We start from the raw sequence: 55059 nt of genomic DNA, 5'->3' as shown, positions 1-55059 counted from the left end.
GGTCGATGGGGATCAGCCGGCGGGCCGAGTCGAGGACATCGGCGACCGGGCCCTGTCCGGGGTCGGCGTAGCGCACGGCGTTGCTGAGCACCGCCCGTACCCCCTGTTCGGTGGCGAAGCCGAGGGTACGGGCGGCGTGCCGCAGCGAGCCGGGGCCCGTGCCCGTACGCCCGTGGTGCACGACTTCGAGCCGGAGCGCGTCGCCGTAGATCTCGCGCCAGGGCGCCAGCAGCCGGGCGGCCCGGTCGGGGCGGCCCGCCGCGAGGGCCCGGCCGGTCTCGGAGCCGGGTCCGAGCAGCACGGTGAGATCCGCGCCGTGGTTGTCCCCCCAGGGCAGCAGCGGGCCGCCGTCCCCGGCGGCGTGCGCGGTGGAGACGAGCCGGCACAGCTCGGCCCAGCCCGCGGCGCCGTTCCTGGCGAGGAAGACCGCGCGGGGCGCGGACTCGTCGATGAAGGCGCCGCCGCGCACGGGGGTGCGCCGGCGCTCGACGGGGCTCGACTCCCGTGCCCGCTCGCCCACCGCCAGCTCCACCCCGAAGAGCGGCCGTATCCCGGCGGTCGCGCAGGCCTCGGCGAAGCGGACCGCGCCCGCGAGGGTGTCGCGGTCGGTCAGGGCGAGGGCGTCCATGCCCCGCTCGGCGGCGCGCTCGGCCAGCCGCTCCGGGTGGGACGCCCCGTACCGCAGGGAGAATCCGGAGACGGTGTGCAGATGCGTGAACCCGGGCATCCGCACCTCCTGGATCGATCCGTTCTCACCTCCCCCGTCACCCACCATAGACCAAGTTTCGAACGTGCGTGCGATAGGAAATCCCGGCCCCGGGCGGCGGGGCCGGATGCCGGCACATGAGGGAGGGGTCCGGACCATCCGTGATGATCCGGACCCTTCCGGTGAACGCGGTGAATACCCTGATATGCCCCGGCGAACCTTGGCTCCGGCTCCGGCTCCGGCTCTGCTGTCGCTGTCGCTGTCGCTGTCGCTGTCGCTGTCGCTGTCGCTGTCGCTGTCGCTGCCGGTGCCGGTCGCGCGGGCGTCGGCGCGTGTCGGCGCGTGTCGGCGCGTGTCGGCCGGGTGGTACGGGGAAGCGGTCAGCCGATCCAGCGGTAGCGGCGCTCCGGACGGCCCGTGCCGCCGTAGCGGAGGGAGATCTCCGCCCGGCCCGTCTCCGCGAAGTACTCCAGATAGCGCCGGGCGCTCACCCGGGACAGGGCCCCCGCGTCCGCGCACTCCGTCGCCGACAGACCGCCCGAGTGCTTGCGCAGAATGCCCTCCACCAGGTCGGCCGTATGGGCCGCCAGGCCCTTGGGCAGCCCGCGGCTCCCGGGCGGGCGCGTACCGAAGATATGGTCCACATCCTCCTGGCGTGCCTCGCCGAGCCCGGCGAGACGGGTGCGCAGGGAGGCGATGTGCCGCAACTGCTCCTGGAGCGCCGCCTGGTTGAAGGGCTTGATCAGATAGTGCAGCGCACCCGCGCGCAGCGCCGCGCGGATCACCCCCGCGTCCCGCGCCGCCGTGATGAACAGCGCGTCGGCGCTGACCCGGTTCCGGTCTCGCTCCTCCGCCGCCCGCAGCTCACGCAGTACGGCGATTCCATCCATATCGGGCAGATAGATATCGAGCAGGACAAGATCCGGCCCCAGCCGCTCGGCCGCGCGCAGCGCTTCGGCGCCGCTGTGCGCCACCCCGACGACCGTAAAACCGTCCATTGCGGACACATAGCGGCTGTGCAGTTTCGCGACCATGAAGTCGTCGTCCACCACCAGCACTTTCGTCACGCCGACACGCTAAGCCGCGACCTCAATGACCACAACGTCCGTTGATTCCGGAAGAGAGACAGCTTGTTAACGCGCAGGCAACATGTGGCCCACTTCACAAGCTTTCCGAAAGGCGGCAGACGTGCGATTGCGCACCCCTCTGGCCCTGCTCGGGTCGGCACTCCTGGTGCTGGTGGGGCCGCCGTTGCTCACCTCGGGCAGTGGCACCGACACCGGCACGCAGATCCCCGGCCTGCGCTTCATGGTTCCCAACACGCCCGGCGGCGGTTACGACATCACGGCCCGCACCCTGGCCAAGAACGCCGAGGACGGGGAACTCACCCACAACATCGAGGTGTTCAACCTGCCGGGCGCCGGCGGCACCGTGGGCCTCACCCGGCTCGTCGGTGAGCACGGCAACGGCAAGCTCGCCATGTCGATGGGCCTCGGTGTGGTCGGTGCCGTCCACACCAACAAAACGCCCAGGACGCTCGCCGACACGACTCCGATCGCCCGGATCACCGAGGAGTCCGACATCGTGGTCGTCGGCAAGGACTCCCCGTACCGGACGATCGACGATCTGATCGAGGCCTGGCGGGCCGACCCGGCCAAGGTGCCCGTCGGCGGCGGCTCCTCGCCCGGCGGCCCCGACCATCTCGCCCCCATGCTGATGGCGAAGGCCGCGGGGATCGCGCCGAAGACCGTCAACTACATCCCGTTCGACGGCGGCGGTGAACTCCTCGCCTCGATCCTCGGCGACAAGGTCGCCTTCGGGGTCTCCGGCCTCGGCGAGTACCTCGACCAGATCAAGGCCGGTGAGCTGCGGCTCCTCGCGGTCACCGGGCCCGAGCGGATACCCGGCCTCGACGCCCCCACCCTCCGTGAGGCCGGTCTCGACACCGACTTCACCAACTGGCGCGGCATCGTGGCACCGCCCGGCCTCTCCGACGCCGAGCGCACCAAACTCGTCGCCTTCTTCGACACGCTGCACGACTCGCCCCAGTGGCGGGACTCCCTCAAGAAGAACGGCTGGGACGACGCCTATCTCCCCGGTGAGAAGTTCGGCGAGTTCCTCGCCGAGGAGGACCGCCGCGTGGACTCCGTCCTGAAGGAGCTGGGACTGTGAACCCCGAGACCGGCACCCCCGGCACCCCCGGCACCCCCGGCACGCCCGGCACCCCCGGCACCCCCGGGGCACCCGGGACCCCACGGACAGCGGAGACCCCAAAGACCGCGGAGACCTCCCGGACCGCGGAGACCTCCCGGACACCGGCCGCCCCGCGCGGCTCATGGCTGCGCGAGCACTCCGAGCTCGGCGTCAGCCTGCTGCTGCTCGTCCTCGGGGTGCTCGTCCTCACGGACGCGCTCACCATGGATGTCGAGATCACCCAGCGCGGCCCGGTCGGCCCCAGGACCGTCCCGGTCGTCGTCGGCATCGGCCTGCTCGTCGTCGCCGTCCTGCTCACGCTCGACATCCTGCGCGGCGGCCGCGGCGAGGCGGAGGGCGGCGAGGACATCGACCTGAGCGAGCCCGCCGACTGGCGGACCGTTCTGCTCCTCGCCGGGGTCTTCCTGGCGAACGCCGTGCTCATCGGACCGCTCGGCTTCCCCATCTCGGGCGCCCTGCTCTTCTGGGGCTCCGCGTACGCGCTCGGCAGCCGCCACTACGACCGTGACCCGCTGATCGCCGCGGGCCTCTCGCTCGTCACCTACTTCGTCTTCGACAACCTGCTCGGTGTCCCCCTCCCCGGTGGCCCGCTGATGGGGGTGCTGTAACCCATGGACTCCCTCAACTCCCTGCTGGACGGCTTCGGTACGGCGCTCACGCCGATGAATCTGCTCTGGGCCGCGATCGGTGTGCTGCTCGGCACGGCGATCGGGGTACTGCCCGGCATCGGCCCCGCCATGGCGGTCGCGCTGCTGCTCCCGGTGACCTACGGACTCGATCCGACCGGCGCGTTCATCATGTTCGCCGGTATCTACTACGGCGCGATGTTCGGCGGCTCCACCACCTCCATCCTGCTCAACACCCCGGGCGAGAGCGCGGCCGTCGTGGCCGCGATCGAGGGCAACCCGATGGCCAAGGCCGGGCGCGGTGCCCAGGCGCTGGCCGCCGCCGCGGGCGGGCACTTCGCCGGCGGCATGATCGGCACGATCCTGCTGGTGGTCCTCGCCCCGACCGTGGCGTCGCTCGCCGTGGACATCGGAGCCCCCGACTACTTCGCGATCATGGTGCTGGCGTTCATCGCCGTCACCTCCGTCCTCGGCTCGTCCCGTATCCGCGGTCTCGCCTCCCTGCTCATCGGTCTCACCCTCGGGCTCGTCGGCCTCGACCAGATGACCGGCCAGCAGCGGCTGACCTTCGGCGTGCTCCAACTCGCCGACGGCATCGACGTGGTGATCGTCGCGGTCGGTCTCTTCGCGATCGGCGAGGCACTCTGGGTCGCCGCCCATCTGCGCCGCTCCACCGGACAGGCGATCCCGGTCGGCCGCCCCTGGCTCGGCAAGAAGGACATCCGGCGCACCTGGCGGCCCTGGCTGCGCGGCCCGCTCATCGGCTTCCCGTTCGGCGCCATCCCGGCCGGCGGCGCGGAGATCCCCACCTTCCTCTCGTACGTCACCGAGAAGCGGCTCTCCCGGCACAAGGACGAGTTCGGCAAGGGCGCCATCGAGGGCGTGGCCGGGCCCGAGTCGGCGGCCTCCGCCTCGGCGGCCGGGACGCTGGTCTCGATGCTGACCCTCGGACTGCCCACCACGGCCGTCGCCGCCGTGATGCTGGCCGCCTTCCAGCAGTACGGCATCCAGCCGGGACCGCTGCTCTTCGAACGCGAACCCGACCTGGTCTGGGGCCTGATCGCCTCGCTCTTCGTCGGCATGGTGCTGCTGCTCGCGCTCAATCTGCCGCTCGCGCCGGTCTGGGCGAAGCTGCTGCGCATCCCGCGGCCGTATCTCTACGCGGGAATCCTGTTCTTCGCGGCCGTCGGCGCGTACGCGGTCGGCGGGGAGGCGCTGGACCTGGTGATCCTGCTGATCATCGGTCTGATCGGGTTCGGCATGCGGCGGTACGGACTGCCGGTGCTGCCGGCCGTGATCGGGGTCATCCTGGGCCCGGCCGCCGAACAGCAGTTGCGGCGCGCCCTCCAGATCAGCGACGGCAGTGTGGGCGGGCTGGTCAACACGCCCTTCTCGGTGACGGTGTACGCCGTGATCGTGCTGCTGCTGATCTGGCCGGGGGTGCGGAAGCTGATCCTCGCGCGCCGCCGCCGTTCCGCGTCGGTGTGACCCGCGTACCCGCCTGACCGGCCCGTCCGGGTGAGCCCGGCCAAGACACGCGGTCCGAGCCGGAGGCTGGTCCAAGCCGGAGGCTGGTCCAAGCCGGAGGTTGGTCCGGGCCGGACGCTGGTTTGAGCCGGATGCGCCGCCCCGTCCCAGGGGCGGCGCATCCGGCTCGCGCGGCGTTGTCAGTGGTGGCTGGCACCATCGCCGACGCCTCGCAGCAGTTCCCTGGCGCTGTGGGGCGAATGCACCGTGAGGCCGCCGCCCTGCTGGAGGCCGCTCGCGCCACCCCGGTCAACGGGATCTTCGAGCATGACGGGACGAGTTGTCTGCGGGAGCTGCTGAAGGTGAACCAGGTTCCCAGCCGGCTGGACCGTGGATCGCCGCATGTTTACATCAGGCCGGTCGGTGCCACCGTCCGCCGGATCAATCAGAGCCTCGTGGAGGACGACGCCGGGTCCTGGGCGGTCATCGAGACCCTACGGCACACCGGAGTGCGAGCCGAGGAACTGACTGAACTGACGCATCTAACGCTCGTCTCCTACCGGCTGCCCGAGGCCGGAGAAGTCGTTCCGCTCCTTCAGAGCGTTCCGTCCAAGAGCAACGAGGAACGGCTCCTGCTGGTCAGCCCTCAGCTCGCCAGTGTCCTGGCCACCATCGTCAAGCACCTTCGTGACGCCAACGGCGGCAAGATCCCGCTCGTTGCCCGCTACGACTCCCACGAGCGCGTTACCGGTCCGCTGCTGCCCCACCTCTTCCAGCGGCGGCGCTATTGGCAGCCGCAGGTCATGAGTGAGGCCGCGGTCAAGCACAGGCTCGACCGGACGCTGGAGGTTACCGACCTGCGCGACCAGGCAGGTCAGCCGCTGAACTGCACGCGGCACGACGTCCGCAGGATGTTCACCACCGAGGCCGTCACCGGTGGGCTGCCCGTCCACATCGCCGCCCGCATCCTCGGACAGAAGACTCTGACCACCACTCAGGCATACCTCGCGGTCTTCCAGGACGACCTCGTGCGGACCTACCGCGGCTTCCTCGACCGGCGCCGGGCTGATCGACCACAGGACGAGTACCGTGAGCCCACGGACTCCACCCTTGATCGGCGCAACCGGGAATGACTAGGTTTGCCGCCGACAACGGACGAACAAGCAGGTGGGGCGTATGACCGCATTGGACGAGCTGGTGCAGTTGTTCGGCCCGTCGGCAGCCCGAGAGCTGTCCCCCGACGACTGGACCGAGGTCGAGGACTACGTCGGTTCTGCGCTGCCCGGCGACTTCAAGAAGTTCCTTGACACCTATGGCACCGGAGTGATCTGCGAAGAGCTGGTGGTCTTCCACCCCCGAGGGTCCAGTCCGCTGCTCGCGCGGATGCAACGGATCAGCGAGTCGTTCGGGCAGTCGTGGCGACGCAACCCGGACGAGTACCCCTTCCGCTTCCACCCCGAGCCGGGCGGGCTCATCTCCTGGGGATACGACTACTCCGGCGATGAGCACTTCTTCTGGCCGTGCGACCCGGACCCGGACCGTTGGAAGGTGGTCACCAACATCAATGGGACGGACCCCCAAGTCTTCGACGGATCGTTCACCCACTTTGTGCTTTCCTTCGTCCAGCAACTGCGCGATGTGGAACCGCACCATGGGATGGACCCTGCGGCCTTGGAGTTCCTTGAGCCGGAAGACCTGAACGAGCTGGCAGAGCGCGGAGAGATTGGTCCGGTCAAGCCAAGCTTCGAACCGTTCTGATCCGGCTTGTGGCATCGGTATCTGTCGCTCGGAATCGAGTACCTCGCCGCATCCAGGGCGCCTTCCTCGTCGAACGTCCTCGGTCGGGCCATGGCACGGCCTTAGCCGTTTTGGACCGTACGCTACAATATTCCTTTGGAAGCCCGCTCCTACCGCGACCTCGAAGCCTTACTGGTGTGGTGCGCGTAGTCCGGAAAAGGACCATGACCACGACCGACTGGGATGCCTCCGCCGACTCCTTCGACCAGGAGCCCGACCACGGGCTGCGGGACCCCGCCGTCCGCGCGGCCTGGGCGGGCCGGATGGCGTACTGGCTGCCGGCCGAGCCGTCCCGGGTGCTGGATCTCGGCTGCGGTACGGGCAGTCTGGCCCTGCTCGCCGCCGAGCGGGGCCACCGGGTGACGGCCGTCGACCTCTCGCCGCGCATGGCCGAGCTGGCCCGGGAGAAGCTGGCGGGCACCGACGCCGAGGTGCTCGTGGGGGACGCGGACCGGCCGCCGGTGGCGGGACGGAGTTTCGACGTGGTGCTCGCCCGCCATGTGCTGTGGACGCTCCCGGACCCCGAGCGGACGCTCCGCCACTGGGCCTCGCTGCTGAGGCCGGGCGGGTGGCTCGTGCTGATCGAGGGTGTCTGGTCCGGCACGGGTCTGCCGGCGTCCCGGCTCATCGACGCCCTCGCCCCGCTCACCGAGCGCGTCCACCACGAGAGACTCTCCGCCGACCCCGCTCTCTGGGGCCGCCCCGTCGACGACGAGCGGTACGCGCTGATCGCGCGGTCGGCCGGGCCCCGGCGCCACAGGGAGGTGGTCGATGTCCATCTGATCCTGCGCAGGGGGGACGAGGTGCTGCTCGCCCGCCGCTCCGGCACGGGATACGGCGACGGCCTGCTGAACGGCCCCTCGGGGCATGTGGAGGACGGCGAGGACGTCCGTACGGCCATGATCCGCGAGACCTACGAGGAGATCGGCGTCGAGCTGGCCCCCGACGAACTGCGGGTCGCGCTGGTCATGCAGCACCGCGGACCGGGTGGCAACGCCCGGATCGGCTGGTTCTTCGAGGCGGAGGCGGACGAGCCTGCCGAGGCGGACGAGCCTGCCGAGGACGGCTCCGGAGGCGGCCGGCCCGGCCGGGTGCCGTACAACCGCGAGCCGCACAAGTGCTCGGGACTCTCCTGGCACCCGCTGTCCGCTCTCCCCGACGACATCGTCGCCTACTGCCGGGCCGGTCTCGACGCCTACCGCGCGGGCGAACGCTTCGTCATCCACTGGCACGAGGACGGCGATCCGGTCGGCCATGTCCCGGGCGGCGCCGACCGCGTGGTCACGCTGCCCGCGACCCGGGGCCGGGCGGGACGGACGCCGCCCCGGCCGGGGGAGCGGACATGACGCACCTCCGACGCGCGGACCTCGTAACCGAACCACCGGCTGATGGCCGGCATCGGCCCCGCTCCGGGGTCCCGTTCTCTCCGGGGTTCCGTTCCGGCTCTCTCCGGTCCGGCGTGTCCCGGTGGGGGAGAATCGGTCCGTGACCCTGAAGATCGTGATCGACCCGGCCGCCGCGACCGCTCCGTACGAGCAGCTCCGTACCCAGATCTCGGCGCTGGCCCGCTCCGGCGTGCTGCCCGTGGGATACCGGCTCCCGACCGTACGGGGGCTCGCCGGGGAACTGGGACTGGCCGCCAACACCGTCGCCAAGGCCTATCGCGCGCTGGAGTCCGACGGGGTGATCGAGACGCGCGGCAGGAACGGCACCTTCGTCGCCGCCGCGGGTGACGCCGCCGAGCGCGAGGCCGCGAGCGCCGCGCTGGCGTACGCGGAGCGGGCGCGGCGCCTGGGACTGGACCGGGCGGCCGCGCTGGCCGCCGCCGAGGACGCGGTACGGGCCGTCTACCCGGAGTGATCCGCCCGGGGACCACCGCCCGGGGACCACCGCCCGGGGGGACCACCGCCCCGGGGGACCACCCGGCGGACCGCAGACCGCGAACCGCAGACCGTCGGCCGTCGGCCGTCCGTCGGGCCGTCAGAGATAGAGCCCCGCGTCGGAGCCCGCCTGCTGTGCCGGGACCGAGGCGGGCCCGCTGCCCCGGCGCAGCGCGTACAGCTCGGCGAGTGTCGCGCCCTCGCGGCCGACCGACGCCTCCCAGTCGCCGTCCTCCCTGCTGAGCCAGGACAGCGCCTCCGACCGGGTCAGCGAGCCGACCTCGATCCTGGCCAGACAGCGCCCCGGCCGGACCACGGCGGGGTGCAGCCGCTCCAGGTCCTCGTTGGTCGTCACCCCCACCAGAACGTTCCTGCCCTGTCCCAGCAGGCCGTCGGTGAGATTCAGCAGCCGTGACAGCGCCTGGCCCGCCGTGTGCTTGGCCTCGCCCCGGATCAGCTCGTCGCAGTCCTCCAGGAGCAGCAGCCGCCACCGGCCCTTGGCCGAGCCGTCGTCCTCGCCGATCGCGATGTCCATCAGATAGCCGACGTCGTTGAAGAGCCGCTCCGGGTCCAGTACGCAGTCGACCTGGCACCAGTCGCGCCAGGAGCGGGCCAGCGTGCGCAGCGCCGAGGTCTTGCCGGTGCCGGGCGGGCCGTGCAGCAGGAGCAGCCGGCCCGCGATGTCGTCCGGGGTCACCTTCATCAGCCGGTCCATCGCCTCCGCCACCGGCGCGGTGTAGTTGGGCCTGACCTCGTCCCAGGTGCCCGCGGCGATCTGCCGGGTGGTGCGGTGCGGACCGCGCCGGGGCGACACGTACCAGAAGCCCATCGTCACATTCTCGGGCTGCGGTTCCGGCTCGTCCTGCGCGCCGTCGGTGGCCTGCTGATGGATCTTCTCGGCGAGTTCCCGGCTGACGGCCGTGACGGTGACGTCCGCGCCCCGGTTCCAGCGGGAGACGAGCAGGGTCCACCCGTCGCCCTCGGCGAGCGTCGCGCTGCGGTCGTCGTCACGCGCCGAGCGCAGCACGGCGGCGCCGGGCGGCAGCAGAGTGACGCCCGACCTGACCCGGTCGATCGTCGAGCTGTGCGAGTACGGCTGCTCGCCCGTCGCGAAGCGGCCGAGGAACAGCGCGTCGACCACGTCCGACGGCGAGTCGCTGTCGTCGACGGTGAGCCGGATCGGCAGTGCGTCCTGAGGCTTGGCAGACATGCCGCCCATGATCCGGCACGGGGACGGCCGATGCACGGTGTTTTGACTCCGGCGGCGGGCCGCGCCGGATGTGCCGGGCCCGGTCCCGGCCGACGGTTCCCGTACGGCCAGGACGGCAGGGGGCAGTTGATCCGGTCGGGTCACGGCGGGCCGGCGGTGACCGTACGGCCCAGCGCGCCCGCCCGGCGGGCGCGGCGCACCAGGGCGTATCCCTTGGCCAGCATCCGGTCGGCGGCGCACGTACGGCCGACCGCCCGCCCCTCGGCCGACCGCCCGCCCCTCGGCCGACCGCCCGCCCCTCGGCCGACCGCCCGCCCCTCGGCCGGCCGCCCGAACTCCTCGGTCCCGGGGGTACGCCGTACGGTGACCCGCTCCGGCGCGTACGGGCCCCGGCCCCGGCGGCCCGGCGCGTCGCCCACCGCCACCGACCGGGCGAACCCCGCCGCGCGGACCGCGCGCCGTACCCGCCGGCTGGAGTAGCCGTACGGATGGGCGAACGAACCGGGCGCCGTGCCCAGCTCCTCGGCGGTGGTCTCCCGGCAGCGCCGGATCTCGTCGTCGAGCCGCAGGTCGCCCTCCGGCACGGCCCGGGTGAGCCGGATGCACAGCTCCGTCTCCGGACGCGTCCGTCTCCGCACAGCCCGGCGGACGCGTGTCGCCGGTCGCGGCCGATGCCCGTCGCGAGCCTTCCGGAGTCGCGTTCGGCCGGGCCGGGGGTGGGTCCGCTGCCGCTTCCGGAAACCCCGACGAAATGTTTTTGGCATGAACACTTCCAGTCAACTGGGGTGCCTGGTACGACAGTCGAGGCAGAAATCCTGCTTAGGAGAGGTCATATGAAACTGTCCCGTATCACGGCACTCTCGTCCTCGCTCCTCCTGGGCGCGGTGCTCGCTCTCACCGGAGCGGCCTCGGTCCAGGCCGCGGAGCCGGTCGCCGCGGTCGACTACGTGGCACTGGGGGACTCGTACTCCTCCGGCCTCGGAGCCGGCGGCTACGACAGCTCCAGCGGCAACTGCAAGCGCACCCCCAGGGCCTATCCGGCTCTCTGGGCGGCCGCGAACTCCCCCTCGACCTTCGCGTTCACCGCGTGTTCCGGAGCCCGTACGGGTGATGTGACCGCCGGTCAGCTCGGCCCGCTCACCACGGCCACCGATCTCGTCAGCATCAGCATCGGCGGCAACGACGCCGGATTCGCCGATGTGATGACGACCTGTGTCCTCCAGTCGGAGGCGACCTGCGTCAACCGCGTGGCGCAGGCGCGGAGTTTCGTCGACGGCACCCTGCCGGGAAACCTCGACTCGGTGTACTCGGCGATCAGAGCGAAGGCACCCTCGGCCCGGGTGGTCGTCCTGGGCTACCCGCGCTTCTACCAGCTCAACGGCAACTGCGTCGTGGGGCTGACCGAGAACGAGCGGGCCGCGATCAACGCCGCGGCCGACCATCTCAACCTGGTGACCTCCAAGCGGGCCGCCGACCACGGCTTCGCCTTCGCCGATGTCGCCGGAGCCTTCACCGGACATGAGATCTGCTCCGGTTCGGCCTGGCTGCACAGCGTCAACTGGCTGAACATCGGCGAGTCGTACCATCCGACCGCGGCCGGTCAGTCGGGCGGCTATTTGCCGGTCTTCGCCTCCGCCGCCTGACGCGTACGGGACCGGCGCCGGGTCCGGGACGCCTGCCCGGGACCTCCGGAGCCGCTGCCGGTCCCGCACTGGTCCCGTGCCGGTCCCGTGGCCGGTTGCGTGGTCGGTTGCATGGGGGCGGTAGTGGCGAACTGTCCAACTCGCCCTGAAATAAGATGGATCGAGCCATGGCTGTCAATCCCCGTACGAGTGTGGTTCCTCGCGAAGACGGGATACACGAGTGTCGGGAGGGGGCGATAGGGTTAACCTGCCCGGGTCGGGTGCCCTCGTCAGGGTGGGGAGTGAAATGAAGCAGATAACGGTACACAACAGGGCGCGAGTCCCTGCGATCACCTGCGGGAGCAGCGCGACCAGTTCGCGCCTCGACCGCCATCTCTCCGTGCTCGGCGGCCCCGCCGTCCCGCAGGGGGAGACGGCCGAGGCGACCCTGCTGATGCGCGAACTGACCTCGCGGGACGCCTCCGGGACACATACGAGGAGGAGTGCGCGGGTCTCGCTCTTCGCGCCGCTGCGACGGCTGCGCCGCTCGCTGTTCGGCAGCCGCCACTGACCCGGCCGGCGAGCCGGTCCCCGGGCGTCACCCGGCCCGGTGTTCCCGCCCCGGACCCTCCGGACCCTCCGACGGTCCTGAGCGCGCTCGGGCGGTCCTGTGTCCCCGGTGCGGTGCCGCTCTCCGCCCGTCCGTCGTCCCCACGGCCCGCGGCACCGCGTCGGCGGCCTCCCGAGCGCGGAACTCCCACCCGGTTCCCGCTCGACCGCCGCTCATGTCCGGCTCAAGCCCGCCTCGACCCCCGCCCGATCCCGTCGGTCCCCGCTCGATTCCGTCCAGATCGCCGCTCGTCCGTTCCGCGGCGGCCCCTCCGGTGTCCCCTCCCCGTCACCGGTCACGGCCCGCCGCCCCGGACCCGGTTCACTCCTGGCTCCTGGCGTACCGCCGTACGGCGAGCGGTACGAAGAGTATGAGCAACGCCGACGACCAGAGCACGGATCCGGCCACCGGATGTGCCACCGGCCAGGCGGCGTCCACGGCCGGTGCGGTACCGCCGCCGAGTTCGCGGACGGCCGCCGCGAGCGCGCTGATCGGGTTCCACTCGGCGACCGTGCGCAGCCAGTCCGGCATCCCGTCCGTCGGGATGTACGCGTTGGAGAGCAAGGGCAGGACGAAGGTCGCGGTGCCCAGTTGACCGGCCGCCTCCTCGTTGCGGATGAGCAGCCCGAGCCAGGTGCCGAGCCAGTTGGCCGCGAAGCGGAAGAGCAGCAGCAGCCCGAAGGCGCCCACCACCCCGGGGACCGAGCCCTCGATCCGCCAGCCCACCGCGAGCCCCACGAGCATCAGGGGCACCGTGGAGACCGCCGTCGTGAGCAGATCCGCCCCGGTCTGGCCGAGCGGTACGGCGAGCCTGCTCATCGGCATTGTCCTGAATCGGTCCATGATCCCGCGCTGGACGTCCTGCGCCGCCTGGAACATCCCGGTCATGATGCCGCCCGCGGCCGTCGAGGCGAGCAGACCGGGCACCAGGAAGTCGCGGTACTCCTCGCCGGGCACGGCCAGCGCGCTGCCGAAGACATAGCCGAAGAACAGCAGCATGGTGACGGGCATGCTCTGGGTGAGGACCACCACACCCGGCGCGTGTCTGATCCGCCGGAGATGACGTCCGAGGACGGCGCCGCTCTCGTATACGACCGTGCTCATGCGGCGTACTCCTTCCGGGGGGACGGTGCGCGGCCGGTCAGCCGCAGGAAGACCTCGTCGAGCGTCGGCGGCCGCAGACTCGCGTCGATCACCGGCACGCCCGCCGCGTCCAGTTCCCTGACGAGCCGGGGCAGGGTCAGCGCGGGGTCCGTCGTCACGGCTCCCGCGGTACGGCGCTCCCGGTCGAGCACCGGCTCCGCGCCGGTCAGCCGGTCGAGCACACCGGCCGCCGCGATCAGCGCCGTCTCGGCGGCCCCCGCCGTCCCCTCCTCGGCGAGCACCACCTCCGCGTACGAGCCGATCAGCGCCTTCAGCCCGGCCGGGGTGCCGCGGTGGGCGGCCCGGCCCCGGTCCATCAGCACGATGTCGTCGGCGAGTTGATCCGCCTCCTCCAGATACTGGGTGGTCAGCAGGACGGTGGTGCCCCGGGCGGCGAGTTCGCGTACGGCGGCCCAGATCCGGTTCCTGCTGTGCGGATCGAGCCCGGTGGTCGGCTCGTCCAGAAAGAGCACCCGGGGGCGGGTCAGCAGACCGGCGGCCAGGTCCAGCCGCCGTCGCATGCCGCCCGAGTAGGTCCGCACCACCCGGTCGGCGGCCTCCGTCAGCTCGAACCGCTCCAGCAGCTCATCGGCGCGGGCCCGGCCGGCGGCGCCCCTGATCCCGAGCAGTCGCGCGAAGAGCGCGAGATTCTCCCGGCCGGTCAACTCGCCGTCCACGGAGGCGTGCTGGCCGGTGACCCCGATCGCCCGGCGTACCGCGCCCGGATCGCGGAGCACATCGTGTCCGGCGACCCGGGCGGTGCCCGCGTCGGGCGCGATGAGGGTGGTCAGGATCCGTACGGCGGTGGTCTTGCCCGCCCCGTTCGGTCCGAGCACCCCGCAGACGGTGCCCTCGGCGACCGCGAGATCCAGCCCGCGCAGGGCGGGGACCCGGCCGGCGTCGAACCGCTTCTCCAGACCTTCACTAAGTACAGCGTACGTAGTTGTCATGGCGCCACCGTACCTCACTACGTACGACGTACGTAACTACGATGGGGGGCGAGGTGATGATCGATGGCGGGGCGACCTGCTGAACCCGAGGTGATCTGGGCCCGTCCCGAGCGCGCGGGGCGCGGCCCCCGGCCGGCCTACAGCCGCGCCGACATCGCGGCGGCGGCGGTCCGTATCGCCGACGCGGACGGCATCGACGCCGTCACCATGCGGCAGGTGGCCGGTGAGCTGGGCTGCGGCACCATGTCGCTCTACAACTATGTGCCGCGCAAGGAGGATCTCTACGAGCTGATGGTCGACGCGGTCGGCGCGGAGTACGAACTGCCCGAACGGCCGTCGGGCGACTGGCGCGCGGACCTCACCGATCTGGCGCACCAGGCACGGGCGATCATGCACCGCCATCCCTGGATGCCCCGGCTGATGTCGCCGGTCTACGGCTTCAGTCCGAACGCGATGCGCTATCTCGAATACAGCCTCGGCTGTCTGGACGGGCTCGATCTGTCCTACGGCGAGAAGATGGAGCTGGTGGCCATGGTCAACGGCGTGGTCACCACCTATGTCGCCAATGAACTCTCCACGGCCGAGCGCACCCGCTCGCTGCCCTGGTCCGAGGAGCGTGAACAGGCCGTCCGTATCGCCTATCTGGGGCGTGAGATCGCCTCGGGGCGCTATCCCCGGCTCGCGGCGGCCTTCACGGAGGACTCGGGCCCCATCGACCTGGACGCCGTCTTCGAACGGGCGCTCGGCCGGGTCCTGGACTCGTTCACCCGGCCGCCGGGCGGATGACGCCGAGACGGCGTTCCACCCGGCCGCCGGGCGGATCGCGCTGGGACTGGCGCCGAGACGGCGTTGAAGCGGCGCCGAGACGGCGTTGAGGCGGCGCCGAGACCGGGCCAGGACCGAGGGCGGGAGAGCGCCCCCGGGCCCCGGGCGGGCACCGCGCCCGGGAGGGGTGGGTCAGATCAGGGCGAACTGGCCTTCCGGGCCCTCCTCGTGGTGGTCCAGCACGGAGGCGGGCCGCCGGGCCGCCGCCGGGACCGGGAGGATGCCCGCGGCGCGCAGCTCCTCCCGGCCGATCTCCGGTCCTCCCCGCAACTCCTCCTGGCGCGGCCGGAGTTCCGCGAGGAGCGCCAGGACCGTGATCAGCTCCAGCAGTTCGGACGTCCACTCCTGGGGCCAGACCGCCGGGCGGACCGCCTCCAGGGTGCCGGGGCCGGCGGGCGCGGTACGGCGCTCGAACCACAGCTCCAGCACCCGTACGCCGCCCACCGCGAAGTCCCAGGCCCCGGCCGGTACGGGGGAGATCCGGCCCGTACCGAGATGGAGCACCTCGTCCTGCGGGTCGTGGCTCAGCGTCTCCGGCCGGCCGGGGACCGCGGCGCGCACATAGGGGCGCCGGCCGCCGGGCAGCCGGGGCCGTTCACCGCCGCGCGCCCCCCGGAGCTGGACCTCGGTCATCCGCCGTCCCAGCTCGGTCCCGGCGGCCCACACGGCGGGATCGGCGGTCAGCGGCACCGCGCAGCCCTCGGGGGAGGGGACGGCGGCGGCCACGGCCCAGGCCAGCAGCTCCTCGGCGGTGACCTCGTGGCCGTGACGTGCCGAGAGCAGGGCGAGCAGCCCGGGGGTGACATTGGGCTCGGCGCCGCCGGGGCGGCGGTAGAGCGGCCGGATACGCCCCGGCCGGCCCGCCGGTGACCGCCCGTCCGGGAGCAGCGCGCTCACCAGCAGCGCGGGACCCCCGGCCTGGGGCACGTACCCCTGCTCCACGGCGAAGAGCTGCCGCCCGTCGGCGACCCGCCACAGCTCGGGGCGTGCCGCGTCGATCAGCCGGTGGTCCGGGATCAGCCACTGCTCGTCGAACGGCCCGTGCAGCACCCGGCGCGGCGCCGGACAGCGCCCCGACTCCCGTACGAACCGGCCCGTGCCGGTGGCTCCGCCCGGCAGCGCGGCGACCGCGCTGTGCGGGGTACGGGCCCGGCTCGGCCCGAACAGCCTCTCGCGCTCCGCGCCCCCGGCCGCCACGAGCCGGTCCCAGCGGGCGGTGAGGGACGGCCGGTCCGGGGCCAGGATCCAGTCCCTGCCGAGCCGCAGCGGAGCCGTCGACCACGGCAGGAGATCCCCCAGCAGCGGGCTCCCGTCCGTCGTTCCGGACCGCGTCGCCGTCATGCGGACCGCCCCTCCCGTCGGTCTGTGCGCTCCCGGGCGTGCCGTGAACGTCCCGCCGGGCCACGGCGCCCGGCACACGCCCTCGGCGGCATCGTATCCGCCGCCGCTCCGGGCCCGGCCGGCCGCCGGTTCGTCCTCAGTCCCCGTCCCGCCCCGCCGGAGGTTCACCCGTGAGGTCCGTCTCCACCGTCACCGAGAACGAGAAGCGGTCGCCCCGGTAACGGATACGGGCCACATCGACGACCCGGCCCCGGTCGTCGTAGGTCACCCCCGTGTAGTGCAGGATCGGGCTGAGCAGCGGCACCCGGAGCAGCTCCGCCGTCGCCGGGTCCGCGAGCCTGGCCTCGACGGTGTCGGTGATCCGGCTGATCCGTACGCCCAGGGTGTCGCGCAGCACCTTGGTCATCGGCCAGCGCTCCAGATCGGTCGCGTCGAGCCCCGCCGCGATCTCCGGACGGACCGCGTTCTCGGCCCAGTTGACCGGCTCACCGCTCTCGCCGTCGCAGCGCAGCCGCCGGTAGGTGACCACCTCGTCCAGCCCGGGGAAGTACTCGGCGAGTTCGCCGGGCACCGGCGCCGGACCGTGGCCGAGCACCGTGGTGCGCTCGCCCGACTGCTGCGCCACGATCGCGTCGATCGAGCCGAGCAGCCGGCGCGGGGCGCCGCGCCGCGCGCCCGGCTCGATGAAGGTGCCGCGCCTGCGGTGTCTGCTGATCAGGCCCTCCTCCTCCAGCTCCTTGAGGGCCTGACGCATCGTCAGCACGCTGACGCCGTAGTGGGCGGCGAGCTGCTCCTCGGTGGGCAGCCGGAGCGGGTCGTGCGGACGGCGGCCCAGTATCGAGGCGCGCAGGGACTGCGAGACCTGATACCACAGCGGCAGCTTGCGGTTCAGGACCAGCGAGTCGGGGGCGAAGGCGGTCACCGGCTGCTCCACACCTGTGCGTCTCGTGGCAGGGCCCGGCGGTCAGGGCCTGAAGTGGCGCTCAAGACCCTGCCACACCTGGTCGTAACCGCGCTGGAGATGGGCCGCCCCCGCCGCCTGCGCGGTCGCCGTCACCGGCCAGCGGGTCTCGAACATGAAGGCGAGGCCGTCATCGATCTTCTGCGGCCGCAGCTCGGCGGCGCTGGCCCGCTCGAAGGTCTCCCGGTCGGGTCCGTGCGCCGACATCATGTTGTGCAGCGAGCCGCCGCCGGGCACGAAGCCCCCCTCGCCGGCCGTCTTCGCGTCGTACGCGCCCTGGATGAGGCCCATGTACTCGCTCATCACATTGCGGTGGAAGTACGGCGGCCGGAAGGTGTCCTCGCCGACCAGCCAGCGCGGCGCGAAGACCACGAAGTCGACGCCGGCCAGCCCCGGGGTGTCGGACGGAGAGGTGAGCACCGTGAAGATCGACGGGTCGGGGTGGTCGTAGCTGATGGAGCCGATGACATTGAACCGGCGCAGATCGTAGACGTACGGCACATGGTTGCCGTGCCAGGCGACCACATCCAGCGGCGAGTGGTCGTAGGTGGCGGCCCAGAGGTTTCCGCAGAACTTGTTGATCACCTGGGTCGGCCGCTCGATGTCCTCGTAGGCGGCGACCGGGGCCAGGAAGTCACGGGCGTTGGCCAGCCCGTTGGCACCGATCGGGCCGAGGTCGGGGAGGACGAAGGGACGGCCGTGGTTCTCGCAGACATAGCCGCGCGCCGTCTCGTCCAGCAGCTCGACCCGGAAGCGGATGCCGCGCGGGATCAGCGCCACCTCGCCGGGACGGGCGGCGAGCAGCCCCAGTTCCGTACGGATCAGCAGTCCGCCGTGCTCGGGGACGATCAGCAGCTCGCCGTCCGCGTCGCTGAACACCCGGTCGGTCATGGAGGTGTCGGCGTGGTAGAGGTGCACGGCCATGCCGGTGCGCCGGGCCGCGTCCCCGTTGCCGCCCAGCGTCCAGAGACCGGCCAGGAAGTCCGTGCCGGGGGCCGGGTCCGGCAGCGGATTCCAGCGCAGCCGGTTGGGATCGGGGACGGTCTCGGTGAACGGGGCGCCCCTGAACGAGCCGTTGTCGATACGGACGAACGGCGGGTGCGCGGCCGACGGACGGATGCGGTACAGCCAGGACCGCCGGTTGTGCGCGCGCGGCTCGGTGAAGGCGCTGCCGCTGAGCTGCTCGGCGTAGAGACCGAGCGGCGCCCGCTGCGGCGCGTTGCGGCCGAGCGGCAGGGCGCCGGGGACGGCCTCCGAGGTGTGCTCATTGCCGAAGCCGGGGGAGTGGGCCAGGTCCTCGGCCGTCTTCCGTGCCCGCTCGATGCCGTTCATCGTCCGCATCCGCTCCCTGCTCACGTCACGCCGCTCACGCCGTACCAGGCAATCCTATGGACCACCGTAGGATTGCGGTGGCGGCACGTCAACGGGCCACGCGGCATCATGGGGTCCGTGTCGTATGAGCGCAGGGACGCGCAGCCCGGTGGCCCCGCCGGAGCCGCACCCGCCGGAGCCGTACCCGCCGCCGACGGACCGCCGGGCGACGGGCCGAACGCCGATGGACCGTACGCCGATGGGCCACCGGCCAACGGGCCGTACGCCGACGGGCCACCGGGCGACGGGCCATACGCCGACGGGCCATCGGGCGACGGAGCACCGGCCGACGGGGCCCGGGGCGAGGGACTGCGCAGGGTTCCCGTGCAGCAGCGCAGCACGGAGCGGCTCGCCCGGATCCTCGACGCCTGCGCCGAACTCCTCGACGAGACCGGGTACGAACAGCTCTCCACCCGGGCCGTCGCCACCCGCGCGGGCGTGCCCATCGGCTCCGTCTACCGGTTCTTCGACAACAAACGCGCCCTGGCCGACGCCCTCGCCCGGCGCAATCTGGACCGCTACGCCGCGCGGGTCACCGAGCGGCTCGCACCGCTCGACGCGCGGGACTGGCGGGGCGCGATCGATGCCGTACTGGACGAGTACCTCGCCATGAGACGCACGGTGCCCGGCTTCGCGCTCGTCGACTTCGGCGCCCAACTCCCCCTGGGGACACGGGTCGTGACCCGGGATCCGACCGCGGACCCCGCCGATCCGGAGTCCGACCCCGGTCTGCGGGTCGTGGGCCGGCTCACCGGACTGCTCGCCGGCCATCTCGGCCGCACCCCCACCCCGGCGCTGCACCGTACGGTCCTGGTCGCCGTCGAGGCCACCGACGCCCTGCTCCAACTCGCCTTCCGTACCGACCCGGCCGGTGACCCCGCCATCGTGGCCGAGACCCGGGAACTGCTCCGCGCCTATCTCGCCAGGACGCTCGACTGAGGCCGTGCGGCCGTGAGGGCGTGAGGGCGGACCTGCCCCTGACCCTGCCTCTGTCCGCGCGGTCGGTAGGCTCAACCGTGCCCGCGCCGGGCGGTGGCCGCGGCCGCCGCACGCTCCGGATCCATCCCGACGCCCCCGCCGCGCTCGGGCCGGAGGACGGCGGGTCCGTCCGTATCACCGTCGACGGAGCAACGCTGGAGGCGCCCGTGGAGATCATGGACACGGCCGTCGGGTCCGGGATCGTGAGCCGTCCGCACGGCCGGGGCCATGACCGTCCCGCCGGGCCCCCGCCGTGACCCGGGGTTCCGCGCCCGGCGGCAGGGGCTGGCTGCTGCGTCTGGTCGTCGCGTTCGCCTTCGCGCAGGGCGCGGTGTCCATGGCGCGTCCCGCGGTCTCCTACCGGGCACTGTCCATGGGCGCGGACGAACGCGCGATCGGTGTGATCACCGCCGTCTACGCGCTGCTTCCGCTCTTCGCCGCCGTACCGCTGGGCCGCAGGACCGACCAGGGGCGGTGCGCCCCGCTGCTGGTGGCCGGGGTGGTCCTCATCTCGGCCGGCTGCGCCCTCAGCGGTACGGCGGGCTCGCTCACCGCCCTGGGCGTCTGGAGCGCGGTGATGGGCCTCGGCCATCTCTGCTTCGTCATCGGCGCCCAGTCGATCGTCGCCCGGCGCAGCGCCCCGGCCCAACAGGACCGCGACTTCGGCCACTTCACCATCGGCGCCTCCCTGGGACAGCTCGCGGGGCCGGTGGCCGCCGGGCTGCTGGTCTCCGGACAGGGGGACGAGATGGCCCGTACGAGCGCCCTCGCCCTGCTCGCCTCGGCCGCGGCGGCCGCGGTCGCCCTCACCTCGCTCCGGCGGATCGAGTCCCGTACCGCTTCCGGACGCCCGCCGAGCCGGCGCCCGGCCAAGGTGCCCGTCGGCCGCATACTGCGGACCCGGGGTGTGCCCGCGGGCATCTTCGTCAGCATGGCCGTGCTCTCCGCGACCGATGTCCTCACCGCCTATCTGCCGGTGATCGGTGAACGGCGGGGGATCGCGCCCGCCACGATCGGTCTGCTGCTCAGCCTGCGCGCCGCCGCCGCCATCGCCTGCCGGCTGGTGCTGCCCCCGATGCTGCGGCTGCTCGGCCGTACGGTCCTGCTCACCGTCACCTGTCTGCTCGGCGGACTGCTCTGCGCGGGTATCGCCCTGCCCGTACCGGTGTGGGGGCTGGCCCTGATACTGGGCGCGCTCGGGTTCTGTCTCGGCGTCGGCCAGCCGCTGTCGATGACGACGGTCGTACGGGCCGCCCCCGACGAGGCCCGCTCCACCGCCCTGGCGCTGCGGCTCACCGGCAACCGCCTCGGGCAGGTCGCCGCGCCCGCCTCCGCGGGTCTGGTGGCGGGGGTCGCGGGGACGGCCGCGCCCTTCGTGCTGCTCGGCGCGCTGCTGCTGGCGGCGGCCGGGCTGGGCCTTTCCGCCGGCCCCGGACGCACCGGGGAACGCCCGCCGCGACGGCGGCCGACGTCCGCGCCGGAGCCGTGGACCGTCAGGCGCGGGAGGTAGGGGCCCGTCCCCGGGGCCCCGGTCCCCGCCCGGTGGAAACCGGTTGCCGGACCGGTTTTTCGCGACGCCGCTCAGGATGCCCGTTCCGTACCCCTGTTCCCGAACCTTGGCAAGAGTCATTCCCTGACCGCGCGTAGTCGGCTAACTTCAGGCGTCGCAGCCGCTCCACCTCTTCCTCCCGGGCGGAACCATCATGACTCGCGCCATCTCTCTGCACAGCGTCAGCAAGGTGTACGGCAGGTCCACCCGCGCCGTCGACCGCTTCTCGCTCGACATCTCCCCCGGTGAGTTCGTGGTGCTGCTCGGCCCCTCGGGCTGCGGCAAGTCCACCGTGCTCCGGATGATCGCGGGACTGGAGGACATCACGGAGGGCGATCTTCTGCTCGACGGCGAGTACTCCAACCTCATGCCGACCCGGGAACGCGGTATGGCGATGGTCTTCCAGAACTTCGCGCTCTACCCGAACATGACCAACCGCGACAACATCGGCTTTCCGCTCCGGCTGGAGAACCCGCGCGCGGACACCACCCAGCGGGTCCAGGCCACCGCCAGGATGCTCGGGATCGAGAGTGTGCTCGACCGCTATCCGAGCCAGCTCTCCGGCGGCGAGCGCCAGCGCGTCGCGATGGGCCGCGCCATCTCCCGGCGGCCCTCCGCCTTTCTGATGGACGAGCCGCTCTCCAATCTGGACGCGAAGCTGCGCAGCCGTCTGCGCGCCGAGATAGCCCAGCTCACCGCCGAACTGGGCGTCACCACCGTCTATGTGACACATGATCAGGCCGAGGCGATGTCGCTCGGCGACCGGGTGGCGGTGATGCGGGGCGGAGTGCTCCAGCAGGTCAGCGCGCCCCGTCAGGTGTACGCCCTGCCGGAGAACGTCTTCGTCGCCGCGTTCATCGGCACCCCGCGGATCAATCTGCTCCAGGCCGTGGTGTACGCGCCGCTCGACGGGCGGATCTCCCTCGACCTCGGCAGACAGCGGCTTCCGCTGCCCGAACCCCTCAGCTCCGACCATCAGTTGCTCCGGATCCAGCAGGGCCGGCAGATCATCGTGGGGCTGCGGTCCGAGGCGGCCCGTATCGCCGCCCCCAGCCAGGCCCGCTCCGGCGAGGTGGCGCTGAGCGGCATCGTCGAACACATGGAGTACCAGGGGCACGAGGCGCTGGTGCATCTCAGCATCGGCTCCCGGCCCGCCGCGGTGACCGATCTCGAATCGCCCCGGCCCCGGCCCAGGTCCGAGCCGCGCCGGCGCAGGAACGGCGGACGCGGACCGGGCGTGCTGGAACGGCTCAGGGGGAGGCGCGCGGCCGGCCGGACCGACGGTCCGGTCGGGGTCCTGGACGAGCCGGCGGAACCGGCCCCCGCCGGGTACGGCCCGGACCGTCCGGCCATCGCCGCGAGCGATCTCGTCGTCCGCACCGGCCCCGACATGAGACTGCGTACGGGAGCGCAGGTGCCGCTCCTGGTCGATCTCGCGCATCTGTATGTCTTCGACGACTCCGGCCGCCGCATCTGCCCCGCGCCGAGAAGCCTGCCGGGCCTGGACGCCTAGGCTCTGTCCGGTACGTCTGCGTTCGGCGGCCCGCCCGCTCCAAGAGGTCAGCTCGCCCCGAGATGAGTATGCTCATCGGATTTTACGCTGAAATGGATTGATTGTGTACTACTCTGCATGAATCGGGTCGGGCCGGACATCGGACCGGACAGTGGGCCCGGAACACACCGTTTCTCCCAGGACCGTGCATTCTCGCAGGCAATTTCAGCAACGAAATCCAGGCCTTGAGGCGCAGACCATGGAACGACTCCGGCGGATGAAGGCGAAATACGTTCTCGCCAATCGGGAACGGCTGATCGAAGCTGCCGCCGCCACCCGCTCGCGCATACCGAGGGGTTCGACGGCTCAGCAGTCGCCTCTGGTGACCCTGCTGTGGCGGGCTCCCCAGGTGCTGCCGGTGGCTGTGCTGTGCGCGGTGACGGTGACCGGTTTCCTCGTTCCCCCGGAGATTCATCTGGCCTCGCTCCTCGTGGCCGTCCCCGCGCTGACCGCCGGACTCGTGGATCCGGCGGTCACCGGCGTCATCACCGCGTTCGCCTGTGTGGCCGCGGTCAGTCTGGACATCCGGGACGGCCTGCTCAACTCGGCGATCCTGCCGATCCATGTGATCGATCTGCTCGTGGTGTGCGGACTCGTCCTGCTCTTCTGGTACCTCAGAGGCCTGGACACCAAGGCCTTCAACCAGGTCAGATCCGTCTCCGACACGGTCCAGCGCGCCGTACTGCGCCCTCTTCCCCGCCGGATCGGGCGGCTGCGGATCGCGTCCGTGTACCGCTCAGCGGCGGCCCAGGCGCAGATCGGGGGCGATCTGTACGCGGCGGCACAGATCCCGGGCGCGGTCCGGCTCATCATCGGGGACGTACGGGGCCACGGGCTCCCCGCGGTCGACGACGCCACGACGGTGCTGGGCGCGTTCCGGGAGGCCGCGCACCGGGCCGCCACCCTGCCGGAACTGGTCGCCTCCCTCGAAGGCAGCGTCCGCAGGCATTTCCACGAGGTCAGTGCGGCCGACCGCGACAGCGGTGAACGGTTCATCACCGTTCTGGTGGTGGAGGTGCCCGACGACGCTCACGTGGTACGGATGATCAGCTGCGGTCACCCGCCGCCCCTGCGGTCCCAGGGCGGGCCCGCGGAGGCACTGCGCTCGATGCAGCCCGCGCCGCCGCTGGGCCTGGCGGGCGCGGAGGAGGAGTACCAGCTCGATGTCTTCCGGCTGGAGCCCGGGGAGACCCTGCTCCTCCACACCGACGGGCTGCTCGAAGCCCGTGACGCCACCGGCACGTTCTACCCGGCGTCCGAGCGCGTCGCCGATCTGAGCTGGGGCGAACCCGACCAGCTCCTGGAACTGCTGATGAAGGACCTGCTCGACCATGTGGGCGGCCGGTTGCAGGACGACGTGGCGCTCGTCGCGATGGAACGCCTGCGGGAGCTGAAGGCGCCGTCGAAGAGCTGACCACGCCGGCCACTGACCACGCCGTCCACTGACCACGCCGGTCACCGAGCGCGCCGGTCGCGGCGCCCCGTCCCCGTCCCCGTCAGCTCCTCTCCTCTTCGAACGGCTTGAGCGGCTCGACCGGCTCGACCGGCCTGGGCGTGTCAGACGGTTCGGCGGTCTCCGGCGGTGCCGTACCGGAGTCGCCGCGCGCGACCACGGCGCCACGGCGCGGGCGGGAGCGCGACACCGCCACCCCGGCGAGACACAGCGCACCGCCCGCCAGGGTGAACAGACCCGGGACCTCGTCCAGGAACAGCCAGGACATCAGCACGACCAGCGCGGGCACCGCGTACGTGGTCGCGCCCATCCGCCCCGCCGTCGTACGGGCCAGTGCGTACGCCCAGGTCGTGAACGCCAGCGCGGTCGGGAACACGCCCAGATAGACCATGTTGAGCGTGGCCGGCAGCGGGGCGCGCGCGGCCTCCTGGACGAGCTGCCCCGCGAACGGCAGACAGGCCACCGTGCCGACCAGACAGCCGAAGGTGGTCGCCTGGAGCGCGCTCGCCCGCTCCAGCGCCGGCTTCTGCGCCACCACCCCGGCGGCGTACACCACCGCGGCCAGCAGACAGAGCAGCACCCCGAGCACCGAGGTACGGCCCTCGCCCGACATCGAGAGCCCCACGACGACCGCGCCCGCGAACGACACCCCCATCCCCGCCGCCAGCCGTGGCGGCAGCGTCTCACCGAGCAGCCGGGCCCCCAGCAGGGCCATGAGGACGGGGCCTATGTTCACGATCATCGCGGCCGTGCCCGCGTCGACCTCCTGCTCGCCCCAGTTGAGCGCCACCATGTAGCCGCCGAACCAGAGCACACCCGAGACGGCGATGCCGGGCCAGGCCGCCCGGGGCGGAAGCCCCTCGCGCCGTACGAGACAGACCACGCCGAGGACGAGCACGCCGGAGAGCAGCCGGCCGAGGGCCAGCGCCCCGGGCGAGTAGGCGGTGCCCGCGCTGCGGATCGAGACGAAGGCCGAGGCCCAGAGCACGACCGTCACCCCGGCCGCGGCCAGGGGCAGCCAGGCGGCGCGGGAGGGGCGTGCGGAGTCCGCCGGGTCCGTCGTACGGCGTGGGTGTGAGTGCGTCATACGGGGAAGGTACGCGCCCGGCGGTGCGGCCCTCCGTACGGGCCGCGGCCCGTGCCCCGCCCGCACGCGGCCCGGCCCTCCCGGTCTTCTGAGTACCGCCTGAGTAGGGGCACGGATGTGACCCCCGCCACGGGCGCCGATGCTGGCCCCCATGACCGAGACACCCGTCAAACAGCAGAACACCGCGGCCTTCTACGGACAGGCCGTCCTCTCCTTCGCCCTGGCGCTGGCGGCCGTGACCGTCGGTGTCGTCAAACTGGAGGCAGACGCCTGGGTGCGCGCCTTCCTCGGTATCGCGGTCCTCTATCTGACGACCTCGACCTTCACGCTGGCCAAGGTGGTCAGGGACCGCCAGGAGGCCGGTCAGATCATCAGCCGGGTGGATCAGGCCCGGCTGGAGAAGATCCTCGCCGAGCACGATCCGTTCCAGAAGCTCTAAGCGCTTGCTCACCTCGGGGTATGGTGTTCGTCCTGCCGAGTGGAAGGCCGAACGGATGGCCGAGCGAGGGGAAGGTGTGAGCGATGCGTACGGCGGAACAGGCGGCGGACGGCGAGAGCGCTCCGTGGGGTGAGGTCGAGCCGGAGGCGGCCAGAAGGCTGCTGGTCGCCGCCGTCGAGGCGTTCGCCGAGCGCGGGTACCACGCCACCACCACCCGCGATATCGCGAGCCGCGCGGGGATGAGCCCGGCGGCGCTCTACATCCACTACAAGACCAAGGAAGAACTGCTCCACCGGATCAGCAGGATCGGGCACGACAAGGCGCTGGAGATCCTGACGGCGGCGGCCGACGGCGGGGGCACGGCGGCGGAGCGGCTCGCCGAGGCCGTACGGGCCTTCGTCCGCTGGCACGCGGAGCGGCACACCACGGCCCGGGTGGTGCAGTACGAGCTGGACGCGCTCGGCCCCGAGCACCGTACGGAGATCGTCGGACTGCGGCGGCGCAGCGACGCGGCCGTACGGCGCATCCTGGGCGACGGGGTACGGGACGGGGAGTTCGACGTCCCCGATGTGCCGGGCACCACGCTCGCGGTGCTGTCGCTCTGTATCGATGTGGCGCGCTGGTTCAACGCGGCGGGCCGCCGCACACCCGACGAGGTCGGCGCGCTCTACGCCGACCTCGTGCTGCGTATGGTCTCCGCGCGGAAGTAGCGCGGAAGTAGCGGGGGGCCTGTGCGTGCCGCCGGCCGGAAGAGGCGCCGACGGGTAGAGGCACCGGCGGGAAGAGGCTCGGCCGGACGGGGCTCGGCCGGACGGGGCGCCGGTCAGGGCGCCGGTCAGAAGTAGTAACGGGAGACGGCCTCGGCCACACAGGCCGGCTTCTCGCCGCCCTCGCGCTCGACCGTGACCAGGGTGGTGATCTGCACACCGCCGCCCGCCTCCACGACCTCCGTGAGCACGGCCGACGCGCGCAGCCGCGAGCCGACGGGCACCGGGGAGGGGAAACGGACCTTGTTGGTCCCGTAGTTGATGCCCATCGTCGCGTTGTCGACCCGGACGATCTGCGGTACGAACAGGGGCAGCAGCGACAGCGTCAGATAGCCGTGCGCGATCGTCGTGCCGAACGGACCCGAGGCCGCCCGCTCCGGATCGACATGGATCCACTGGTGGTCACCGGTGGCCTCGGCGAACAGGTCGATCCGCTTCTGGTCGATCTCCAGCCAGTCGCTGTGGCCGAGTTGCTCACCGGCCCCGGCGAGCAGTTCCTCGGCGGAGGTGAAGATCCTCGGCTCAGCCATGTCCCTGTTCCCTGCCTCTCGAAGCCGTCACGGCGTGTGTTCTGTGGCGTGTCCCGTGGCGCGTCCTGTCCAAGCGCTTGCTCAGCTTGCTGCGCACGGGTGCTCCTGTCAACGCGGACACCACGTGAGGACAGTAGGGTTCGAGGGGTGCCGCAGATTCCCGAGACGATCCATGAGCTGACCGTCGGACAGCTCTCCGCACGCAGTGGCGCCGCCGTGTCGGCGCTCCACTTCTACGAGGCCAAAGGCCTGATCAGCAGCCGCAGGACGAGCGGGAACCAACGCCGCTACAGCCGCGACGCGCTGCGCCGGGTGGCCTTCGTGCGCGCCGCCCAGCGGGTGGGCATCCCGCTCGCCACGATCAGGGACGCCCTCGCCGAACTCCCCGAGGAGCGCACGCCGAACCACGACGACTGGGCGCGGCTCTCCCGGGCCTGGCGCTCGGAGCTGGATGTGCGCATCCAGCAGCTCGGCAGGCTGCGTGACCATCTCACGGAGTGCATCGGCTGCGGCTGCCTGTCCCTGGAGACCTGCGTCCTGTCCAACCCGGACGATGTCTTCGGCGACCGCATGACGGGATCGAGTCTGCTGCCGGAGCGCCTGGTCCCCGCCGGACGGGACACCGCCGCCCCGGACACCGGCGAGACCGCCCCGGACAGCGCCGGGACCGCCGCCACCGAGGCCGGCGCCTGACGCGTCCCCCGTGGAGCGGACCGCCTGGACAGGCGCAGACCCAGACCACTCAGACCCAGACTGCTCAGACCATGACCACTCAGCGTCAGACTCAGACCCGGCAGACCCAGACCGGAGCCGGAGCACCGAGACCCGTAGGCGGAGCCGGAGACCCGGGGGCGGAGACAGGGCGGGGGCGCACCGTCTCGGAGCCCGCCCCCGCGGTTCTCATGCCACCGACGCGAGTTCCTTGAGCCGTACGCGCTTCGCCCGGTCCAGTGCCTCGGGTGTCAGTACCGGCTGCGGTACGACGATGCCACAGCTCCGGCAGACCGGCCCGGACCACGGCTCGTTGGACAGATCGGGCCGCCAGACGATGCCGGGCTCCGCGCAGACCGGACAGGCCGTGCCGGGCTCCGACTCCAGCCCCGAGATCAGCCGCCGCAGCACCTCGGCCAGCGACTCGGAGGGATGCACCGCCGGATCGTCGCAGCGGACGACTCCGTTGCCGCCCCAGGTCCGCCGGTGCCAGTCGTCGAAGGTCCCGGGCCGCCTCAGCCCGTCGTGCTTCTCCCGCTTGCGCCGTTCCGCGAACTCTCCTTCGTACGCGAGCCAGATGGCCCGCGCCTCCTCCAATTCGTCCAGGGCGGCCATCAGCCGCGCCGGATCGGGTGACCTGTCCTCGGGTTCGATGCTGTGCCGTGCGCACAGATGATCCCAGGTCGCCCGGTGTCCATAAGGGGCAAACCGTTCAAGGCACTTGCGCAGTGAATACCGTCGCAAGGCCAGATCGCACCGCGGATCACGCACCTGTCTCGCGAGACTCCGGAATCCGGCCATCGCATGCCACCTCCGTCGCTACTTCGGCGTTGAGGAATGGACGTACGCCTGCCCCGTTTGGCTCCATCAAATTCCGGATCGCTTCAATATCGCGGACATCCTGGCTGATTTCGAGCCGAATTCGAGGGTGATTCATGGGTGGGTCACAGGAAGTGAGGTGTGGTGATACGGAAAAGGTGACTGATGTTCACCTTACTGAGGGGTCATACCATCGGTAACCTCCGGCGCACCGGACTCCCGAGGAGCATCCATGCGACGACGCACCGGAAGACTCTCGCCCGCCACCGCCGCCGCGGTGTTCGCGCTCGGCGCGGCTCTGCTGATCCCGCCGGAGCGGGCCTCCGCCGAAGCCGCCCGCGCACCCGCCGCCGACCCCGTCGCCGACCACTGCCTGAGCCAGTGCGACGACATCCTGCCGCCGGGGCAGAACGGCAACGCCACCCTCGCCGACATCCTCGCGCACCAGGTGCTCGGCACCCGCCCCGCGCACAGCTCCGACCAACTCGCCCGCTACGACGCGCTGGTGGCGGGTCAGAGCGGGCTCACCGACGAGAAGCTCACCGACTTCTTCAACGACGCCTCCTTCGGTGTGCCCGCCGGTCAGGTCGAGTCGGTCACCACCCCGCGTCCGGATGTCACGATCACGCGTGACAGGCGCACCGGCGTTCCGCACATCAAGGGCACCACCCGCTACGGCACCGAGTTCGGCGCCGGCTACGCCGCGGGCCAGGACCGGCTCTGGATGATGGACCTGTTCCGGCACATCGGCCGCGGCGAACTGACCTCCTTCGCGGGCGGCGCGCTCGCCAACCAGGGGCTGGAGCAGCAGTTCTGGCCCTCGGCCCCGTACACGGAAGCCGACTACCAGGCCCAGGTCGAGCGGATCAGGACCACCGAGGGCGAGCGCGGCGAGCTGGCCATGGCCGACGCCCAGGCGTATGTCGACGGCATCAACGCCTACCGTCAGAAGGCCAAGGACGGACGTTACTTCCCCGGCGAGTACGTCCTCACCGGCAAGGTCGACGCGATCACCAACGTGGGCGAGATCCAGCCGTTCAGGATCACCGACCTGATCTCCATCGCGTCGGTGGTCGGCGGCCAGTTCGGCGGCGGCGGGGGCGGCGAGGTGCAGGCCGCCCTCTCGCTCCTGGCCGCGCAGCAGAAGTACGGCGTGGCCGAGGGCACCCGGGTCTGGGAGTCCTTCCGCCAGCGCGACGACCCCGAGGCCGTGCTCACCATCCATGACGGCACCCGCTTCCCCTACGCGCGCAAGCCCGCGCAGCCGCGCGGCACCGCCCTGCCCGACGCGGGCTCCGTCCAGGCCGAGCAACTCGTGTACGACAGGACGGGATCGGCCGCCACCGGCGCCAGGGCCCCCGTCCGGGCCCCGGCGGAACTCAGGCCGGCCCAGGGGATCTTCGACGACGGTGTGATCCCGGAGGGCTCGCTCTCCGCCAGGCGTGGCATGTCCAACGCCCTGCTGGTCTCCGGGGAGCACACCGCGAGCGGCAACCCGGTGGCCGTCTTCGGTCCGCAGACCGGCTATTTCGCGCCACAGCTCATGATGCTCCAGGAGCTTCAGGGCCCCGGCATCAGCGCCCGCGGCGTCGCCTTCGCCGGCGTCGGGATGTATGTCCAGATGGGGCGCGGCCAGGACTACGCCTGGAGCGCCACCTCCTCGGGCCAGGACATCACCGACGTCTACGCCGTCGAGCTGTGCGAGCCCGACGGATCGGCTCCCACCACGGCGTCCGCCCACTATCTCCACCGCTCGGTCTGCACCCCGATGGAGAAGATGGAGCGCGTCAACTCCTGGAAGCCGAGCGTCGCCGACTCCACCGCCGCGGGCTCCTACCGGCTCCAGGTCTGGCGTACCGCGTACGGCATGGTCACCCATCGCGCGACCATCGGCGGCAAGCCCGTGGCGTACACCTCGCTGCGCACCACCTACCGCCACGAGGCCGACTCGATCATCGGCTTCCAGATGCTCAACGACCCCTCGTACACCAAGGACGCCGCGTCCTTCCAGCGGGCGGCCTCGAACATCGACTACGCCTTCAACTGGTTCTACGCGGACTCCCGCACCGCCGCCTACTTCAACAGCGGGATGAACCCGGTGCGGGCGGCCGGCGTCGATCCCGCGCTGCCCGTCCTGGCCGAGCAGGCGTACGAGTGGCAGGACTACGACCCGGCGGTCAACACCGCCGCGTACACCCCCTTCGCCGAGCACCCGCGGTCCGTCGGCCAGGACTACTACATCTCCTGGAACAACCGGCAGGCCAAGGAGTACGACGCGGCCGGGTTCGGCTTCGGCGCGGTGCACCGGGGCGATCTGCTCGACGACCGGGTCAGGGAGCTGGTCGCGGACGGCGGGGTCACCCGTGCCTCCCTCACCCGGGCGATGGCCGAGGCCGCGGTGACCGATCTGCGCGGTGAGCAGGTGCTGCCCGAGCTGCTGCGCGTCCTGCGCTCGGCGCCCGTCACCGATCCGGCGCTGAACACCGCCGTACAGCGGCTGGAGGCCTGGCGGACCGCGGGGGCGCAGCGCAAGGAGACCGCGCCCGGCTCGCACACCTACGGTCACTCCGCCGCCGTACGGATCATGGACGCCTGGTGGCCCCTGCTGGTCGAGGCGCAGTTCAGGCCCGCGCTCGGCGACCCGCTCTACCAGGCGCTGACCGCCTCGCTCTCGATCGACGAGTCCCCGGCGTCCAGCCATGGGCCGACGGGCGCGCACAGCGGCTCCGCGTTCCAGTACGGCTGGTGGGGATATGTCGACAAGGATCTCCGGCAGGTGCTCGGTGATCCGGTACAGGCCCCCACGGCGGCCACCTACTGCGGCGACGGCGGGCTGAGCGCCTGCCGGGAGACCCTGCTCACCACGCTGAGGGCGGCCGTGGCGGCCCCCGCCGGCACGGTCTACCCCGGGGACGAGAGCTGTTCGGCCGGGGACCAGTGGTGCACGGACGCGATCATCCACCGGGCGCTGGGCGGTATCACCCATCCCGCGGTCAACTGGCAGAACCGGCCGACCTATCAGCAGGTGGTGGAGTTCCCGTCCCACCGCTGACGGAGTGATCTCCGGGCGCCTGCCCGCGCTGCCCCGCGCCGGGCCGGGCCGTGACCGACGGTCCGGCCCGGCGCAGGGCCGCCGGGCCCCGGCGGGCGCCGGTGTGCGCTCCCGACGGCCGCTCGGCGGCAGAGTCCGGTGTCCGGTAGTCCGGTAATCCGGTGTCCGGTAGTCCGTTCGCAGAGCCAGAGCTCAGCGGTAGAGCAGATATGACCGCCGTACGGCACGGAACGCGGCCAGTTCGTCCTGCCAGGCGCCGACCACCTCGTCGGTCCCGGCGCCCGCGTCGATCAGGGTGCGGACCTTCGTGGAGCCGGTCAGCTTGTCGATCCAGTTGTCGGGGCGCCAGGCGAATCCGCTCCACGACCGCTTCGCCGTCACCAGCAGCGCGATCCCGGTGCGTACCGGATCGAACGACGCCCGGTCGTGGACATGGAGTTGCACCCCGCCGATCGTCGTCCCCTGGAACTTGGAGAAGGTCGGCGCGAAGTACGCCTCACGGAAGCGCACCCCGGGCAGTTCCAGCGCGTTGGCCGCCTCGGCCCAGGCGCGGTCGACCCCCTCGGCGCCGAGCAGTTCGAACGGCCGGGTCGTGCCGCGCCCCTCGGACAGATTCGTCCCCTCGAACAGACAGGTGCCCGCGTACACCAGCGCCGTCTCCGGTGTCGGCATATTGGGGCTCGGCGGCACCCAGGGCAGGCCGGTCGCGTCGAAGAACTCCGCGCGGCGCCAGCCCGACATGGTCACCGTCGTCAGCTCCACCGGCTTCGCGAGGAACTCGCCGTTGAAGAGCAGGGCCAGTTCCGCGACCGTCATGCCGTGGGCCTGGGAGATCGGCTCACGTCCCACGAAGGTCGCGAACTCCCGCTGGAGAACGGGCCCCAGAGCCGCACGCCCGGTGACCGGATTGGGCCGGTCCAGGACGACGAAGCGCTTGCCCGCGAGGGCCGCCGCCTCCATACAGTCGTAGAGGGTCCAGATATAGGTGTAGAAGCGGGCGCCCGCGTCCTGGATGTCGAAGACGACAGTGTCCACCCCGGACGCGGTGAAGATGTCCGCGAGGGCCCGGCCGCTCTTGAGGTACGTGTCGTAGACGGGCAGCCCGGTCGCCGGATCGTCGTAGCGGCCCTCGGAGCCCCCGGCCTGGGCCGTACCGCGGAAGCCGTGCTCCGGGCCGAAGACGGCGATCAGCTCCACCCGGTCGTCGGCGTGCATCACATCCACCACATGGCGTACGTCCCGGGTGATCCCGGTGGGGTTGGTGACCACGCCGACGCGCTCCCCCGACAGCGGCCGGTAGCCCCCGGCGGCCAGCCGGTCGAAGCCGGTACGCACCGCGCCCCCGCCGCCGCCGGAGTGCGCGGTGGCGGGGGAGGGGCCCGCGCCGAGCGCTCCCGCGGCCCCCACCGCGCCGCTCGCGGCCAGCAAACCCCTTCTGGACAGGCTCATCGGGCTACCTCCGTGATCGGGTCGTCTGTCATGCCCACGCACCATGCCCACGCACGCTAGCGCGCGGAACCGCCGTACGGAACGAAGCGGCGCCCCCGGCCCGTCGGCTTCTTCCCACTCTCCTCCGGCACGGGCCCGGTCTCTTCCCTCCGCACATACCGACTGGTTAGTCTGCCGCTGTCGGCGCAACGGCCGACGACGAGCCGGACGTCCGGAGAGGCAGGTCCCGATGAGTACGGTGCAGGGCGCGGGGGTTGTGGTCACAGGGGCCGGCGGGGGCATCGGCGCCGCGCTCGCCCGCCGGTTCGCCGCCGAGGGCGCCCGGGTGGTGGTCAACGACCTCGACGCGGAGAAGGCCACGGCGGTCGCCGAGGAGATCGGCGGCCGGGCGGTCCCCGGCGACGCGTCCCTGATCGTGGCGGAGGCCCGCGAGGCGCTCGGCGGCACCGTCGACATCTACTGCGCCAACGCGGGGGTCGGCGCCCCCGGAGACGCGCTCTGCGGCGAGGAGGTCTGGTCGGCCGCCTGGGACGTCAATGTCATGGCGCATGTACGGGCCGTCAGGGAACTGCTTCCCGGCTGGCTGGAGCGCGGCGGCGGCCGGTTCGTCTCCACCGTCTCCGCCGCCGGACTGCTCACCATGATCGGCGCGGCCCCGTACAGCGTCACCAAGCACGGCGCGCTGGCCTACGCGGAGTGGCTCTCGCTGACCTACCGCCACCGCGGTCTCAAGGTGCACGCCGTCTGCCCCCAGGGTGTCCGTACGGACATGCTCACCGCCTCCGGCAGCGCGGGCGAACTGGTGCTCGCCGCCACCGCCGTCGAACCGGAGGAGGTCGCCGAGGCCCTCTTCACCGCGATGGCGGAGGACCGCTTCCTCGTGCTGCCGCACCCCGAGGTGGCCGGTTACTCCCAGGCGCGCACCGCCGATCCCGACCGCTGGCTGGCCACGATGAACCGGGTGCAGCGGAAGTGGGAGGAGACCGGGGGGTGACGGGCGGGCCGGGACTTCCCGGCGGAGCCGTCCGCGGCCGGAGGTGGGAAGATCCTCGGGCAGGGATCGCGTTCCCCCGGAGGACAGCGCGAACGGCACCGAACGGAAGGCGGGTGGCGGCTCATGGCCAGGACGACGGACGGGGGCGCGGTGCCCGTCCCCCAACGGCTGCTGGCCGCCGCCACCCGGCTCTTCGCGGAGCGCGGCTACGACCGCACCTCGGTCCAGGAGATCGTCGAGGCGGCGGGCGTCACCAAGGGCGCCCTCTACCACTACTTCGGCTCCAAGGAGGATCTCCTCCAGGAGGTCTACGCCCGGGTGCTGCGCCTCCAGCAGGAGCGTCTGGACGCCTTCGCCGACGCGGACGAGCCGGTGGAGCGGCGGCTGCGGGCCGCCGCCGCCGATGTCGTGGTGACGACGATCGACAACCTGGACGACGCCTCGATCTTCTTCCGCTCGATGCACCATCTCAGCCCCGAGAAGAACAAGCAGGTGCGGGCCGAGCGGCGGCGGTACCACGAGCGGTTCCGCGCGCTGATCGAGGAGGGCCAGCGCAGCGGTGTCTTCTCCACCGCGACCCCGGCCGATCTGGTGGTGGACTACCACTTCGGCTCGGTCCACCATCTCTCCACCTGGTACCGCCCGGACGGTGTCCTGACCCCGCAGCAGGTCGCGGACCAGCTCGCGGACCTGCTGCTGCGGGCGCTGCGTCCGTAGGGCCTGTGCGCCGTACAGGCCCTACGGACGCGGGTCCTGAGGGGCCCTGTGCTGCGGGCGGGTCCTCTCAGGAGTCTTTCCGGCCGTTTCCGTTCCGCCGGTCCTCCCGGTCCTCCCGGTCTTCCCGGCGGCGGCTCAGCATTCTCCGCGCCAGACCACCTTGGTGACGGTGACCCCGACGAAGTTCGCCTTGTACTCGTCGGGGCCCGGGTTGTAGTGGAAGCACTGGCCCCAGTCCCGGCCGTTGTACCGCCAGGAGAGCTGGACATGGTCGCCGCCGGGGAAGCGGACGCCGTTGTTGAAGACGGAGCGGACCCCGGCCACGCGGCCCGACCACGCGCCGGCGGTCTTCAGCAGCAGCTTGCCGCTCTGCCCCTCGCCGGAGTAGGCGCAGAAGTACTCCCTGGGGCAGCCGGGCGGATTCGGCTCGGCCGAGGCGGCCGGCGCGGTGGCGACGACTCCCGCGAAAGCGGCGGACACGGCGAGGGCGGCGATCGAACGCTGACGCATGGGGGTCCCCTGGTGGCTCTGGTGCACGGCTTGCGGTCGGTAGAGCGCTGCCGAGGCTAGTCAGGGAACGGGCCCGGGTGGGACCTTTGGGGTGATTGCCACCGTAAAGGCTGAAATAAGTGGCGGGACGGTGACGCCAGGGCATCGGAGACGGTGACGTCAGGGCGTCGCGGCACTTCTCGACGTGTCAGAAGTGCCAGAAGTTTCAGGGGGGTCAGAGGTACTTCTTCAGCTCCCGCCGTGCCAGCGACCGCTGATGCACCTCGTCGGGACCGTCCGCCAGCCGCAGCGTCCGGGCCGCCGCCCACAGTTCGGCCAGCGGGAAGTCCTGGCTGACCCCGCCCGCGCCGTGCAACTGGACGGCGGAGTCGATGATGTCCACCACCGCGCGCGGGGTGGCGATCTTGATGGCCTGGATCTCCGTGTGCGCGCCCCGGTTGCCGACCGTGTCCATCAGCCAGGCCGTCTTCAGCACCAGCAGCCGGAGCTGCTCGACCGTCACCCGGGCGTCCGCGATCCAGTTCTGCACGACGCCCTGCCGGGCGATCGGCCCGCCGAACGCGCTACGGGACACGGCACGCCGGCACATCAGCTCGATCGCGCGCTCGGCCATGCCGATCAGCCGCATGCAGTGATGGATACGGCCGGGCCCGAGCCGGGCCTGCGCGATGGCGAACCCGCCGCCCTCCTCGCCCACGAGATGGCTGGCGGGCACCCGCACGTCATCGAACACGACCTCGGCATGACCGCCGTGGGAGTGGTCCTCGTAGCCGTACACCCGCATCGCGCGCCGCACTTCGAGGCCCGGGGTGTCACGCGGCACCAGGACCATCGACTGCTGACGGCGGATGTCCTCGCCGTCCGGGTCGGTCTTGCCCATCACGATGAAGACGGCGCACTCCGGGTTCATCGCCCCGGAGATGTACCACTTGAGCCCGTTGATCACGTAGTCGTCGCCGTCACGCTCGATCCGGGTCCGGATGTTCGTCGCGTCCGAGGAGGCGGCCTCGGGTTCGGTCATGGCGAACGCCGACCGGATCTCGCCCGCGAGCAGCGGCTCCAGCCACCGCTTCTTCTGCTCCTCGGTGCCGAACTGCGCGAGCACCTCCATATTGCCGGTGTCGGGCGCCGCGCAGTTCAGCACCGTGGGCGCCAACTGCGGTGAGCGTCCGGTGATCTCGGCGAGCGGCGCGTACTGGAGATTGGTCAGCCCGGCGCCGTACTCCTCGTCGGGCAGGAACAGGTTCCACAGCCCCCGCGCGCGTGCCTCGGCCTTCAGCTCCTCCACGACCGGCGGGGTGCCCCAGGGGTCCGCCAGCCGCGAGCGCTGCTCGTGGGCCACCTCCTCGGCGGGCAGGACACGGGTCTCCATGAAGGCGAGCAGCGTGGCGCGCAACTCCTCGGTACGGGCGTCGAATGCGAAATCCATGGGGTGACTCAGCCTTCCTGGAGGGTGGTGAGACCGTGCGCGATGAAGACGGGGACGAGATCGCCGATCCGGTCGAAGCCGGGGCCCACGGTCCGGCCGAGGGTGTAGCGGTAGTGGATGCCCTCCAGGATCACGGCGAGCTTGAACCACGCGAACGCCGTGTACCAGGCGATCGCGGAGGTGTCACGGCCCGAACGGGCCGCGTACCGCTCGACCAGCTCACCGGGCGCGGGGTGGCCGGGCGCGCCCGCCGTCGTGCTGACCGGGGAGTCCGGCAGGTCCAGGCGCGCGCTGTACATCGCCAGCAGCCCCAGATCGGTGAGGGGATCGCCGAGCGTGGACATCTCCCAGTCCAGGACCCCTGTGATCCGGTCGTGTTCGTCCATCAGGACGTTGTCGAGCCGGTAGTCGCCGTGGACCACGGTGGGTGGGGGCGAGACGGGCAGGGCGCGGCCGAGGGCCGCGTGCAGTTCGTCGATCCCGGCCAGTTCGCGGCCACGGGAGGCGTCGAGCTGCTTGCCCCAGCGGCGGAGCTGGCGGTCGAGGAAGCCGTCGGGCCGGCCGAAGCCGCCGAGTCCGACCGCCTCCGGGTCGACGGCGTGCAGATCGACCAGTGTGTCCACCAGCGCCAGGACGGCGGCGCGGGTGCGCTCGGGCCCGAGCGGGGCGAGCTGTTCGGCCGTGCGGTACGGCGTGCCCTCCACGTACTCCATGACATAGAAGGGCGCGCCGAGGACCGACTCGTCCTCGCAGAGCAGCAGTGGTTCCGGCACCGGCACCGCCGTCGGATGGAGCGCCGTGATCACCCGGAACTCGCGCGCCATGTCGTGGGCGGTGGCCAGGACATGGCCCAGCGGGGGTCTGCGGACCACCCAGCGCCGGTCGCCGTCGGTCACGGTGTACGTCAGATTGGACCGGCCCCCCTCGATCAGCCGTGCCTCCAGCGGCCCGCCCACCAGTCCCGGGCGGACGAGGTCGAGCCGGCCGCGCAGCTCCTCGGGGTCGAGGCCTGGCAGGGGGACTGGGCTCATCGTGCGTACCTCCGTGGGCGGTCGGGGAGGGGCCGTACCGGCTGTGCGGTCCGCCGTTCATGATGCCGACCAGTCGGTATGCCGTCCAGTCCGGGCGTACGGGTATGGGCGTACGGGGCCCCTGGGCGCCCGTCCCCCTGTCACACCATGGCCGCCACCGCGCACAGCGCCAGCAGAACGGCGCAGGCCGCCGCCGCGACGGCCCCGCGCACCGGGAGCCCCGGCGGTATCGCGGTGGCCAGAGCCCGTACCCGGCGGTGGGCCACGGCCAGGAAGCCCAGCCAGACCAGCACGACGAGCCCGGCCACGACCGGGGCACCCGCCGCTCCCGTACCGTCCCGGTGGATCGCCCGGCGGACCGCGAGGACCGCCACCACGGTGCAGGTGAGCGTCGTACGCCGCCAGGCCAGCCGGGTGCGCTCCGGCTGGAGTCCGGGATCCCGGCCGGACGCCGGGTCCGGTGGCTCCGGAGCGCCGGCCGTCATGAGCCGGCCCGGCCCAGCACCACGACGACCAGCATCACCACGGCCACCACCCCCACCGCCAGACTCAGCAGGGTGGGGAAGCCGGACACCGGCAGGTCCTCCCCGCGCCGCATCGCGATCTCGCAGCGCACCCAGTGGTTGACCGCCCGCAGCGCGCAGAGCGCCCCCGCCGCGAGAAGCGCCGCCGCCAGCCCGACCCGTACGCCCCAGCGCAGGTCAGGCAGGAACTGGTCGACCGCGAAGCCGCCGCCGACCAGGGCGAGCGCCGTACGGATCCAGGCGAGGAAGGTGCGCTCGTTGGCCAGGGAGAACCGGTAGTCGGGGGTCTCGCCCTCGTCGCCGACGCGCCGGGGCGCGAACCACAGCCGCAGGCTCCGCGCGAAGCCGCTCACGTGCCGCACCCCTACGCGCGCGACGGGCGGGGCGCGCGGGAGGCCCTGAGCCGCTCGTACGCCGCGAGCCCGTCCGGCACCCACTCCCAGGCGCCGAGCCGCCGCTCCAGCTCGTCCTCCGGCAGGAAGGCGTGCCAGGCGACCTCTTCCGGCTGCGGGTTCACCGGCAGGGTGCAGCGGACCTCGTACACCCGGGCGTTCTCCCGGAAGGACCCGTCCTCGGCGTCGTAGCGGAACGGGAACAGCGGTACGGGACGGTCCAGGCCCGACACCCCCAGCTCCTCCTCGGCCTCCCGCAGCGCCGCCTCGTCATAGCTCTCGCCCGCGCCCACGACACCGCCCACGAACATGTCGTACAGGGACGGGAAGGCGAGCTTGTCCGCGGTTCTGCGATGGACGAACACCCGGTCCTGGGCGTCCCGTACGAACACGAACACACAGCGGTGGCGCAGGCCCCTCGCGTAGACCTCCCCGCGCGGCGCCTGCCCGGTCACCCGGTCGTTCTCGTCGACGACGTCGAGGATCTCGTCAGCAGCGGTCATGAACCCCATCCAACCAGTTGACGCGTTACTCGCGCGTACGGAAGATCGGACCACTCGCTCGGACCACTGCTCGGCCCGCCCGCTCGCTCCTGCCCGGCAAAGGACGGAAACCATGGCGTACGACGCTGATGTGATCGTGATCGGTGCGGGTCTCGCGGGGCTGGTCGCCACGGCCGAACTGGTCGACGCGGGCCGGTCCGTCCTCGTCCTCGACCAGGAGCCCGAGCAGTCGCTCGGCGGCCAGGCGCACTGGTCCTTCGGCGGGCTGTTCCTCGTGGACTCGCCCGAGCAGCGCAGGCTCCGTATCAAGGACAGCCGTGAACTCGCCCTCCAGGACTGGCTCGGGACCGCCGGCTTCGACCGTCCCGAGGACCGCTGGCCGCGCGCGTGGGCCGAGGCGTACGTCGACTTCGCGGCGGGCGAGAAACGGGCCTGGCTGCACCGGCGGGGCCTGCGGTTCTTCCCGGTGGTGGGCTGGGCGGAGCGCGGCGGCTACGACGCCGGGGGGCACGGCAACTCCGTGCCGCGCTTCCACATCACCTGGGGCACCGGGCCCGCGGTGGTCGCGCCGTTCGAGCGGCGGGTGCGCGAAGGCGTCGCCCGGGGGCTGGTGACGTTCCGCTTCCGGCACCGGGTCACGGGACTCGACAGCACGGCGGGCGCCGTGGACACCGTCACCGGCGAGACGCTGGAGCCGAGCGACGCCGCACGCGGCACGGCGAGCAGCCGTACCGTCACCGGCTCCTTCGCCCTGCGGGCCCAGGCCGTGATCGTCACCTCCGGCGGCATCGGCGGCAACCACGACCTGGTCCGCGCCCACTGGCCCGAGCGGCTCGGCAGCCCGCCGCGCACGATGCTCTCCGGAGTGCCCGCGCATGTCGACGGACTGATGATCGGCGTCACCGAGGCGGCGGGCGCCCACCACATCAACCGGGACCGGATGTGGCACTACACCGAGGGCATCGAGAACTGGGACCCGGTCTGGTCCCGGCACGGCATCCGTATCCTGCCGGGCCCGTCCTCGCTCTGGCTGGACGCGCGGGGCCGCCGGCTGCCCGTACCGCTCTTCCCCGGCTTCGACACGCTCGGCACCCTGGAGCACATCACACGCTCCGGCCACGACCACACCTGGTTCGTCCTCGACCGGCGCATCATCGGCAAGGAGTTCGCGCTCTCGGGCTCCGAGCAGAACCCCGATCTGACGGGCAAGTCGGTCCGGGGCGTGATCGGCCGCGCCCGCGCCGACGTCCCGGCACCGGTGCGGGCGTTCATGGACCGCGGCGCCGACTTCGTCGTCGAGAAGGACCTGGGCGCCCTCGTGCGCGGGATGAACGCGCTCACCGGGGAGCCGCTGATCGACGAGGCCGGGCTGCGCCGCGAGATCACCGCGCGCGACCGGGAGACGGTCAACCCCTTCACCAAGGACCTCCAGATCACCGCGATCAGGGGCGCCCGCAGATATCTGGGCGACCGGCTGATCCGTACGGCGGCCCCGCACCGCATCCTCGATCCTGAGGCCGGCCCGCTGATCGCCGTACGGCTGAACATCCTCACCCGCAAGTCGCTCGGCGGTCTGGAGACGGACCTGTCCTCCCGTGTCCTGACCGCGGCGGGGGAGCCCCTGCCCGGTGTCTACGCGGCGGGCGAGGCGGCCGGATTCGGCGGCGGCGGTGTCCACGGCTACCGCTCCCTGGAGGGCACCTTCCTCGGCGGCTGCGTCTTCTCCGGCCGTACGGCGGGCCGCGCCGCGGCGAAGGCGGTCGGCTGACGGCCCGCCACCGGGCAGCTCTCCCGGCCGAGGCATTCCGACGGGAGAAGGCGGCCGAGCCGGAGACGGCCGGGGTCCGACCCCGACGGGAGCCTGACACGACGGGAGCGGGCCTGGCGGGACGGGAGCCTGACAGGACGGGAGCCTGACAAAACGCGAGCTGGCGGGACGCGAGCCGGCGGGACGGGAGCCTGACGAATTGCTCACGCATGTCCGCGGCCCCTGGTCTCCTGGGGCCCCGGGTGTTCTCCTCGACAGGTGAACTCTCCACAGAACGAGCCGGAGGGCACGCCGGTGGGCCGGCGTGTGGTGCTCTCCATGGTCGGCCTGGGCGCGGCGGGGCTGGTCGCGGCGCCCTCCCTCCAGCGCGGCCTGGAGGCCTTCCTCGGCTCGGCCGCCGACAAGGACCCCACCGGACTGACCGGACTGCTGCCCAACGGCGGCGGCTTCCGCTACTACTCCGTCACCGCCTCGGTGCCCCGCCAGGGCCCGGACACCTACCGGCTGACGGTCGACGGACTGGTCGACCGCCCCGCCACCTACACCCTGGACGCGCTACGGGAGCTGCCGCGGACCCGGATCGTCCGCGATGTGCAGTGCGTGACCGGCTGGCGCGTCCCGCACACCCCGTTCGAGGGCGTACGGCTCTCGCATCTCCTCGACGCGGCCGGGGTGCGCCCGGAGGCCGGGGCGGTCCGCTTCACCTGCTTCGACGGCGCGTACAGCGAGAGCCTGACGCTCGACCAGGCCCGGCGCGCCGACGTCCTGGTGGCGCTGAAAATGAGGGACGAGGAGATCGGGCACGCGCACGGCGGCCCGGTCAGGCTCTATGTGGCGCCGATGTACTTCTACAAGTCGGCGAAATGGCTCTCCGGGATCTCCGTCACCTCCGACGTACGGCCCGGGTACTGGGAGGAGCGGGGCTATGACGTCGACGCCTGGGTCGGCAGGTCCAACGGCCGCGACGACACCCCGACCGTCTGAGCGGGTACGGCGCTTCAGCCCCGCCGAGCGGTGGGTGCACCGGACGACCGGCGCGCTGATGCTGGTGTGCGTGGCGAGCGCGGCCTGTCTGTACGTACCCCAGCTCGCCGAACTCGTCGGCCGCCGCTATCTCGTCGTCACCGTCCACGTGTGGTCGGGACTGCTGCTGCCGGTGCCCGTGCTGCTCGGTCTCGGCTCGCGGGCCTTCCGCGCGGATCTGCGCCGGCTGAACCGTTTCCTGCCGTACGACAGGGAGTGGCTGCGCGCCGTCCTGCGGCGCGACCCGCGCCCCGGGTCCCGGCCGGCCGGGAAGTTCAACGCGGGCCAGAAGCTCTACGCGGGCTGGATCGCCGGAGCCGTGCTGGTGATGCTCGGCACCGGTCTGCTCATGTGGTTCACCGGTCTCGCCCCGGTCCTCTGGCGTACGAGCGCCACCTTTGTGCACGACTGGCTGGCCCTGGCCGTCGGCATCGTGCTGGTCGGGCACATCGGGATGGCGTACGGGGATCCGCAGGCGCGGCGCGGTATGCGCACCGGATCGGTCGACCGGGCCTGGGCGGAGCGGGAGCACTCCCGGTGGAAGGGGGAGTGACCCGCGCCGCCCGCCGGCCCGGCCGCGGAACACCGGGGCCGCGGAACACCGGGGCCGCGGCACCCCGCTGCAACACCGGCGAGACACCCCGCTACAACACCAGCGAGAGCAGCAGCACACAGCCCAGACCGACCACGGAGATGATCGTCTCCATCACCGACCAGGTCTTGATCGTCTGACCGACGTCCATCCCGAAGTACTCCTTGACCAGCCAGAACCCCGCGTCGTTCACATGGCTGAAGAAGAGCGAGCCCGCGCCGATCGCCAGCACCAGCAGCGCGGCGTGCGGGGTGGACATGTCCGTCGCGAGCGGCGCCACCAGACCGGCCGCCGAGATGGTCGCCACGGTCGCCGACCCGGTCGCCAGCCGGATCGCCACCGCGATCAGCCAGGCCAGCAGCAGGGCCGGGATCGACCAGTCCTCGGAGATGTCCAGGACCATCTGCCCCACACCGGAGTCGATCAGGGTCTGCTTGAAGCCGCCGCCCGCGCCGACGATCAGCAGCACGCCCGCGATCGGGCCGAGCGACTTCTCGACGGTCGAGGCGAGCCGGTCCTTGGTGAACCCGGCCGCGCGGCCCAGGGTGAAGAGACCGACGACGACGGCGGCGAGCAGCGCGATCAGCGGTGAACCGACGACATCGGCGACCCGCTGGACCGTGTGCTCCGGGTCGTCCACGACGATGTCCACCAGCGCCTTGCCCAGCATCAGCACCACGGGCAGCAGCACGGTGGAGACGGTCGCGGCGAAGCTCGGCCGCCTCTCCAGCTCCTCCGAGGCGCGCTGCGGCACCATCCTGTCCGGGGCGGGGATGTCCACCCAGCGCGCCGCGTACCGGGAGAAGAGCGGTCCCGCGATGATCACGGTCGGCACGGCGACGACCACGCCCAGCGCCAGGGTGACCCCCAGGTTGGCGCCGATCGCGTCGATCGCGACCAGCGGACCGGGGTGCGGCGGGATCAGTCCGTGCATCACCGAGAGCCCGGCCAGGGCCGGAACGCCGATCCGCATCAGGGAGTAGTTGCCGCGCTTGGCGACCAGCAGCACCACCGGGATCAGCAGCACGATGCCGACCTCGAAGAAGAGCGGCAGCCCGATGACCGAGGCGATGAGGACCATCGCCCAGGGCATCGCGCGTCCGCTCGCCCGCGCGAGGATCGTGTCGACGATCTGGTCCGCGCCGCCGGAGTCGGCGAGCAGTTTGCCGAGGACGGCGCCGAGCGCGATCAGCACCCCCACCCCGGCGACGGTGGAGCCGAGACCGGCGGTGAAGCTGGCGATGACCTTGTCCAGCGGGGCGCCCGCGAAGGCGCCGAGCGCCAGCGAGCCGATGGTCAGGGCCAGAAAGGCATGGAGTTTCACCACGGTGATGAGCAGGACGATGACGGCGATACCGGCGAGGACGGCTATGCCCAACTGCGCGTTGCCCGCCGAGGTGATCGGCTCGACGGCATCCGCCGCCAGCGTCCCGGCGCTGAGACTGGTCACGGGGGATTCCTTCAGTTCTCGGACCGGCGCAGCTCGGCGACGGCCCGTGCGGTGATTTCTTGGGGGGTACCTGACACATCGACGGTGACGCCCGCCTCATCGGCCGCCAGGTTCTCCAGGGCCGCGAACTGCGAGTCCAGGAGCGCGGCGGGCATGAAGTGCCCCTTGCGCTCCGTCATCCGCCGCTCGATGAGCGCCCGGTCGCCGGTGAGATGGAGGAAGACGGCGTCCGGTGCGGCGGCCCGGAGCCGGTCACGGTAGGCGCGCTTGAGCGCGGAGCTGCTCACCACACCGCCGAGCCCGGCCCGGCCGTGGGCCCAGCGCCCGATCGCGTCGAGCCAGGGCCACCGGTCCGTGTCGTCCAGCGGTGTGCCGGCGGACATCTTGGCGATGTTCTCCGGCGGGTGGAAGTCGTCGCCCTCGGCGTACGGGACGCCCAGTGCGGCGGCGAGCAGGGGCCCGACCGTGGTCTTGCCGGTCCCTGACACGCCCATCACCACGACGACGTGGGGGGTGCTCATCGCTTGCCTCGCTGTCTTCCTCGACATCGGTCCGTCGCGCTACTGAAACGCATTAGGTACGACGTATTCAAGAGTCTGTGAGGTAAACGTCGTACTTTTTGGCGGAGCACTCCGCCCCGTAGGCTTGCCCCATGACCACAGAAGGCCGGGGCCTGCATACCCGTGTGCTGGACGCTCTCGGCCTCGCCATCACCGCGGGCGAGTACCCCGAGGGCAGTGTGGTCCGCACGGATGAGGTCGCCCAGCGCTTCGACGTCTCGCGCACCGTCGTCCGCGAGGTGGTCCGCGTCCTCGAAGCGATGCACCTGGTGGAGTCCCGGCGCCGGGTGGGCGTGACCGTACGGCCCACCGAGGAGTGGAACGTCTACGATCCGCTGGTCATCCGCTGGCGCCTGGCCGGTACCGACCGGCCCCGCCAGCTCCGTTCGCTGACCGTGCTGCGCTCCGCGGTCGAACCGGTCGCGGCCGGACTCGCGGCCCGCCATGCCACCCCCGAGCAGTGCGCCGCCCTCACCGAGCAGGCCCTCGGGATGGTCGCCACCTCGCGGGGGCGCAGGCTGGAGGAGTATCTCGTCCATGACATCGCCTTCCACCGCGTGGTGCTGAACGCGTCGGGCAACGAGATGTTCGCCCGGCTCGGCGACGTGGTCGCGGAGATCCTCACCGGCCGTACGCACCACCAGGTGATGTTCGACGACCCGGACCCGGCGGCCGTGACCCTGCATGTGGGGGTCGCCGAGGCCGTCCGCGAGGGCGACGCGGCCCGCGCCGAGGAACTCACCAGGGAGATCGCCGTCGGCGCCCTCCAGGAACTGGACGTACTGGCCCCCTGATCCCGCAGCGGCCCCGCCCGTCTGTTCCGGCCCCGGTGGGGCCTGTTCCGGACCGGTGCGGGCGCCGCCGGCCGCCTCCCGCCGCCCGGCACGGGATAGTGGGGGTGAACGCTCCGTTCACGAGGTGAGGAAAGGCAGGTCCTGGCATGGCGCAGCAGGTGCAAGGGGTCATCGCCCCCGGCAGGAACGAGCCGGTACGGGTCGAGACGATCGTCGTACCCGACCCCGGCCCCGGCGAGGCCGTGGTGACAGTACAGGCGTGCGGTGTCTGCCACACCGACCTGCACTACAAGCAGGGCGGGATCAACGACGACTTCCCGTTCCTCCTCGGCCACGAGGCCTCGGGCGTGGTGGAGTCGGTCGGCGAGGGGGTCACCGAGGTCGCGCCCGGCGACTTCGTCATCCTCAACTGGCGCGCGGTGTGCGGCGCCTGCCGGGCCTGTCTGCGCGGCAGGCCGCAGTACTGTTTCAACACCCACAACGCCCGCCGGAAGATGACACTGACGGACGGCACGGAACTCTCCCCGGCGCTCGGCATCGGCGCCTTCGCGGAGAAGACCCTCGTCGCCGCGGGCCAGTGCACCAAGGTCGACCCGGCCGTCTCGCCGGCCGTCGCCGGTCTGCTCGGCTGCGGAGTGATGGCCGGTATCGGCGCCGCGATCAACACCGGCCAGGTCGGCCGCGGCGACTCCGTCGCGGTCATCGGCTGCGGCGGTGTGGGCGACGCGGCCGTCGTCGGCGCGCGGCTCGCGGGCGCGGCCAGGATCATCGCCGTCGACATCGACGACCGCAAGCTGGAGACGGCGAAGTCGATGGGCGCCACACACACCGTCAACTCCCGCTCCACCGACCCCGTCGAGGCGATCCGTGAGCTGACCGGGGGGTTCGGCGCGGATGTCGTCATCGAGGCGGTGGGCCGCCCGGAGACCTACCGGCAGGCCTTCTACGCCCGCGATCTGGCCGGGACCGTCGTCCTGGTGGGTGTCCCCACCCCCGAGATGAAGCTCGAACTGCCGCTGCTCGACGTCTTCGGCCGCGGCGGCTCCCTCAAGTCCTCCTGGTACGGCGACTGTCTGCCGTCCCGTGACTTCCCGATGCTCGTCGACCTGCACCAGCAGGGCCGTATCGACCTCGCGGCCTTCGTCACCGAGACCATCGGCCTCGGCGACGTGGAGAAGGCCTTCGCCCGGATGCACGAGGGCGATGTCCTCCGCTCGGTGGTGGTGTTCTGATGAGCGTCCGTATCGACCATCTCGTCACCTCGGGCACCTTCTCGCTCGACGGCGGCACCTGGGACGTCGACAACAACGTCTGGATCGTCGGCGACGACTCCGAGGCGATCGTCATCGACGCCGCGCACGACGCCGCCGCCATCGAGGAGGCGCTCGGCGGCCGGGCACTGCGCGCCATCGTCTGCACCCACGCGCACAACGACCACATCGACGCGGCCCCGGCCCTCGCCGCGGCCACCGGCGCGCCCGTGCTGCTGCACCCCGACGACCTGTCCCTGTGGAAGCAGACCTACCCGGAGCGGCTCCCGGACGGTGAACTGACCGACGGCGGGACCCTCTCCGTCGGGGGCACCACCCTGACCGTGCTCCACACCCCCGGGCACGCGCCCGGCGCGGTCTGTCTCCACGCCCCCGAACTGTCGACGGTCTTCACCGGGGACACCCTCTTCCAGGGCGGTCCCGGCGCCACCGGCCGGTCCTTCTCGCACTTCCCGACGATCATCGACTCGATCCGCGACCGGCTGCTCGGCCTGCCGCCGGAGACCGTCGTACGGACCGGTCACGGCGACTCGACCACCATCGGCGCCGAGGCACCCCAGCTGGCGGAGTGGGTCCGGCGCGGCCACTGAGGCGCCGCCGGCAGGGGCTCAGACGAGCGGCATGAGCCGCAGCCGGCTCTCGAAGCGGTACGGCTCGCCCGTCACGGGATCGGTGAACTCCAGCACCCTCGCCAGCAGTTGGAGGGGCCTGGTGTAGTCGTCCTGGCCGGGTGGGCCCTCCTCGCGGACCACCGGATAGACCGGGTCGTGGAGCAGCGGCAGTCCGAGGCTGTTCATATGGACCCGTAGCTGATGGGTACGGCCGGTGGCCGGCGACAGCCGGTACCGGCCCAGCCCGCCCCGGTGCTCCAGCAGCTCGATCCGGCTCTCGCTGTTCGGCTCGCCCGGCACCTCCCGCGCGGCCAGCGTCCCGCGCTCCTTCTCGATCCGGCTGCGGACCGTGACGGGCAGCGCCACCGCCGGGTCGTACGCCGCCACCGCCTCGTACTCCTTGCGCACCCGCCGGTCCCGGAACAGCGTCTGGTACGCGCCCCGGTCCCCGGTCCGTACGACGAAGAGCGCGAGCCCCGCCGTCAGCCGGTCGAGCCGGTGCGCGGGCTGTAGCTCGGGCAGTCCCAGCTCCCGCCGCAGCCGGGCCAGCGCGGTCTCGGTGACATGGCGTCCGCGCGGTGTGGTGGCCAGGAAGTGCGGCTTGTCCGCGACGACGATCCGCTCGTCGCGGTACACGATCCCGATCCCGAACGGCACCCGCTCCTCGGGGGCGAACTCCCGGTGGAACCAGACGTACCGCCCGGCGGTGTACGGCTCCTCGCCCGCCACCGGCCCGTCCACCCCGACGAACCGGCCCGCGCGCAGTATGGCGTCGACGCGCTCCACCCCGATGGCGTCCCCGAACCGCGCGACGAGATGGTCCCGTACGGTCGTCCACTCCCCGGCGGGATCCGCCGGCAGCCTCAGCCGCACCGGATCGATCCCGTCCCGCTGCGGCAGCGGCGAGGGCGGCGCGGTCCGGTGTCTGCGTGCCACGGGTCGCCGTGCCCCTCTCGGTGTGTTCCGCGCCTCACGGAGCGTCAGCACCAGGAGTGTACCGACGCCTGTTTCCTGTTTCCTTCTCGGTCGGCAACGGGAAACCCGCCGCCTTCCCCCCGCCCGCGCGGGGACCGCTCGGCACAATGAGGGGGACGGTGTCGGTACGGGGGGACGGACTCAGCGATCCGGCTTCCTGTCTCTCGGGACGGTGATGAACGCGAGAACCACCGCAAGCAGCAGGAAACCGCGCAGCTCCCTCGCGTCGCGAAGACGCTCGAAGAACTCGTCCGTCACCCAGTTCTGCACCAGAGCGGTCCCGGCCGCCAGCATCAGCCTATCGAAGATCCTTTTCCCTGAAGCCGGCCCGGCAGCGGGACCCGTGTCTCGGCCGCTTTTCATGATCATTGACCTCCCCGTTCGTCACTCGTCCCCGATTGGGCCCAACGCGCCTTCTTCTGTAGGGTGTTGGCCCCGTTCGATGCTGGATCCAACGTGCTTGTCCCGATGACCCGGACGGCAGGGGTTTCCCGTCGCCGGTACAGGGCGACGGTGGGAAACAACGCATTCCCGAGAGTGAGCAGGCGATGATATTCGGAGAAGAGCTTCGGCGATTGCGTATCGACGCCGGGATGTCACTCGCTGAGCTGGCCGCTGTGGTGCATTACTCCAAAGGCCATCTCAGTAAGATCGAGACGGGTTCGAAAACCGCCACACCCGATCTGGCCCGGCGATGTGACACGGTACTGGGCGCGAAAGGAGCGCTCGCGGCACTGGCCGTCGGCCGTTCATCCTCCGAAGCTCGAAACGAAGAGCAATTCGAGCACGAGGGTGAGGTTTGGTCGATGGTCCTGCTGCCTGACGGAACAAGTTCATTTCAGCCCATGGCCCGACGAGATGTGATGATCGGCGGAGCCGCCTCACTGATGGGGCTCGGCATCAGACCGCGCAGCGCCTCGGCGGCCGCGCGGCTCGAAAGCACACTGCCCGCCTACCGGGCGCTGTTCGACCAGACGCGCCGCATGGGGCAGAGCCTCAGCCCCAGCATGGTGCTGCCCACCGTGGTCACCCAGACCCACTCCCTGTACGGCCTGGCCCGGCAGGCGTCCGAGCCGGTGCGCGGCGAGGTACTGAAACTCACGGCGCGGTACGCCGAGTACGCGGGCTGGATGGCCCAGGAGTCCGGCAACGACAAGGCCGCGCTGTGGTGGACCGGCAAGGCGGTCGAGTTCGCCGCCGCGGGCGGCGACCGTCATCTCAGCGCCTACGCCCTGGTCCGCCAGGCGCTGGTCGCCCTGTACCGCGAGGACGCGGCGCAGACGATCGACCTCGCGCGCCAGGCGCAGGCGAGCAGCCTCACACCGCCGCGCATCCGGGGCCTGGCCGCGCAGCGGGAGGCCCAGGGACATGCCCTGGCGGGCGACTACGACAGCTGCCGGCGTGCGCTGGACCGGGCCGCCGCACTGCTCGCCGACCCCGACTCCGCGCCGGCCCCGGTGTCGGCCTCCGGGACGGACAAGGAGCCGGTCCTCGGCACCGCCACCGTCTCCGACCCGGTGGCGGTCGTCACCGGCTGGTGTCTCCATGAACTGGGATCCGCCGACGAGGCGATCGAGATCCTCGACCGCGAGGTCGCCCGGATCCCGGCGGACGCCGTCCGCTCCCGTACCCGCTTCGGTACGCGCAGGGCGCTCGCCTACGCCGCCGCCGGGCATGTCGACGAGGCGTGCCGGCTCACCGGCCAGCTCCTCGACGACGCCGACGCGATCGACTCGGCGACCGTCGCCACCGATCTGCGCCGTATCGCCAGGACGCTCTCCCGCTGGCGCAACGACCCGCAGGTGCAGCGGCTGTATCCCAAGCTCACCGCGTCACTGCAAACTCCCGCACTCTGAACTGGTAGGGGCTCATGCCCAGTGTTTTCGTCAATTACCGGACCGAGGACGCTCTCCAGAGCGCCGTCCTGATCGAACGTGAACTCTCGCGCAGATTCGGCTCGGCCGAGATATTCCGGGCGGGGAAATCCGTGCCCGAGGGAACGGACTTCGCCCGGTACATTCTGCGCGCGGTCCAGAAGAGCGACCTTCTCCTGGCGCTCATCGGGCCCCGCTGGCTGGAGGCACCGGCGCCCGGCGGCGGACGGGCGCTCGACGACCCGGACGACTGGGTCCGCCGGGAAATCATCGAGGCATTCGACCGCGGCCTCACGGTCATTCCCGTCCTGCTGGACCGGACGTCCCGGCTGAGCAAGGAGCAACTGCCGGATTCCCTGGTCGAACTGGCCGGGTTACAGAATCTGACCCTGAGCCACCGGGACCCGGACGCGGACCTGGCCCGTCTCGCGAGGGCCGTGCGGAGAGTGGTGCCCCATCTGAACGATTCGGAGGCGGCCGGGGAAAAGCGGCGCGGAACGGCCGGGGGAGCGGGGACCGGAGGAATTCACTTCTACGCGTCGCCCAGGATCAAGGGCGATGTCGTCGGCGGCGACAAATACTCCGGCGGCGCGGCGGGCGAAGAGAATGAGTGAGAAGGACGCGCGGGCGGACAGGGACGCGCGGGCACCGGACGGCCCGTCCGAGCCGGCCGCACCGCCGGACGCGCCGGCGTCCGGCGGTGCGCCGCCCGACGGCGCGCCGCCGCCCGGTGCGCCGTCCGCCGCCGCGCCGGGCACCGCGTCCGACGCGAGCGGCCGGCGCGGGAAGGACACCGACGGGGATCCCGGCGCGGACCCCGGCCGCGCGCGGGACGACCGGGCCGCGGCGGAGGACGATCCCGCCCGCCGTCTGAAGGACGACGGGCGGTCACGGGAACTGGGCGATCTCGGCAGCCAGCTCAGCGAGGCGCTCGCCCATCTGCTGCCGGCCGGCGGCGTGTCCATGAGCGGGAACTTCTTCCTGAGCGAGACCCGCCTCCAGGACGCGGTCGGGGGCGACAAGTACACCAGCGCCCAGGGCGCCTCCTTCTCCGGGCGGGTCGACAGCGGCCGTGTCCCGGACCGGGTCCTGGAGGAGATCCGCGCCACGTTCGTCGCGCCCGACGGCCACGGCCTGCTGGAGGGGCTGCTCAGGGAGAGGTCCGTCGTCCTCCTGCGCGCCCCCTCCGGATGGGGCGGTACGACCAACTCCTTGCGCGTACTGGACCGGCTCTGCGCCGGCCAGGTGTGGAAGCTGAACCCGGAGGTGAGGCTGGGCTCCCTCCAGGTGGAGCATCTCAGCGAGAGCGGCGGCTATCTCGCCGAGGCGCTGGAGCCCGAACAGGCGCGGACGCTGCGTCCGTTCCATCTGGAACGGCTCTCCGAGAGCCTCAAGGACCGTGGCTGCCGTCTTGTCGTCACGGTGGACACCGACTCGCCCCTGCCACGGGAAACGCTGGACGCGTGGCTCTTCGACGTGGCGGCGGGGCCGGGCGGGACCGCGGGCGGCGCGGGCCTGAGGGGAGTGGCGGCGGGACGGCCCGCGGGACCGGACGCGCACCAACTGGTCCGCCGCCATGTCGCCTGGCATCTGAGCGTCGCCCCGGACACCGAGGACACCGCGTTCCTGACGCGGGGCGACATCAAGGAACTGGTCGACGAGGCCGTCGCCGAGCGGCTCCCCGTCCGGCGGCTGGCGGACCTGTCCGCCATGCTCACCCTCGTCGGCCGCGGGGAGGCGGAGGTGGCCGAGGTACGCGGCCGCTTCTCGGCCGAGAGCGACGACCGCTTCCGCGGCTGGTTCGAGCGGCAGGACGACGACGACCAGCGCTCCTTCGTCATCGCCCTGGCCGTCCTCAACCATCTGCCGGAGCATGTCGTCGGCAGGGCCGCGCGGCTGCTCGCCGACCGGCTGCGGGCCCTGACGGCGTCCGAGGAGACCCGGCCGCCCGACCTCTTCGGCACCTCACGTCGCGGACGCCTCGAAGCGGCGGCCGCGGAGTCGTACGCCTCGGTGGAGAACACCCCGTACGGCCCCAGCGGAGTGCGTGGGCTCCGGTTCCTCGACGACCGGTACGCGCGCCGGGTGATCCAGCATGTGTGGGAGGAGTATCCCGACGCGCACCCCGTGCTCATGGACTGGCTCAAGCAACTGGCGGCGGACCCGCAGCGCCGGATCCGGATGCGGGCCGGTGCGGCGATCGGACTGCTGAGCCTCTTCGACTTCGAGTGGATCCGCCGTGAGTTCATGATCGGATGGGCGGCGGACCCGGATGTGCGCCGCCGCGAGGTGGTACTCGGCGCGCTCCAGCTCCCCATCCGGGAACCGAGGCTGGCGCCCCTGGTGAGCCGTATGGTCGGGGACTGGTGCCATCCCGTGCACCCCCGCCCCGTGGCGTGGACGGCCACCCGCGCACTCGGGGCGAGCGTGGGGCGCACCATGCCCGCGCGCTCCCTGCGGCTGCTGCGCAAGCTGGCCCTCGACCCGCGGGGCGCGCATGCCGCCGCCGTGGGGGACAGCGTCACCGAACTGTTCGTCGACCCCGAGAAGGATCTCGCCGGGGTCGTGCTGGACCACTTGCTCGACTGGACCGACGACGACGCGGACGGCAGCACCGCCGCACTCCGGGAGGTGGGAGTCACCTCCTTCCTCCAGCTCTGCTACGGCATCCGCGCCGAGGTTCCGCGGGGGCACGGCTCATGGCCCGGGGTGCTCTGGCTGGCCGCCCAGGACGACCAGCAGTTCCGGCGGGTCGTGACCCTGCTCGCACGGACTCTCGACACGCCGTATCTGTTCCCCCTCGGCTACGAGATGCTCCGCCGCTGGGTCCGCGACGCACAGCGCGAGGAGCCGCTCCGAGAGCCGCTGGGCACCCTGCTCGCGGCGATCGGCACGGCCGAGGGGGACACCGAGGCGCTGCGCGGCTATCTCACCGAATGGCGGAGCGAGGAGCCCGGCCTCGGCGAGGCCGTCGGCTCTCTTCTGAAGGCACTTGACGGAAAGGCAGTACCGAGGTGAGCACGAACGGAAGAGTTCCCATCCTGCGGCGGCGGGACGTCAGCCGCGCGTCCCTGCGGCGCGAGCCGCTGGTGGCGGAGGGCAACACCGTACTCGTCTATGTCGACCGGCGCGGGCGGCGGTTCGTGGCGGACCGCCAGCTCACGGCCTCCGAGATCTGGTTCGACACCCCGCGGGTGGTCTATGTGGTGGACACCGCGATCCACCACGAGTCCTTCATGCTGGAACTCCCCTCCCGCGAGGAGGCGTTCTCGTTCCGCGCGCAGGTCGACCTGTCCTGGCAGGTGCGCAACGCCGACGCGGCGGTCGAGGCCGGGATCGGAGACGCCGAGTCGGTGTACCGGCCCTTCCTCCAGCAGCAGATGCGGAGCATCAGCCGGCGGTTCGGGGTCGAGATGAGCGCCGACGCGGAGCACGAGATCAACATCCACTTCGGCGGCGGCCCCCGGGAACTGCCGCAGGGGCTCGGCCTGCTGAGCTGTGTCGTGGCCCTCGCCCTGGACAGCGCCACCCAGACCCATATCGCCAACAGGACCCTCGCCGACCGCGAGCTGGAGACCCGCGAGCGGGACCACACGAGAAAGATCAAGGAGACCCACCGCACCGAGGCGGAGGGGGAGGCCGAACACCGGATCGTCCAGCTCCAGGCCAAGCAGCGCCAGCAGTTGGAGAGCCTGGAGGAGGAGCACCGCATCAGCCTCCAGAAGATGCGGATGGAGTTCTACGACGACGCCCTGAAGGACGAGCGGTTCGGGCTGATCAAGCTGCGTCTGGAGCAGAACCGGGACGACATCGACGGTGTCATCGACCTGGTCATGCGCCAGCAGCAGGTGGACTACGACGGGGCCAGGGAGTTCCTCAGGGCCGCGATGGACGGCGGGGTCGTGAACCCGAAGCATGTCGCGGTGGCCGTGACCCAGGCGGCGGAGGCACTCACCCAGGGCATGCGCACCCACACCGGCCGGCCGGAGAGCCGGGGGGAGATAGCGCCGCCGCAGGCCGCGTCCGGGCCGCAGGACAAGACGCCCTCACCGGTGATCGATGTCGAGTTCGACGAGCCCGGGGACAGAGAGAGGGACACCCAGGATGATCTTCCTGTCTGAGTCCTCGGTGGCCGCGGCGGCCCAGGCCCCTCCGGCCGTGCCCGGCGCCAACCCCCTCACCGAACTGCCCCTGGTCGGGCCGCTGGTGGCGGGGGCCGACGAGAGCGTCATGGATCTGGGCATGCCCCTGCCCCTGGCCCAGGCCGTCGAGCTGATCCTGCTGGTGCTCGGCCTCTTCTTCCTGGGCCGTCTTCTGGTCGGACGGGTCGTCCCCTGGCTCGCCAGACTGCTCGTGGGTCCCGTGGTCGTACTGATCGGCGGGCTCCGGGTCCTGTTCCTCCTCCCCGATCTCGCCGTGGCCAGGACGGCGCGGCGGACGGCGGCGCGCCCGCCCGTCCTCGTCTACGCGTACGGGCACGCCGTGCTCGACGGGGCCGACCATCTCCAGTCGGCCGTCCGTACCGGCTTCCCGGCGGTCGCGGGCGTGACCCGCTGGTCCGGCAAGGTGGCCGGCCTGGCGCTCCTCGCGTACGCCCTGTACTGGAACGGCACGTACTGCGCGGGTCTGGGCGGACAGCGCGGCTGCGAGGCACCGGCGGCGCAGTGGGTCAGCTCCGTCAAGACCACGCTCGACGAGCCGGACGGGCAGGACGGACCGGACGGACCGAAGGGCGCGGAACGGACGGAGAAGGCCGGGAAACCGTCGGCGCCGAAGAAGGACTAGACCATTTCCGAGGGGGGAGGGTGTGGCGGGCCGGGGGCGGCCCCCCCCCCCCCCCCCCCCCCCCCGTCCCCCCCCCCCCCCCCGGGGGGGGGGGGGGGGCCCCCCGGGCCCCCCCGGGGGCCGGGGGGGGGGCCCGGGGGGGCGGGT

At 72.0% G+C, this 55059-nt stretch carries 53 protein-coding genes and 2 pseudogenes (1 of these 55 only partly in view); 32 read left to right on the top strand and 23 right to left on the bottom strand.

Annotated elements, in window-relative coordinates:
- Together ACFYYH_RS20425 and ACFYYH_RS20420 are read right to left on the bottom strand one after the other, a co-directional pair.
- Positions 1–727 carry the start of a DNA polymerase III subunit alpha gene (locus tag ACFYYH_RS20425; RefSeq protein WP_388552701.1) on the bottom strand. Its footprint begins 2840 nt before the window's first position, so the window shows 727 of its 3567 coding nt (coding positions 1–727); its start codon is at positions 725–727; its stop codon lies beyond the left edge, outside the window.
- A 359-nt stretch (positions 728–1086) separates the two neighbouring features.
- Positions 1087–1773 (bottom strand): response regulator, encoded by a 687-nt coding sequence (locus tag ACFYYH_RS20420; protein ID WP_388552698.1) that lies wholly within the window; start codon positions 1771–1773, stop codon positions 1087–1089.
- 121 nt (positions 1774–1894) lie between these two features.
- Here ACFYYH_RS20420 and ACFYYH_RS20415 point away from each other — a divergent pair, with 121 nt between their 5' ends.
- The 7 genes and pseudogenes from ACFYYH_RS20415 (at position 1895) to ACFYYH_RS20385 (ending at position 8670) form a co-directional block, all read left to right on the top strand.
- Positions 1895–2878 (top strand): Bug family tripartite tricarboxylate transporter substrate binding protein, encoded by a 984-nt coding sequence (locus ACFYYH_RS20415; protein WP_388552695.1) that lies wholly within the window; start codon positions 1895–1897, stop codon positions 2876–2878.
- A gap of 167 nt (positions 2879–3045) precedes the next feature.
- Positions 3046–3528 (top strand): tripartite tricarboxylate transporter TctB family protein, encoded by a 483-nt coding sequence (locus tag ACFYYH_RS20410; RefSeq protein WP_388552873.1) that lies wholly within the window; start codon positions 3046–3048, stop codon positions 3526–3528.
- A gap of 3 nt (positions 3529–3531) precedes the next feature.
- Positions 3532–5034: a tripartite tricarboxylate transporter permease gene (locus ACFYYH_RS20405; protein ID WP_388552692.1), complete on the top strand. Its 1503-nt coding sequence runs from the start codon at positions 3532–3534 to the stop codon at positions 5032–5034.
- Positions 5035–5273: 239 nt separating this feature from the next.
- Complete coding sequence (locus ACFYYH_RS20400; protein ID WP_388552870.1) at positions 5274–6146, top strand: tyrosine-type recombinase/integrase; 873 nt, start codon at positions 5274–5276, stop codon at positions 6144–6146.
- 43 nt (positions 6147–6189) lie between these two features.
- The gene (locus tag ACFYYH_RS20395; protein ID WP_388552690.1) at positions 6190–6771 is read left to right on the top strand and encodes a hypothetical protein; all 582 of its coding nucleotides are present in this window, start codon (positions 6190–6192) and stop codon (positions 6769–6771) included.
- Between the two features lie 203 nt (positions 6772–6974).
- Positions 6975–8126, top strand: a pseudogene (locus ACFYYH_RS20390) (methyltransferase domain-containing protein); the annotation flags it as partial.
- A 169-nt stretch (positions 8127–8295) separates the two neighbouring features.
- Positions 8296–8670, top strand: a complete 375-nt coding sequence (locus tag ACFYYH_RS20385) for a GntR family transcriptional regulator (protein ID WP_388552687.1) — start codon at positions 8296–8298, stop codon at positions 8668–8670.
- Positions 8671–8790: 120 nt separating this feature from the next.
- On the opposite strand, the gene ACFYYH_RS20380 is transcribed toward ACFYYH_RS20385, so the two are convergent.
- Positions 8791–9900, bottom strand: a complete 1110-nt coding sequence (locus ACFYYH_RS20380) for a DUF5925 domain-containing protein (RefSeq protein WP_388552685.1) — start codon at positions 9898–9900, stop codon at positions 8791–8793.
- A 140-nt stretch (positions 9901–10040) separates the two neighbouring features.
- Positions 10041–10472, bottom strand: a pseudogene (locus ACFYYH_RS20375) (hypothetical protein); the annotation flags it as partial.
- Between the two features lie 261 nt (positions 10473–10733).
- Here ACFYYH_RS20375 and ACFYYH_RS20370 point away from each other — a divergent pair.
- Entirely contained in the window at positions 10734–11543 is an 810-nt protein-coding gene (locus ACFYYH_RS20370; RefSeq protein ID WP_388552682.1) for an SGNH/GDSL hydrolase family protein, read from the top strand.
- Between the two features lie 286 nt (positions 11544–11829).
- Complete coding sequence (locus tag ACFYYH_RS20365) at positions 11830–12093, top strand: hypothetical protein (RefSeq protein ID WP_388552679.1); 264 nt, start codon at positions 11830–11832, stop codon at positions 12091–12093.
- A 360-nt stretch (positions 12094–12453) separates the two neighbouring features.
- Here the strand turns inward: ACFYYH_RS20365 and ACFYYH_RS20360 are convergent, their stop codons facing one another.
- Both ACFYYH_RS20360 and ACFYYH_RS20355 read right to left on the bottom strand, forming a co-directional pair.
- Positions 12454–13236 carry an ABC transporter permease gene (locus ACFYYH_RS20360; RefSeq protein ID WP_388552676.1) on the bottom strand — a complete coding sequence of 261 codons (783 nt, stop codon included), beginning with the start codon at positions 13234–13236 and terminating at the stop codon, positions 12454–12456.
- On the bottom strand, positions 13233–14225 hold the full coding sequence (locus ACFYYH_RS20355) for an ATP-binding cassette domain-containing protein (protein ID WP_388552673.1): 993 nt from the start codon (positions 14223–14225) through the stop codon (positions 13233–13235). The genes ACFYYH_RS20360 and ACFYYH_RS20355 overlap by 4 nt, the downstream gene beginning before the upstream one ends.
- 63 nt (positions 14226–14288) lie before the next feature.
- Between ACFYYH_RS20355 and ACFYYH_RS20350 the strand changes: the two genes are divergently transcribed.
- A complete protein-coding gene (locus ACFYYH_RS20350; protein ID WP_388552670.1) occupies positions 14289–15011 on the top strand; it encodes a TetR/AcrR family transcriptional regulator in 723 nt (240 codons plus the stop codon).
- Between the two features lie 171 nt (positions 15012–15182).
- On the opposite strand, the gene ACFYYH_RS20345 is transcribed toward ACFYYH_RS20350, so the two are convergent.
- The 3 genes from ACFYYH_RS20345 to hmgA all read right to left on the bottom strand — a co-directional run bounded on the left by ACFYYH_RS20345 (position 15183) and on the right by hmgA (position 18684).
- Complete coding sequence (locus ACFYYH_RS20345; RefSeq protein ID WP_388552666.1) at positions 15183–16391, bottom strand: type ISP restriction/modification enzyme; 1209 nt, start codon at positions 16389–16391, stop codon at positions 15183–15185.
- Between the two features lie 136 nt (positions 16392–16527).
- Entirely contained in the window at positions 16528–17313 is a 786-nt protein-coding gene (locus tag ACFYYH_RS20340; RefSeq protein WP_388552663.1) for a GntR family transcriptional regulator, read from the bottom strand.
- 42 nt (positions 17314–17355) lie between these two features.
- Positions 17356–18684 (bottom strand): homogentisate 1,2-dioxygenase, encoded by a 1329-nt coding sequence (hmgA, locus tag ACFYYH_RS20335; RefSeq protein WP_388552867.1) that lies wholly within the window; start codon positions 18682–18684, stop codon positions 17356–17358.
- A gap of 348 nt (positions 18685–19032) precedes the next feature.
- Here hmgA and ACFYYH_RS20330 point away from each other — a divergent pair, with 348 nt between their 5' ends.
- From ACFYYH_RS20330 to ACFYYH_RS20310, 5 genes are all read left to right on the top strand, one after another.
- Entirely contained in the window at positions 19033–19662 is a 630-nt protein-coding gene (locus ACFYYH_RS20330) for a TetR family transcriptional regulator (RefSeq protein WP_388552864.1), read from the top strand.
- A gap of 77 nt (positions 19663–19739) precedes the next feature.
- Positions 19740–19958: a hypothetical protein gene (locus ACFYYH_RS20325; RefSeq protein WP_388552660.1), complete on the top strand. Its 219-nt coding sequence runs from the start codon at positions 19740–19742 to the stop codon at positions 19956–19958.
- On the top strand, positions 19955–21211 hold the full coding sequence (locus tag ACFYYH_RS20320; RefSeq protein ID WP_388552657.1) for an MFS transporter: 1257 nt from the start codon (positions 19955–19957) through the stop codon (positions 21209–21211). The genes ACFYYH_RS20325 and ACFYYH_RS20320 overlap by 4 nt, the downstream gene beginning before the upstream one ends.
- 193 nt (positions 21212–21404) lie before the next feature.
- Positions 21405–22763 carry an ABC transporter ATP-binding protein gene (locus ACFYYH_RS20315; protein WP_388552655.1) on the top strand — a complete coding sequence of 453 codons (1359 nt, stop codon included), beginning with the start codon at positions 21405–21407 and terminating at the stop codon, positions 22761–22763.
- A 238-nt stretch (positions 22764–23001) separates the two neighbouring features.
- Positions 23002–24216, top strand: a complete 1215-nt coding sequence (locus ACFYYH_RS20310) for a PP2C family protein-serine/threonine phosphatase (RefSeq protein ID WP_388552653.1) — start codon at positions 23002–23004, stop codon at positions 24214–24216.
- A gap of 82 nt (positions 24217–24298) precedes the next feature.
- Here ACFYYH_RS20310 and ACFYYH_RS20305 read toward each other — a convergent pair whose 3' ends face one another.
- On the bottom strand, positions 24299–25342 hold the full coding sequence (locus ACFYYH_RS20305) for a DMT family transporter (RefSeq protein WP_388552650.1): 1044 nt from the start codon (positions 25340–25342) through the stop codon (positions 24299–24301).
- 151 nt (positions 25343–25493) lie between these two features.
- Between ACFYYH_RS20305 and ACFYYH_RS20300 the strand changes: the two genes are divergently transcribed.
- Together ACFYYH_RS20300 and ACFYYH_RS20295 are read left to right on the top strand one after the other, a co-directional pair.
- The gene (locus ACFYYH_RS20300) at positions 25494–25781 is read left to right on the top strand and encodes a YiaA/YiaB family inner membrane protein (protein WP_388552647.1); all 288 of its coding nucleotides are present in this window, start codon (positions 25494–25496) and stop codon (positions 25779–25781) included.
- Positions 25782–25864: 83 nt separating this feature from the next.
- The gene (locus tag ACFYYH_RS20295) at positions 25865–26491 is read left to right on the top strand and encodes a TetR/AcrR family transcriptional regulator (RefSeq protein WP_388552644.1); all 627 of its coding nucleotides are present in this window, start codon (positions 25865–25867) and stop codon (positions 26489–26491) included.
- Between the two features lie 125 nt (positions 26492–26616).
- Here ACFYYH_RS20295 and ACFYYH_RS20290 read toward each other — a convergent pair whose 3' ends face one another.
- Positions 26617–27078: a MaoC family dehydratase gene (locus tag ACFYYH_RS20290; protein WP_388552641.1), complete on the bottom strand. Its 462-nt coding sequence runs from the start codon at positions 27076–27078 to the stop codon at positions 26617–26619.
- Positions 27079–27225: 147 nt separating this feature from the next.
- Between ACFYYH_RS20290 and soxR the strand changes: the two genes are divergently transcribed.
- Entirely contained in the window at positions 27226–27771 is a 546-nt protein-coding gene (soxR, locus tag ACFYYH_RS20285) for a redox-sensitive transcriptional activator SoxR (protein ID WP_388552638.1), read from the top strand.
- Between the two features lie 207 nt (positions 27772–27978).
- Here soxR and ACFYYH_RS20280 read toward each other — a convergent pair whose 3' ends face one another.
- On the bottom strand, positions 27979–28590 hold the full coding sequence (locus tag ACFYYH_RS20280; protein ID WP_388552635.1) for a hypothetical protein: 612 nt from the start codon (positions 28588–28590) through the stop codon (positions 27979–27981).
- A 250-nt stretch (positions 28591–28840) separates the two neighbouring features.
- Between ACFYYH_RS20280 and ACFYYH_RS20275 the strand changes: the two genes are divergently transcribed.
- Entirely contained in the window at positions 28841–31660 is a 2820-nt protein-coding gene (locus ACFYYH_RS20275; protein WP_388552633.1) for a penicillin acylase family protein, read from the top strand.
- A 192-nt stretch (positions 31661–31852) separates the two neighbouring features.
- Here the strand turns inward: ACFYYH_RS20275 and ACFYYH_RS20270 are convergent, their stop codons facing one another.
- The gene (locus tag ACFYYH_RS20270) at positions 31853–33109 is read right to left on the bottom strand and encodes an exo-beta-N-acetylmuramidase NamZ domain-containing protein (protein WP_388552630.1); all 1257 of its coding nucleotides are present in this window, start codon (positions 33107–33109) and stop codon (positions 31853–31855) included.
- Positions 33110–33338: 229 nt separating this feature from the next.
- On the opposite strand from ACFYYH_RS20270, the gene ACFYYH_RS20265 reads away from it, so the two are divergent.
- Together ACFYYH_RS20265 and ACFYYH_RS20260 are read left to right on the top strand one after the other, a co-directional pair.
- Positions 33339–34103, top strand: a complete 765-nt coding sequence (locus tag ACFYYH_RS20265) for an SDR family oxidoreductase (RefSeq protein WP_388552627.1) — start codon at positions 33339–33341, stop codon at positions 34101–34103.
- A gap of 123 nt (positions 34104–34226) precedes the next feature.
- Positions 34227–34820 carry a TetR/AcrR family transcriptional regulator gene (locus tag ACFYYH_RS20260; protein WP_388552624.1) on the top strand — a complete coding sequence of 198 codons (594 nt, stop codon included), beginning with the start codon at positions 34227–34229 and terminating at the stop codon, positions 34818–34820.
- A 135-nt stretch (positions 34821–34955) separates the two neighbouring features.
- Here ACFYYH_RS20260 and ACFYYH_RS20255 read toward each other — a convergent pair whose 3' ends face one another.
- The 6 genes from ACFYYH_RS20255 to ACFYYH_RS20230 all read right to left on the bottom strand — a co-directional run bounded on the left by ACFYYH_RS20255 (position 34956) and on the right by ACFYYH_RS20230 (position 39209).
- Positions 34956–35330: a peptidase inhibitor family I36 protein gene (locus tag ACFYYH_RS20255; RefSeq protein WP_388552621.1), complete on the bottom strand. Its 375-nt coding sequence runs from the start codon at positions 35328–35330 to the stop codon at positions 34956–34958.
- A 214-nt stretch (positions 35331–35544) separates the two neighbouring features.
- Positions 35545–36759 carry an acyl-CoA dehydrogenase family protein gene (locus ACFYYH_RS20250; RefSeq protein WP_388552619.1) on the bottom strand — a complete coding sequence of 405 codons (1215 nt, stop codon included), beginning with the start codon at positions 36757–36759 and terminating at the stop codon, positions 35545–35547.
- 8 nt (positions 36760–36767) lie between these two features.
- Positions 36768–37790 carry a phosphotransferase family protein gene (locus tag ACFYYH_RS20245; protein WP_388552616.1) on the bottom strand — a complete coding sequence of 341 codons (1023 nt, stop codon included), beginning with the start codon at positions 37788–37790 and terminating at the stop codon, positions 36768–36770.
- 140 nt (positions 37791–37930) lie between these two features.
- Positions 37931–38275, bottom strand: coding sequence for a DUF202 domain-containing protein (locus ACFYYH_RS20240; RefSeq protein WP_388552613.1), 345 nt, complete (start codon positions 38273–38275; stop codon positions 37931–37933).
- Positions 38272–38667 carry a YidH family protein gene (locus ACFYYH_RS20235; protein WP_388552610.1) on the bottom strand — a complete coding sequence of 132 codons (396 nt, stop codon included), beginning with the start codon at positions 38665–38667 and terminating at the stop codon, positions 38272–38274. Before ACFYYH_RS20235 ends, ACFYYH_RS20240 begins: the two co-directional genes overlap by 4 nt.
- An 11-nt stretch (positions 38668–38678) precedes the next feature.
- Complete coding sequence (locus ACFYYH_RS20230) at positions 38679–39209, bottom strand: NUDIX domain-containing protein (RefSeq protein ID WP_388552607.1); 531 nt, start codon at positions 39207–39209, stop codon at positions 38679–38681.
- A 112-nt stretch (positions 39210–39321) separates the two neighbouring features.
- Here ACFYYH_RS20230 and ACFYYH_RS20225 point away from each other — a divergent pair, with 112 nt between their 5' ends.
- The 3 genes from ACFYYH_RS20225 to ACFYYH_RS20215 all read left to right on the top strand — a co-directional run bounded on the left by ACFYYH_RS20225 (position 39322) and on the right by ACFYYH_RS20215 (position 42553).
- Entirely contained in the window at positions 39322–40977 is a 1656-nt protein-coding gene (locus tag ACFYYH_RS20225; RefSeq protein WP_388552604.1) for an FAD-binding dehydrogenase, read from the top strand.
- A 318-nt stretch (positions 40978–41295) separates the two neighbouring features.
- On the top strand, positions 41296–41961 hold the full coding sequence (locus ACFYYH_RS20220) for a molybdopterin-dependent oxidoreductase (protein ID WP_388552862.1): 666 nt from the start codon (positions 41296–41298) through the stop codon (positions 41959–41961).
- On the top strand, positions 41903–42553 hold the full coding sequence (locus ACFYYH_RS20215) for a cytochrome b/b6 domain-containing protein (protein ID WP_388552601.1): 651 nt from the start codon (positions 41903–41905) through the stop codon (positions 42551–42553). Before ACFYYH_RS20220 ends, ACFYYH_RS20215 begins: the two co-directional genes overlap by 59 nt.
- Positions 42554–42644: 91 nt before the next feature.
- Here the strand turns inward: ACFYYH_RS20215 and ACFYYH_RS20210 are convergent, their stop codons facing one another.
- Complete coding sequence (locus ACFYYH_RS20210) at positions 42645–44042, bottom strand: GntP family permease (protein ID WP_388552598.1); 1398 nt, start codon at positions 44040–44042, stop codon at positions 42645–42647.
- 11 nt (positions 44043–44053) lie between these two features.
- Entirely contained in the window at positions 44054–44563 is a 510-nt protein-coding gene (locus tag ACFYYH_RS20205; RefSeq protein WP_388552595.1) for a gluconokinase, read from the bottom strand.
- Positions 44564–44694: 131 nt separating this feature from the next.
- On the opposite strand from ACFYYH_RS20205, the gene ACFYYH_RS20200 reads away from it, so the two are divergent.
- The 3 genes from ACFYYH_RS20200 to ACFYYH_RS20190 all read left to right on the top strand — a co-directional run bounded on the left by ACFYYH_RS20200 (position 44695) and on the right by ACFYYH_RS20190 (position 47257).
- Positions 44695–45396: a FadR/GntR family transcriptional regulator gene (locus tag ACFYYH_RS20200; RefSeq protein WP_388552592.1), complete on the top strand. Its 702-nt coding sequence runs from the start codon at positions 44695–44697 to the stop codon at positions 45394–45396.
- Between the two features lie 146 nt (positions 45397–45542).
- The gene (locus ACFYYH_RS20195; RefSeq protein ID WP_388552590.1) at positions 45543–46628 is read left to right on the top strand and encodes an S-(hydroxymethyl)mycothiol dehydrogenase; all 1086 of its coding nucleotides are present in this window, start codon (positions 45543–45545) and stop codon (positions 46626–46628) included.
- A complete protein-coding gene (locus ACFYYH_RS20190; RefSeq protein WP_388552587.1) occupies positions 46628–47257 on the top strand; it encodes an MBL fold metallo-hydrolase in 630 nt (209 codons plus the stop codon). The genes ACFYYH_RS20195 and ACFYYH_RS20190 overlap by 1 nt, the downstream gene beginning before the upstream one ends.
- An 18-nt stretch (positions 47258–47275) precedes the next feature.
- Here the strand turns inward: ACFYYH_RS20190 and ACFYYH_RS20185 are convergent, their stop codons facing one another.
- Both ACFYYH_RS20185 and ACFYYH_RS20180 read right to left on the bottom strand, forming a co-directional pair.
- A complete protein-coding gene (locus tag ACFYYH_RS20185) occupies positions 47276–48214 on the bottom strand; it encodes a pseudouridine synthase (RefSeq protein WP_388552584.1) in 939 nt (312 codons plus the stop codon).
- A gap of 180 nt (positions 48215–48394) precedes the next feature.
- A complete protein-coding gene (locus tag ACFYYH_RS20180; RefSeq protein WP_388552581.1) occupies positions 48395–48622 on the bottom strand; it encodes a hypothetical protein in 228 nt (75 codons plus the stop codon).
- A gap of 179 nt (positions 48623–48801) precedes the next feature.
- On the opposite strand from ACFYYH_RS20180, the gene ACFYYH_RS20175 reads away from it, so the two are divergent.
- The 5 genes from ACFYYH_RS20175 to ACFYYH_RS20155 are packed head-to-tail and all read left to right on the top strand — an operon-like array spanning position 48802 to position 54912.
- Positions 48802–50109: a helix-turn-helix domain-containing protein gene (locus tag ACFYYH_RS20175; protein WP_388552578.1), complete on the top strand. Its 1308-nt coding sequence runs from the start codon at positions 48802–48804 to the stop codon at positions 50107–50109.
- A 14-nt stretch (positions 50110–50123) separates the two neighbouring features.
- Positions 50124–50741, top strand: coding sequence for a toll/interleukin-1 receptor domain-containing protein (locus ACFYYH_RS20170; RefSeq protein ID WP_388552575.1), 618 nt, complete (start codon positions 50124–50126; stop codon positions 50739–50741).
- Positions 50734–53145 (top strand): hypothetical protein, encoded by a 2412-nt coding sequence (locus tag ACFYYH_RS20165; RefSeq protein ID WP_388552572.1) that lies wholly within the window; start codon positions 50734–50736, stop codon positions 53143–53145. The genes ACFYYH_RS20170 and ACFYYH_RS20165 overlap by 8 nt, the downstream gene beginning before the upstream one ends.
- Positions 53142–54248 (top strand): hypothetical protein, encoded by a 1107-nt coding sequence (locus ACFYYH_RS20160; protein WP_388552569.1) that lies wholly within the window; start codon positions 53142–53144, stop codon positions 54246–54248. The genes ACFYYH_RS20165 and ACFYYH_RS20160 overlap by 4 nt, the downstream gene beginning before the upstream one ends.
- The gene (locus tag ACFYYH_RS20155; RefSeq protein WP_388552566.1) at positions 54232–54912 is read left to right on the top strand and encodes a hypothetical protein; all 681 of its coding nucleotides are present in this window, start codon (positions 54232–54234) and stop codon (positions 54910–54912) included. Before ACFYYH_RS20160 ends, ACFYYH_RS20155 begins: the two co-directional genes overlap by 17 nt.
- Positions 54913–55059: the final 147 nt, after the last annotated feature.

This window comes from Streptomyces sp. NPDC002018 (genome assembly GCF_042890865.1).
Lineage (GTDB): Bacteria > Actinomycetota > Actinomycetes > Streptomycetales > Streptomycetaceae > Streptomyces.
The sequence above is the reverse complement of the archived record's forward strand: the minus strand, read 5'-3'. Positions and strand labels throughout refer to the sequence as shown.

What these genes read in the sequence shown, in the direction of transcription:
- ACFYYH_RS20315 (WP_388552655.1), top strand. Translation starts at nt 21,405, where the DNA reads ATGACTCGCGCCATCTCTCTGCACAGCGTCAGCAAGGTGTACGGCAGG.
- ACFYYH_RS20260 (WP_388552624.1), top strand. Translation starts at nt 34,227, where the DNA reads ATGGCCAGGACGACGGACGGGGGCGCGGTGCCCGTCCCCCAACGGCTG.
- ACFYYH_RS20190 (WP_388552587.1), top strand. Translation starts at nt 46,628, where the DNA reads ATGAGCGTCCGTATCGACCATCTCGTCACCTCGGGCACCTTCTCGCTC.
- ACFYYH_RS20310 (WP_388552653.1), top strand. Translation starts at nt 23,002, where the DNA reads ATGGAACGACTCCGGCGGATGAAGGCGAAATACGTTCTCGCCAATCGG.
- ACFYYH_RS20245 (WP_388552616.1), bottom strand. Translation starts at nt 37,790, where the DNA reads ATGAGCCCAGTCCCCCTGCCAGGCCTCGACCCCGAGGAGCTGCGCGGC.
- ACFYYH_RS20355 (WP_388552673.1), bottom strand. Translation starts at nt 14,225, where the DNA reads ATGACAACTACGTACGCTGTACTTAGTGAAGGTCTGGAGAAGCGGTTC.
- ACFYYH_RS20220 (WP_388552862.1), top strand. Translation starts at nt 41,296, where the DNA reads ATGGTCGGCCTGGGCGCGGCGGGGCTGGTCGCGGCGCCCTCCCTCCAG.
- ACFYYH_RS20405 (WP_388552692.1), top strand. Translation starts at nt 3,532, where the DNA reads ATGGACTCCCTCAACTCCCTGCTGGACGGCTTCGGTACGGCGCTCACG.
- ACFYYH_RS20165 (WP_388552572.1), top strand. Translation starts at nt 50,734, where the DNA reads ATGAGTGAGAAGGACGCGCGGGCGGACAGGGACGCGCGGGCACCGGAC.
- ACFYYH_RS20290 (WP_388552641.1), bottom strand. Translation starts at nt 27,078, where the DNA reads ATGGCTGAGCCGAGGATCTTCACCTCCGCCGAGGAACTGCTCGCCGGG.
- ACFYYH_RS20200 (WP_388552592.1), top strand. Translation starts at nt 44,695, where the DNA reads ATGACCACAGAAGGCCGGGGCCTGCATACCCGTGTGCTGGACGCTCTC.
- ACFYYH_RS20170 (WP_388552575.1), top strand. Translation starts at nt 50,124, where the DNA reads ATGCCCAGTGTTTTCGTCAATTACCGGACCGAGGACGCTCTCCAGAGC.
- ACFYYH_RS20370 (WP_388552682.1), top strand. Translation starts at nt 10,734, where the DNA reads ATGAAACTGTCCCGTATCACGGCACTCTCGTCCTCGCTCCTCCTGGGC.
- ACFYYH_RS20180 (WP_388552581.1), bottom strand. Translation starts at nt 48,622, where the DNA reads ATGATCATGAAAAGCGGCCGAGACACGGGTCCCGCTGCCGGGCCGGCT.
- ACFYYH_RS20300 (WP_388552647.1), top strand. Translation starts at nt 25,494, where the DNA reads ATGACCGAGACACCCGTCAAACAGCAGAACACCGCGGCCTTCTACGGA.
- ACFYYH_RS20395 (WP_388552690.1), top strand. Translation starts at nt 6,190, where the DNA reads ATGACCGCATTGGACGAGCTGGTGCAGTTGTTCGGCCCGTCGGCAGCC.
- hmgA (WP_388552867.1), bottom strand. Translation starts at nt 18,684, where the DNA reads ATGAACGGCATCGAGCGGGCACGGAAGACGGCCGAGGACCTGGCCCAC.
- ACFYYH_RS20205 (WP_388552595.1), bottom strand. Translation starts at nt 44,563, where the DNA reads ATGAGCACCCCCCACGTCGTCGTGGTGATGGGCGTGTCAGGGACCGGC.
- ACFYYH_RS20215 (WP_388552601.1), top strand. Translation starts at nt 41,903, where the DNA reads ATGACGTCGACGCCTGGGTCGGCAGGTCCAACGGCCGCGACGACACCC.
- ACFYYH_RS20195 (WP_388552590.1), top strand. Translation starts at nt 45,543, where the DNA reads ATGGCGCAGCAGGTGCAAGGGGTCATCGCCCCCGGCAGGAACGAGCCG.
- ACFYYH_RS20265 (WP_388552627.1), top strand. Translation starts at nt 33,339, where the DNA reads ATGAGTACGGTGCAGGGCGCGGGGGTTGTGGTCACAGGGGCCGGCGGG.
- ACFYYH_RS20350 (WP_388552670.1), top strand. Translation starts at nt 14,289, where the DNA reads ATGGCGGGGCGACCTGCTGAACCCGAGGTGATCTGGGCCCGTCCCGAG.
- ACFYYH_RS20275 (WP_388552633.1), top strand. Translation starts at nt 28,841, where the DNA reads ATGCGACGACGCACCGGAAGACTCTCGCCCGCCACCGCCGCCGCGGTG.
- ACFYYH_RS20270 (WP_388552630.1), bottom strand. Translation starts at nt 33,109, where the DNA reads ATGAGCCTGTCCAGAAGGGGTTTGCTGGCCGCGAGCGGCGCGGTGGGG.
- ACFYYH_RS20380 (WP_388552685.1), bottom strand. Translation starts at nt 9,900, where the DNA reads ATGTCTGCCAAGCCTCAGGACGCACTGCCGATCCGGCTCACCGTCGAC.
- ACFYYH_RS20155 (WP_388552566.1), top strand. Translation starts at nt 54,232, where the DNA reads ATGATCTTCCTGTCTGAGTCCTCGGTGGCCGCGGCGGCCCAGGCCCCT.
- ACFYYH_RS20250 (WP_388552619.1), bottom strand. Translation starts at nt 36,759, where the DNA reads ATGGATTTCGCATTCGACGCCCGTACCGAGGAGTTGCGCGCCACGCTG.
- ACFYYH_RS20305 (WP_388552650.1), bottom strand. Translation starts at nt 25,342, where the DNA reads ATGACGCACTCACACCCACGCCGTACGACGGACCCGGCGGACTCCGCA.
- ACFYYH_RS20345 (WP_388552666.1), bottom strand. Translation starts at nt 16,391, where the DNA reads ATGACGGCGACGCGGTCCGGAACGACGGACGGGAGCCCGCTGCTGGGG.
- ACFYYH_RS20360 (WP_388552676.1), bottom strand. Translation starts at nt 13,236, where the DNA reads ATGAGCACGGTCGTATACGAGAGCGGCGCCGTCCTCGGACGTCATCTC.
- ACFYYH_RS20400 (WP_388552870.1), top strand. Translation starts at nt 5,274, where the DNA reads ATGCACCGTGAGGCCGCCGCCCTGCTGGAGGCCGCTCGCGCCACCCCG.
- ACFYYH_RS20295 (WP_388552644.1), top strand. Translation starts at nt 25,865, where the DNA reads ATGCGTACGGCGGAACAGGCGGCGGACGGCGAGAGCGCTCCGTGGGGT.
- ACFYYH_RS20280 (WP_388552635.1), bottom strand. Translation starts at nt 28,590, where the DNA reads ATGGCCGGATTCCGGAGTCTCGCGAGACAGGTGCGTGATCCGCGGTGC.
- ACFYYH_RS20365 (WP_388552679.1), top strand. Translation starts at nt 11,830, where the DNA reads ATGAAGCAGATAACGGTACACAACAGGGCGCGAGTCCCTGCGATCACC.
- ACFYYH_RS20225 (WP_388552604.1), top strand. Translation starts at nt 39,322, where the DNA reads ATGGCGTACGACGCTGATGTGATCGTGATCGGTGCGGGTCTCGCGGGG.
- ACFYYH_RS20255 (WP_388552621.1), bottom strand. Translation starts at nt 35,330, where the DNA reads ATGCGTCAGCGTTCGATCGCCGCCCTCGCCGTGTCCGCCGCTTTCGCG.
- ACFYYH_RS20230 (WP_388552607.1), bottom strand. Translation starts at nt 39,209, where the DNA reads ATGACCGCTGCTGACGAGATCCTCGACGTCGTCGACGAGAACGACCGG.
- ACFYYH_RS20240 (WP_388552613.1), bottom strand. Translation starts at nt 38,275, where the DNA reads ATGACGGCCGGCGCTCCGGAGCCACCGGACCCGGCGTCCGGCCGGGAT.
- ACFYYH_RS20175 (WP_388552578.1), top strand. Translation starts at nt 48,802, where the DNA reads ATGATATTCGGAGAAGAGCTTCGGCGATTGCGTATCGACGCCGGGATG.